At 63.9% G+C, this 57,671-nt stretch carries 48 protein-coding genes (2 of these 48 running past the window's edge); 24 read left to right on the plus strand and 24 right to left on the minus strand.

The genetic code is table 11. The features are described from left to right. The 6 genes from FJ954_RS29410 to FJ954_RS29435 all read right to left on the minus strand — a co-directional run. Nucleotides 1-830 carry the start of an ABC transporter ATP-binding protein gene (locus FJ954_RS29410; protein ID WP_140665332.1) on the minus strand. Its footprint begins 1,492 nt before the window's first position, so 830 of the gene's 2,322 nt are visible here — the first part of the coding sequence; the start codon lies at nt 828-830; its stop codon lies off the left edge, out of view. Nucleotides 831-880: 50 nt separating this feature from the next. After that, a complete protein-coding gene (locus tag FJ954_RS29415; RefSeq protein ID WP_140665335.1) occupies nt 881-2,038 on the minus strand; it encodes an ABC transporter permease in 1,158 nt (385 codons plus the stop codon). An 11-nt stretch (nt 2,039-2,049) separates the two neighbouring features. Continuing rightward, nucleotides 2,050-3,084, minus strand: coding sequence for an ABC transporter permease (locus FJ954_RS29420; RefSeq protein ID WP_015317135.1), 1,035 nt, complete (start codon nt 3,082-3,084; stop codon nt 2,050-2,052). Between the two features lie 147 nt (nt 3,085-3,231). After that, nucleotides 3,232-4,890, minus strand: coding sequence for an ABC transporter substrate-binding protein (locus FJ954_RS29425; protein WP_015317134.1), 1,659 nt, complete (start codon nt 4,888-4,890; stop codon nt 3,232-3,234). A 252-nt stretch (nt 4,891-5,142) separates the two neighbouring features. After that, on the minus strand, nt 5,143-11,196 hold the full coding sequence (locus FJ954_RS29430) for a translocation/assembly module TamB domain-containing protein (RefSeq protein ID WP_140665338.1): 6,054 nt from the start codon (nt 11,194-11,196) through the stop codon (nt 5,143-5,145). A gap of 2 nt (nt 11,197-11,198) precedes the next feature. Further along, a complete protein-coding gene (locus FJ954_RS29435) occupies nt 11,199-13,127 on the minus strand; it encodes an autotransporter assembly complex family protein (protein ID WP_140665341.1) in 1,929 nt (642 codons plus the stop codon). A gap of 280 nt (nt 13,128-13,407) precedes the next feature. On the opposite strand from FJ954_RS29435, the gene FJ954_RS29440 reads away from it, so the two are divergent. The 8 genes from FJ954_RS29440 to FJ954_RS29475 all read left to right on the plus strand — a co-directional run bounded on the left by FJ954_RS29440 (nt 13,408) and on the right by FJ954_RS29475 (nt 25,982). Next, nucleotides 13,408-18,888, plus strand: a complete 5,481-nt coding sequence (locus tag FJ954_RS29440) for an alpha-2-macroglobulin family protein (RefSeq protein WP_140665344.1) — start codon at nt 13,408-13,410, stop codon at nt 18,886-18,888. 212 nt (nt 18,889-19,100) lie between these two features. Next, nucleotides 19,101-21,188, plus strand: coding sequence for a penicillin-binding protein 1C (gene pbpC, locus FJ954_RS29450; RefSeq protein ID WP_181177944.1), 2,088 nt, complete (start codon nt 19,101-19,103; stop codon nt 21,186-21,188). Between the two features lie 18 nt (nt 21,189-21,206). Next, complete coding sequence (locus FJ954_RS29455) at nt 21,207-21,752, plus strand: M15 family metallopeptidase (protein ID WP_281407739.1); 546 nt, start codon at nt 21,207-21,209, stop codon at nt 21,750-21,752. Continuing rightward, nucleotides 21,650-21,925, plus strand: coding sequence for a M15 family metallopeptidase (locus FJ954_RS32315; RefSeq protein WP_281407740.1), 276 nt, complete (start codon nt 21,650-21,652; stop codon nt 21,923-21,925). Before FJ954_RS29455 ends, FJ954_RS32315 begins: the two co-directional genes overlap by 103 nt. Before the next feature lie 224 nt (nt 21,926-22,149). Further along, nucleotides 22,150-23,178, plus strand: coding sequence for a sulfate ABC transporter substrate-binding protein (locus tag FJ954_RS29460; protein ID WP_015317128.1), 1,029 nt, complete (start codon nt 22,150-22,152; stop codon nt 23,176-23,178). A 22-nt stretch (nt 23,179-23,200) separates the two neighbouring features. Further along, entirely contained in the window at nt 23,201-24,052 is an 852-nt protein-coding gene (gene cysT / locus FJ954_RS29465) for a sulfate ABC transporter permease subunit CysT (RefSeq protein ID WP_140665350.1), read from the plus strand. Next, complete coding sequence (cysW, locus tag FJ954_RS29470; protein WP_015317126.1) at nt 24,045-24,929, plus strand: sulfate ABC transporter permease subunit CysW; 885 nt, start codon at nt 24,045-24,047, stop codon at nt 24,927-24,929. The genes cysT and cysW overlap by 8 nt, the downstream gene beginning before the upstream one ends. A gap of 12 nt (nt 24,930-24,941) precedes the next feature. After that, the gene (locus FJ954_RS29475; protein WP_140665352.1) at nt 24,942-25,982 is read left to right on the plus strand and encodes a sulfate/molybdate ABC transporter ATP-binding protein; all 1,041 of its coding nucleotides are present in this window, start codon (nt 24,942-24,944) and stop codon (nt 25,980-25,982) included. 44 nt (nt 25,983-26,026) lie between these two features. On the opposite strand, the gene FJ954_RS29480 is transcribed toward FJ954_RS29475, so the two are convergent. Both FJ954_RS29480 and FJ954_RS29485 read right to left on the minus strand, forming a co-directional pair. Next, nucleotides 26,027-26,512 (minus strand): GNAT family N-acetyltransferase, encoded by a 486-nt coding sequence (locus tag FJ954_RS29480; protein ID WP_140665417.1) that lies wholly within the window; start codon nt 26,510-26,512, stop codon nt 26,027-26,029. Continuing rightward, nucleotides 26,512-26,793, minus strand: coding sequence for a DUF1778 domain-containing protein (locus tag FJ954_RS29485; RefSeq protein ID WP_140615516.1), 282 nt, complete (start codon nt 26,791-26,793; stop codon nt 26,512-26,514). Before FJ954_RS29485 ends, FJ954_RS29480 begins: the two co-directional genes overlap by 1 nt. A gap of 245 nt (nt 26,794-27,038) precedes the next feature. Between FJ954_RS29485 and FJ954_RS29490 the strand changes: the two genes are divergently transcribed. From FJ954_RS29490 to FJ954_RS29500, 3 genes are all read left to right on the plus strand, one after another. Further along, nucleotides 27,039-28,025: a sulfate ABC transporter substrate-binding protein gene (locus FJ954_RS29490; protein ID WP_140665355.1), complete on the plus strand. Its 987-nt coding sequence runs from the start codon at nt 27,039-27,041 to the stop codon at nt 28,023-28,025. A gap of 252 nt (nt 28,026-28,277) precedes the next feature. Next, nucleotides 28,278-28,727 carry an Rrf2 family transcriptional regulator gene (locus FJ954_RS29495; protein WP_023769580.1) on the plus strand — a complete coding sequence of 150 codons (450 nt, stop codon included), beginning with the start codon at nt 28,278-28,280 and terminating at the stop codon, nt 28,725-28,727. Between the two features lie 10 nt (nt 28,728-28,737). Continuing rightward, nucleotides 28,738-29,886 (plus strand): hypothetical protein, encoded by a 1,149-nt coding sequence (locus FJ954_RS29500; protein ID WP_140665358.1) that lies wholly within the window; start codon nt 28,738-28,740, stop codon nt 29,884-29,886. Here the strand turns inward: FJ954_RS29500 and FJ954_RS29505 are convergent. The 7 genes from FJ954_RS29505 to FJ954_RS29535 all read right to left on the minus strand — a co-directional run bounded on the left by FJ954_RS29505 (nt 29,881) and on the right by FJ954_RS29535 (nt 37,870). Beyond that, nucleotides 29,881-30,429 (minus strand): gluconokinase, encoded by a 549-nt coding sequence (locus FJ954_RS29505; protein WP_140665360.1) that lies wholly within the window; start codon nt 30,427-30,429, stop codon nt 29,881-29,883. The two genes, FJ954_RS29500 and FJ954_RS29505, sit on opposite strands and share 6 nt — an antisense overlap. Before the next feature lie 2 nt (nt 30,430-30,431). Continuing rightward, nucleotides 30,432-31,418 carry an ABC transporter permease gene (locus FJ954_RS29510; RefSeq protein ID WP_015317118.1) on the minus strand — a complete coding sequence of 329 codons (987 nt, stop codon included), beginning with the start codon at nt 31,416-31,418 and terminating at the stop codon, nt 30,432-30,434. Further along, on the minus strand, nt 31,415-32,395 hold the full coding sequence (locus tag FJ954_RS29515; protein ID WP_140665363.1) for an ABC transporter permease: 981 nt from the start codon (nt 32,393-32,395) through the stop codon (nt 31,415-31,417). The genes FJ954_RS29510 and FJ954_RS29515 overlap by 4 nt, the downstream gene beginning before the upstream one ends. After that, nucleotides 32,392-33,939 (minus strand): sugar ABC transporter ATP-binding protein, encoded by a 1,548-nt coding sequence (locus tag FJ954_RS29520; RefSeq protein WP_140665365.1) that lies wholly within the window; start codon nt 33,937-33,939, stop codon nt 32,392-32,394. Before FJ954_RS29520 ends, FJ954_RS29515 begins: the two co-directional genes overlap by 4 nt. Before the next feature lie 77 nt (nt 33,940-34,016). After that, nucleotides 34,017-35,144, minus strand: coding sequence for a sugar ABC transporter substrate-binding protein (locus FJ954_RS29525; RefSeq protein WP_015317115.1), 1,128 nt, complete (start codon nt 35,142-35,144; stop codon nt 34,017-34,019). Between the two features lie 308 nt (nt 35,145-35,452). Next, complete coding sequence (locus FJ954_RS29530) at nt 35,453-36,481, minus strand: LacI family DNA-binding transcriptional regulator (RefSeq protein WP_140665368.1); 1,029 nt, start codon at nt 36,479-36,481, stop codon at nt 35,453-35,455. Nucleotides 36,482-36,640: 159 nt separating this feature from the next. After that, complete coding sequence (locus FJ954_RS29535; RefSeq protein ID WP_140665371.1) at nt 36,641-37,870, minus strand: MFS transporter; 1,230 nt, start codon at nt 37,868-37,870, stop codon at nt 36,641-36,643. A 171-nt stretch (nt 37,871-38,041) separates the two neighbouring features. Between FJ954_RS29535 and FJ954_RS29540 the strand changes: the two genes are divergently transcribed. Beyond that, nucleotides 38,042-38,332, plus strand: a complete 291-nt coding sequence (locus tag FJ954_RS29540; RefSeq protein WP_015317112.1) for a DUF3175 domain-containing protein — start codon at nt 38,042-38,044, stop codon at nt 38,330-38,332. A 95-nt stretch (nt 38,333-38,427) separates the two neighbouring features. Here the strand turns inward: FJ954_RS29540 and FJ954_RS29545 are convergent, their stop codons facing one another. From FJ954_RS29545 to FJ954_RS29555, 3 genes are all read right to left on the minus strand, one after another. Further along, complete coding sequence (locus FJ954_RS29545; protein ID WP_023769571.1) at nt 38,428-38,871, minus strand: SRPBCC family protein; 444 nt, start codon at nt 38,869-38,871, stop codon at nt 38,428-38,430. Nucleotides 38,872-39,025: 154 nt separating this feature from the next. Continuing rightward, entirely contained in the window at nt 39,026-39,802 is a 777-nt protein-coding gene (locus FJ954_RS29550) for a FadR/GntR family transcriptional regulator (RefSeq protein WP_140665373.1), read from the minus strand. 101 nt (nt 39,803-39,903) lie between these two features. Beyond that, complete coding sequence (locus tag FJ954_RS29555) at nt 39,904-40,800, minus strand: NAD(P)-dependent oxidoreductase (protein WP_015317109.1); 897 nt, start codon at nt 40,798-40,800, stop codon at nt 39,904-39,906. A gap of 120 nt (nt 40,801-40,920) precedes the next feature. On the opposite strand from FJ954_RS29555, the gene FJ954_RS29560 reads away from it, so the two are divergent. After that, nucleotides 40,921-41,859, plus strand: a complete 939-nt coding sequence (locus FJ954_RS29560; protein WP_140665376.1) for an NAD(P)-dependent oxidoreductase — start codon at nt 40,921-40,923, stop codon at nt 41,857-41,859. Between the two features lie 21 nt (nt 41,860-41,880). Here FJ954_RS29560 and FJ954_RS29565 read toward each other — a convergent pair whose 3' ends face one another. Together FJ954_RS29565 and FJ954_RS29570 are read right to left on the minus strand one after the other, a co-directional pair. Beyond that, nucleotides 41,881-42,663 (minus strand): FadR/GntR family transcriptional regulator, encoded by a 783-nt coding sequence (locus FJ954_RS29565; RefSeq protein WP_140615498.1) that lies wholly within the window; start codon nt 42,661-42,663, stop codon nt 41,881-41,883. 187 nt (nt 42,664-42,850) lie between these two features. Continuing rightward, nucleotides 42,851-43,840 (minus strand): sugar-binding protein, encoded by a 990-nt coding sequence (locus tag FJ954_RS29570; protein ID WP_140615496.1) that lies wholly within the window; start codon nt 43,838-43,840, stop codon nt 42,851-42,853. A 449-nt stretch (nt 43,841-44,289) separates the two neighbouring features. Between FJ954_RS29570 and FJ954_RS29575 the strand changes: the two genes are divergently transcribed. The 11 genes from FJ954_RS29575 to FJ954_RS29625 all read left to right on the plus strand — a co-directional run bounded on the left by FJ954_RS29575 (nt 44,290) and on the right by FJ954_RS29625 (nt 54,409). Continuing rightward, nucleotides 44,290-45,033, plus strand: a complete 744-nt coding sequence (locus FJ954_RS29575) for an ATP-binding cassette domain-containing protein (RefSeq protein WP_140615494.1) — start codon at nt 44,290-44,292, stop codon at nt 45,031-45,033. A gap of 61 nt (nt 45,034-45,094) precedes the next feature. Next, nucleotides 45,095-46,093, plus strand: coding sequence for an ABC transporter permease (locus FJ954_RS29580; RefSeq protein WP_015317104.1), 999 nt, complete (start codon nt 45,095-45,097; stop codon nt 46,091-46,093). A 178-nt stretch (nt 46,094-46,271) separates the two neighbouring features. Continuing rightward, on the plus strand, nt 46,272-47,099 hold the full coding sequence (locus FJ954_RS29585) for an AraC family transcriptional regulator (protein WP_140615490.1): 828 nt from the start codon (nt 46,272-46,274) through the stop codon (nt 47,097-47,099). 114 nt (nt 47,100-47,213) lie between these two features. Next, the gene (locus FJ954_RS29590; protein WP_140665378.1) at nt 47,214-47,657 is read left to right on the plus strand and encodes an SRPBCC family protein; all 444 of its coding nucleotides are present in this window, start codon (nt 47,214-47,216) and stop codon (nt 47,655-47,657) included. Nucleotides 47,658-47,678: 21 nt separating this feature from the next. Then, nucleotides 47,679-48,476 (plus strand): FAD binding domain-containing protein, encoded by a 798-nt coding sequence (locus FJ954_RS29595; RefSeq protein ID WP_140665381.1) that lies wholly within the window; start codon nt 47,679-47,681, stop codon nt 48,474-48,476. A 57-nt stretch (nt 48,477-48,533) separates the two neighbouring features. Then, nucleotides 48,534-49,016, plus strand: coding sequence for a (2Fe-2S)-binding protein (locus FJ954_RS29600; RefSeq protein ID WP_140665384.1), 483 nt, complete (start codon nt 48,534-48,536; stop codon nt 49,014-49,016). Between the two features lie 10 nt (nt 49,017-49,026). Further along, complete coding sequence (locus FJ954_RS32320) at nt 49,027-50,394, plus strand: xanthine dehydrogenase family protein molybdopterin-binding subunit (protein ID WP_140665386.1); 1,368 nt, start codon at nt 49,027-49,029, stop codon at nt 50,392-50,394. 1 nt (nt 50,395) lies between these two features. Further along, the gene (locus FJ954_RS32325) at nt 50,396-51,400 is read left to right on the plus strand and encodes a molybdopterin cofactor-binding domain-containing protein (RefSeq protein ID WP_140665389.1); all 1,005 of its coding nucleotides are present in this window, start codon (nt 50,396-50,398) and stop codon (nt 51,398-51,400) included. An 8-nt stretch (nt 51,401-51,408) separates the two neighbouring features. Then, the gene (locus FJ954_RS29615; protein WP_140665392.1) at nt 51,409-52,290 is read left to right on the plus strand and encodes a MoxR family ATPase; all 882 of its coding nucleotides are present in this window, start codon (nt 51,409-51,411) and stop codon (nt 52,288-52,290) included. Then, complete coding sequence (locus FJ954_RS29620) at nt 52,287-53,522, plus strand: VWA domain-containing protein (protein ID WP_246681169.1); 1,236 nt, start codon at nt 52,287-52,289, stop codon at nt 53,520-53,522. Before FJ954_RS29615 ends, FJ954_RS29620 begins: the two co-directional genes overlap by 4 nt. Next, a complete protein-coding gene (locus FJ954_RS29625; protein ID WP_181177945.1) occupies nt 53,522-54,409 on the plus strand; it encodes an amidohydrolase in 888 nt (295 codons plus the stop codon). The genes FJ954_RS29620 and FJ954_RS29625 overlap by 1 nt, the downstream gene beginning before the upstream one ends. Nucleotides 54,410-54,459: 50 nt before the next feature. Here the strand turns inward: FJ954_RS29625 and FJ954_RS29630 are convergent, their stop codons facing one another. The 4 genes in view from FJ954_RS29630 to FJ954_RS29645 are tightly spaced (at most 26 nt apart) and all read right to left on the minus strand, a layout consistent with a single transcriptional unit that may run on beyond the window. Further along, nucleotides 54,460-55,725 carry an ABC transporter substrate-binding protein gene (locus tag FJ954_RS29630; protein WP_140665397.1) on the minus strand — a complete coding sequence of 422 codons (1,266 nt, stop codon included), beginning with the start codon at nt 55,723-55,725 and terminating at the stop codon, nt 54,460-54,462. 26 nt (nt 55,726-55,751) lie between these two features. Further along, nucleotides 55,752-56,582 (minus strand): carbohydrate ABC transporter permease, encoded by an 831-nt coding sequence (locus tag FJ954_RS29635; protein ID WP_140615474.1) that lies wholly within the window; start codon nt 56,580-56,582, stop codon nt 55,752-55,754. Next, nucleotides 56,579-57,502 (minus strand): sugar ABC transporter permease, encoded by a 924-nt coding sequence (locus FJ954_RS29640; RefSeq protein WP_140665400.1) that lies wholly within the window; start codon nt 57,500-57,502, stop codon nt 56,579-56,581. Before FJ954_RS29640 ends, FJ954_RS29635 begins: the two co-directional genes overlap by 4 nt. After that, nucleotides 57,495-57,671: the 3' portion of an ABC transporter ATP-binding protein gene (locus FJ954_RS29645; protein ID WP_140665403.1), read on the minus strand. 981 nt of this gene lie beyond the right edge of the window; only the last 177 of its 1,158 coding nucleotides appear in the window; its start codon lies beyond the right edge, outside the window; the stop codon is at nt 57,495-57,497. Before FJ954_RS29645 ends, FJ954_RS29640 begins: the two co-directional genes overlap by 8 nt.

The raw sequence follows: 57,671 nt of genomic DNA on the forward strand, positions 1-57,671 counted from the left end.
GGCCGCGAGTTCTTGTCGGCGCCAGGCAGCGGGATCGAACGGAACAGCCCCTGCGTATAGGGGTGGCGCATCCGGTCGAAGACGTCCTTGATCTTGCCGGTCTCGACTGCCTCGCCCGAATACATCACCGTGATGCGGTCGCAGGTTTCCAAGATGAGGCCGAGATTGTGCGACACGAAGATCATCGAGGTGCCGAACTTCTCGCCCAACCCCTTGACCAGGTCGACAATGCCCGCTTCCACGGTTACGTCGAGCGCCGTCGTCGGCTCGTCGAGCAGAAGCAGCGCCGGCTTCGACAGCAGCGCCATGGCGATAACGATGCGCTGCTGCTGGCCGCCGGAAAGCTGGTGCGGATAGGAGCGCATCATGCGCTCGGGATCGGGAAGCTTGACCGAGCGCACCATTTCGAGCGCCCTGGAGTAGGCCTCTTTCGTCGACACCTTGTCGTGGATCAACGGCACTTCCATCAGCTGCTGGCCGATCTTCATCGCCGGATTGAGGCTGGCCATCGGCTCCTGGTAGATCATGGCGATCTTGTTGCCGCGGATGGCGCGCAGCTCCTCGTCGGAGAGCTCGCCCATGTCCTTGCCCTGGAACTTGATCTTGCCGCCGACGATCTTTCCGATGTTGGAGAGGTCGCGCATGATGCCGAGCGACACGGTCGACTTGCCGCAACCGGATTCGCCGACGATGCCCATCGCCTCACCCGGCATGACCGTGCAGGAAAAGTCCATGACGGCCGGTATCTCGCCCTTGCGGGTGAAGAAGGAGATCGAAAGGTTCTCGATCTCGATGATCGGCTGTGCCGGATTTCGAACTGCCTCGTTCATGGGTCGCTCCAATCCTTATTCTTGGCCAAGTGGGATCTGAGACCCCGCCGTCAATCCTTCATCGATTGCTCACGCAGTGAGTCGGCGAGCAGGTTGAGACCCAGCACGAACGACATCAACGCGATCGTCGGCGGCAGCGCCGGGTGAATAAAGGACCGCAGCAATCGGCTGGCATCCTTGATCGCCGTACCCCAGTCCGGGCTCTCGGGCGCGAGGCCCAGGCCGAAGTAACCCAGCGTGCCGAGCAGTATGGTGGTGTAGCCGATGCGCAGGCAGGCATCGACAATCAGCGGCCCGCGCGCATTGGGCAGGATCTCCCATAGCATGATGTACCAAGGCGATTCACCGCGCGTCTGCGCCGCCGCCACATAGTCGCGCGTCTTGATGTCCATCACCAGGCCGCGCACGATGCGGAACACGCCAGGGCTGGAGGCGAACACCACCGCGACGAAGATATTGAGCTGGTTGGGATCGATGTGGACGATGTGCAGCGGGTCCCTGTCGAAGACGAGGCCGAGGTAGATCCAGCCGCCTATGATCAGTGTCAGGCCGAGCAGCACATAAATCCGGTCGGGCCGGTTCTTGTAGCGCGTCCAGAACAGCACGCTGAAGAAAATGATCGGAAACAGGAAGAAGACGCCGGCCAGCGCATAGGGGATCGGCGTGTCCATGATGCCCGGCGTCACCAGCAGGTAGAACAAGAGGATCACCGGGAAGGCCAGCACGAGGTTGGCCAGGAACGACAGGATGGAATCGATCTTGCCGCCGTAGTAGCCGGCCGGCAGGCCAAGCGTGATGCCGACCATGAGCGCGAAACCGGTCGCGGCGGGTGCGATGATCAGCACGATCTGGCTGCCATAGACCATGCGCGAGAACACGTCGCGGGCGAGCTTGTCGCCGCCGAAGAGGTAGACGAGCCCCGATTGCGGTTCGATGGCGCCCGGCAGCGTGTCCTTCATGATCGGGATCTGGCCGAGCGGATCGAAAGGCGAGATGGTCGAGGCGAAAATCGCCGTGAACAGCCAGAACAGGCAGATGAACACGCCCGCTATGCCGACGCCGCTGTCGAACAACTGGCCGTAGAGCGCCAGCTTCTTCTTGTAGAGAAAGCTCGCACCCATGACGATGGCGAGCGCGGCCCAGACCGGCCAGAAGCGCCAGAGCACTTCGAGGATGATGGTGGAGGCGCCGATATATTGAGCTTGCATGCGCCTTCTCCCTACTGAACGCGGATGCGCGGATTGAGGAATGCGTAGCCGACGTCGGAAATGAGCTGGGTGATCAGCACGATGAACACCGAGACCAGCGAACAGCCGAGCAGAAGATCGATGTCGTTGTTGCCGGCGGCCTCGACCAGCGTGTAGCCGAAGCCCTGGTAGCGGAACATCACCTCGACGATGACGACGCCGGTGAGCAGCCAGGGGAACTGCAGCATGATGACGGTGAACGGTGCGATCAAGGCGTTGCGCAGCGCGTGCTTGACCACGACGCTTTTGAAGGAAAGCCCCTTCAGGCGTGCCGTGCGGATATATTGCTGCGTCATCACCTCGACCATCGAGGCGCGTGTCATGCGTGCGATATAGCCGATGCCGTAGATCGCCAGCGTGATCACCGGCAGGGTGAAATTGTAGAACGTGATGCCCTGGCTTGCTGAGGCGGCCGACCCGTTCAGCCAGCCGAGCCAGGAGGCGAAGATGACGGTGAAGATGACACCCGACACATATTCAGGCGTCGCCGTCGAGGCGATCGAGGCGATCGACAGCACGCGATCGGTGCGCGACCCCTCCCGCATGCCGGCAAGGATGCCAACCAGCAGCGACACCGGCACCATTACGCCCAGCACGCAGAGCATCAGAATGCCGGTAGCGCCCAGCGCAGGGAACAGCTTGGCCGCGACCGTGGTCTTGAACTTGGTCGAGCAGCCGAAATCACCCTCGATCACGCCGGAGAATGTCGGCACGGCCGGGTCATTGCAGAAGGAGAAGCGCTGCGTGGTCTTTCCGGTCGCCGGATCCGTGATCGGCTGCTTGGGCACGACGCCGAGCCACTGGCCATAGCGAACGAAGAAATTCTGGCGATAGCCGTGATTGACCAGCCAGCTTTCGAGTTGCTCCGCCGATGTGTGCATTTCGGTCTGGCTGATCGCCAGCTTTTTTAGATTGGGTTCGAGATTGACGAGGAAGAAGACGACCAGCGTCAGGCACAGCATCGTGAGCAGTATCGTGCCGATGCGTCTGATGATGAATGAGAACATTGTGCCCCCCTGCCGGCCGGGTTGGGGTCAGATATGGTCAACCCTGTGACGAAAACCCTGTAGCGTCCCGCCGCCGCTGCATCCAATGCAACGGCGACGATCCTGCGAATATGAGGGGCAGGCGCCCCTCATATCATCAAGCAACGGTCACGCCTGATCGAGCCAGACCTTGCCGAAATCGTGCTCGTAGGTGGGGTGCATCGAGTGGTTCTTCACCTCGGGCTTGATGTTGATGTAGAGCTTGCGCCAGTAAGGCTGGATGATGATGCCGGAATCCTGCAGCATCTGCTCGATGTCCTTCATCACCACCTTGCGCTTCTCGGCATCGGCGATGCCGAGCGCCTCGTTGACCTTCTTGTCGAAGTCCGGATTGGCATAGGCCGTCTCGTTCCAGGCTTCGCCCGAGCGGTAGGCGATGGCGATGACCTGGATGCCAAGCGGACGCATGTTCCAGTTGGTTTCCGAGAATGGATACTTCGTCCAGTCGTTCCAGAAGGTCGAGCTCGGCAGCACGGTGCGCTTCACCTTGATGCCGGCCTCGCGCAGCTGGGCCGCGATCGCGTCCGTGGTGTTCTTGTGGTAGTCCTCGTCGTTGCTGATCAGCTCGTGTTCGAAATCGATCACGCCGGCTTCCGTCAGCATCTGCTTGGCCTTGGCGACGTCGCGCTTGATCTTCGGCAGTTCGACATATTCCGGATGGATCGGCGCGACATGGTGGTTTTCGGCCGGCGTGCCGGCATTGCCGTAGCCGAGCTGCAGGACCACCGAATTGTCGACGGCCAGGCACATCGCCTGACGCACCTTCTGGTCGCCATAAGGCTTGGCGTTGACGTTGAAGCGCGACACCACGGTAGCCGCGGTCACCACTTCCGAAGGCGGCGCGCCGACGTCCGCGATGATCTTGACGTAGTCGGCGGTCGTTTCGTGGTTGGTCTGCACTTCGCCCGATTCGAAGGCCGAAACGGTCGCGGCCGGATCGGTGCCGTAGTCGATGAACTCGACGCCGTCGAGGAAGGCTTCGCCTTGCCACCACTTGCCGGTCGTGCGGCGCTTGTAGACCACCTTCTGGCCGACATCATAGGAGACGAGCTCGAACGGACCAGTGCCGATCGGGCAGTTCTTGAAGTTGGCGCCCTTCTCGTCGAAGCTCTTGTGGACGACGAGGCCGGGATAGTCGCACAGGTTCGGGATGATGGCGATGTCGGGCTTCGACAGCTTCAGTTTGACGGTCATGTCGTCGACCTTGACGATCGACCCTTCGCGCAACTTCTTGGTCTTTTCGTCAACGAGGCTGCCGAGACGTCCAGGCATCGAGTTGCCTTCGGCTGATTTGTCGGCCCAGCGGGTGAAATTGTAGATCACGTCATCGGCGGTGAACTTGTCGCCATTGTTCCATTCGACGCCAGGCCGCACATGCAGCGTGTACTCGGTGGCGTCGTCGTTGATGTCCCAGCTTGCCAGCAGATATGGAGCGAATGTGTACTCCTTGGTGTATTTCACCAGCGGCTCGAGCGCCTGGCGCTCGGCGTTGGAAATCTCGGACCAGTCGGCGGTACGCGGATCCTTGGGATCCTTGACCGACATCGCCACTTTCAGCACGCCGCCCTTCTTGCCCTGGACGTCCTCAGCCTTGGCCGGGGTCGGGGCGGCAAGGCCGAGCAGGCCGTAGGCCATGGCGGTCGAGGCACCGAAGACGCTGGCGAGCGCGAGGAATTCGCGGCGATCGACTTTGCCCGACTTGGCTTCTTCGGCCATCGCCAGGATGTGATCCGGAACGCTGTCGCCGTTGCTCTTATAGATTGTCATGACTAACTCCCATTGTTGGCTTTCCGCCGATTAACATTCCGCATCCGGGCCATGATGTCAAAGACGGCATGGATTGGGAACATGTTAGCGAATGTGCAACTTTGGAAGGGGGGCAGTTCGCGTGATAGCGACAGTCTTGGCGCAAAATTGCTAGTGCGCCCAGATTTCGCCAAAATCTCTTCGGGCAATTAAATTGAGACATTCGCACTGATTACGACAGCGCCAGTTGCGGCCAGGATGAAGGCCAGGCCCTCAATATTCCTTCTCGTAGAAGACGCCGCCCTTGGCTTCGCCGGCGTCCGTCGCCTCGCCGCGCAATTTGACGCCGCGCCCGACATTGAGATCGATGGTCGCCTTGCCGGAACCCGGCTTGTCGCCCTTCTGGATGGTCACATAGGTGCGGTCGTTCAGATACTTGCCGGCCGAGACCGCCGTGCCGCCCTTATCATCGGTGGTCACGTCGAGGTCGTCGACGCCGATGGCGCTGCGCAGGTTTTCCAGAAGCGACGTCGAACCGCCGACGCCGGCCAATTGTCCGGCGGCCTCGGCCAGCTGCGCGATCTGCAGCGGCGACAGGTTCGACATCGACCGCCCGAAGATCAACTGCGCCAGCACCTCGTCCTCCGGCAGCGCCGGCACCGAACTGAAGGTGAATTTGGGATTGGTCGCCTCGCCCGACACCACGATGGTGACGGTCGCGCCGGTCGTGGTCGTCGTCGCCGTCAGATTGAGGTAAGGCACCAGCGAACCCGAGAACCCGACCGTGCCTTCGGTGAAGGTCAGCCGCTTGCCAAGGATCGACAGCCGGCCGCGCTGCAAGGTGAAGGTGCCGACGGCTTGCGGCGACGAGGCCGGGCCGGTTAGCTTGAGCGAGCCACCGAATTCGGCGTCGACACCCCTGCCCTGGATGAAGATCTGGTTCGGCGCGTTGACCGTGACGTCGAGCGCAAGACCGCTGCCACCGCTCTTGCCGCTGGTCGTCGCCGGGCGCAGCGCCTTGTCCTGCGCCCTGACCGGACCCGGCGCATTCTTGTGCTTGACGTCGAGCGCCGAGAGCGAGCCTGGCAATTTGTCCGGGACCGTGATGACGGTCTTGGCCAGGTTGACGGTGCCGGCAATCGCCGGTGCCGAAGTCAGCGGCCCCTTGATCGTCAGGTCGCCGCCAAGGTTGGCGGTCACCACGCGACCGTCCGTATAACGACCGTCCGTGAGCTTGATCGACAGGTCGGCCGGGAATCCTTGCGCCGGATTGATGCCGACCGTGCCACTGGCCGAAAGGCTGCCGCGCGTCGACAGTGTACCGGTCAGCCGGTTGATCCTGGCGACGTCGTTGCCGATCGAGACATCGAGGGCGATGTCGTTGACTGCGAGACCCGAATTGGCATCGACCAGGCGTGCGCCGGACGCCCTCACCGTACCACCGATGACAGGCGATTTCGCCGGACCGCGCACCTGGACATTGACGTTGGCGTTGCCGGTCAGCGACAAGCCCTGCGCGGCAAGTTTCTCGCTGAGAAGGCCGAATGGCACCGCACCGTTGAAGTCGAGCGCCAGCGCCGGAGTGCCCACCGTCGTCACCGTGCCGCCGCCCTTGAGCCCAAGGCCGGCCCCGTCGCTGATATTGGCGTTGAAGGCCAGCTTGTTGCCGGCAAAGGTGCCGGACGAAGAAACGCTCACCGCGCCGACGCCCGCGCCACGGGTCTGCGATGTCTGCACGCCGGCCGCGTCTATGTTGAAGGCAACCGCGGGGCTCGCCGGTGCGCCCGTCACCTTCACCGTGCCGGAAATGGAACCCGCGGCATCGAGCCCGGGCGAAAAACTGTTGGCGAGCGACATCGGCACGCGTGCCAGCACCGCATTGATGTCGAGCGCCTGCCCGACCTTGCCGGTGACCGTCGCGGTGCCGCCGCCAAGGTTGAGCACCAGCCTGTCCAACGTCGTCGTGCCATTGGCGATGCTGACGGTCGAGGCCTGGGCGATGGCCGCCTTGATGCCCTGGACGGTCGCCTGGCCTGAAGCAAGCTCGATGGTGGTCGTCCCGTTGGCTACCTTCACCCGGCCTGCCGCCTGCGCCGGAATGCCCTTGACCGTCGCTCCACCGGAAAAGCCGGTCCAGTCGCCATCGCGCTTCAAATCGACATTGATGCCGCTGATCACCGTACCGCCCGAGGTGACGGTGTCGGCGCGGATCTTGCCTGAAATCACGGGAGCGGCGAGATAATTGGCGATCAGCGCATCGACCGAGACGGCCTTCACCTGCAGGTCGCCGCGTATGATCGAGTCGGTCGTCGCCTTGATGGCGACCTGCGGCGCCGCGCCATTCCTGGAGAAGGCGATCGTGCCGCGAACGTCGCCTTCGGCCTTTTCCAGTGCCAGTGCGGCAAGCGGCCCGATGTCGGGGAGGTCGAGCGAAATGATGCCTTCAGGCACGAACTTGTCGTCCAGCGCCAGATCGCCCGAGATCCGGTTCTTGCCCAGCGACAGCAGCAGGCCGTTGATGGCGCTCTTGCCGTTCGCCGTTGCCAGCACGGCACTCCCCTGCAGCGCCTGCCCGGCGACATTGCCGGTGAGTTGGACATTGGCCGCCGGATTGGCGGCATCGGCCTTGCCGGTAGCCGTGAGCTTCAATCCGGTGATCTCGCGCGATGCCACCGACAGTCTGTCGCTGTTGACTGTAAGCGACAGGTCGGGCGCCATGGCCGGCCCTTGCGCGCTCAGCGCGAAGGCGATGGCGCCCGTGGCATCCTTCGACAATGGCGAGATGTCGCTCAGCGCCCCCCTGATATCGGCGGTCACTTTGTTGTCGGCAAGGCTTGCCTGTCCGTCGGCGCTCAGCGCGCCGGAAGTCAGCTTCAATCCACCGATGTGGAGATTGCCGTTGGGTTCGCGCTTCAGCATGGCGCTTATCTGGGCGCGGTCGCCAAGCATGCCGCGCGCCGCCGCCGGCAAGGCCGACGATGGCGCATCCGCCTTCAGGTTGAGATCGATGGCACCGTCACGCAGCGATACCTGACCGGCCACCTGGCTGCTCAGCGCATCGCTTTTCAGCGAGCCGCTGTCGATAGCCACAGTGTCGGCGCTCAGCCGGGCGCTGAGCGCGGCCGTGACCTTGCCGGCGATAAGCGGCGCGATCGTTGGATTGTCGAGCCCAACCTTGTCCACCGATACCGTTCCGGAAACCGGCCCGGCGCGATTCCGGAGATCGAATGCGTCCGAGTGCAGTGCCAAGGTCAGTCCGTCCACCTTCGCCGGGCTGGTAACGACCGAGGGCAGGATCACGGAAAGGTCCAGTCGGGCATGCGTGCTTTCGCCCGCGATTTTAGCCGATACTGATCGGACCTCGATCTTGACGGGGCTCTCGGCGCTGCCGACCGTCAGCGGCAGGCTGGGACCCGACGAGGTCAGATCGATCGCAAAATCGCTCGCCCCGTTCGGATTGATGGTGCCTGTGGCCTGCCCAGAGACCTTGTCGCCGGACAGGGTTGCATGGTCGAGGGCGACGCCGCCGGCGATCGTGTAGCTGCCGGCCGCATCGACGGCGAGCGGTCCGAGCCCTGCCTGGCGGGTCTGGCTGGTCTCGGCACCGGCCAGTTTCGCGTTGAACCGGATATCGGGAGTTGCCGGCGCTCCGCTCACTTCAGCGATACCGTCAAGCGTTCCCGTGGCATCCAGGCCAGGCGAAAACGCATTGGCAAGCGCTGCCGGCAAGGCGGAGACCTGCGCCGCCAGATCGAGCGTCTCGCCAGCGCTGCCCGACAGCGCCACCTTGCCGCCGCCAATATCGAGCACCAGCTTCTCGATCTTGGCCGTACCGTCGGCGATGGTCAGAGCCGACGGTTCGGCAATCGCCGTCTTGATGCCGCGAACGGTGGCGTCGCCCGAGGCGATCTCGACGCTGGTGGTGCCCTCGGCGATCTTCACCCGGCCGGCAGCGGTCGCAGGAATGCCTGCTATGGTCGCGCCACCAGTGAAATCGGTCCAGTCGCCGTCGCGCTTGAGGTCGACGCCGATGCTGCTGATTTCCGTGTTTCCCGAAGTGACCGCATCGGCCTTGATGGTGCCCGAGATCGCCGGCGCCTTGAGATAATTGGCGACGAGCGCATTGATGGCGATCGCTTTGGCCGTCACCTCGCCACGCGCGACCGACGTGCTTTTGGCATCGATGGCAATGGACGGTGCATCGCCGTCCTTGGCGAACAGGATGGTGCCGTTGATGTCGCCGGTCACCGCCTGGCCGGCGAGCGCGGCCAACTGGTCGATGGCAGGTGCGGCGAGCGTCAGCGTGCCCAGGGGCATGAACTTGTCGTCGAGCGCCAGGTCGCCTGAGACCTTGTTGTCGCCCAGCGATACCAGGAAGCCATTGATCGAACGCTTGCCCTCGCTGGTCACCAGGGCCGCCTTGATGTCGAGCGGCTGGTCGTTGACGGCGCCGGTCAGCGAGACGTTGGCGGAAGGGTTCGTTATGTCGGCCTTGCCGCTCGCGGTCAGCTTGATGGCCTTCACCGTGCGGCCCGAAGCGGTCAGGCTGTCGCTGTTGGCGCTAACGGTGAAATCCGGCGCGGTCATCGCGCCGCTTGCCGACAGCGCGAAATCGACCCCGCCGGCAACTGGCACGCCGACCGTCGGCGACAACACCGAGACGTCGCCCAATTTGCCCTTGATGTCGGCCTGGATGTCCGTGCCTTGCATGCTGGCCGTACCGCTGGCGCTGAGCGATCCCGAAGTGAGTTCGATGGAGTTCGCGGCGAAAGATCCCTGCGGATCGCGCGATGCCGTGGCCGAGAACTTCACCCGCCCGCCGAGTACCGAGGCGATCTGCTGGGGAAACGCGGTCGCCACGGCATCGGCATTCATTTTGAGCTGCATCGACATGTCGGCGAGCGCCACCGTCGCCGTCAGCGAGGCATTGACCGCATCGGAGCGCAGCGTACCCTGATCGATGGCAATGGCGTCCTTGCTGATCGAACCGGCCAGATCGACATTGACCTTGCCGGTGATCAGCGGCGCCAACGTCGCGACGTCGGTGTTCAGGCCGCCCGCCTCCAGCTTGACGGCAACCGGGCCGGCGCGGTTCTGGATATCGAAACCATCGGAATGGATTTGCGCCGCCAGATCGTCCAGCCGCGTGCCGCCGGCGACGATCGAAACGAAGGAGGCGCCGATGTCGACGATCGGCGCCTTGCCGTCGCCGAAGGCGCGCGCGGTGGCGTTCTTGATCGCGAGCGTGATCGGCTGCGCCTTGCTGCCGACGCTGATCACCACGGGCGGGCCCTTGGCGGCGAGTTCGACCGACAGGTCGCTGGCGCCGGCAGGATCGGCAATGCCGGACGCGGTGCCGTGCACCGCATCGCTCTCGATGCTGGCCCGGTCGATGCTGATACCGCCGACCGACGTGGCGGTGCCCGCGACATCGAAGCTGGTCTTGCCGGCAAACAGGGGCTTCAGGTTTTCCGGCAGGAAGCGCGCAAAATCGCCGTCGCCCTTTGCCTCGACATGATTGCCCTTGTCGGTGAGCTGGTGACGGCCGGTGAGCTGGGTGACGATCCGATGGTCGACCAGGAAGGTGCCGACACCGCTCCAGTTGGCAAGCGGTCCACTGCCCGAAACCACGATATCTACTGGTGGCGCATCCGGCAGCTTGAGCAGGTTGGCAATGATGCCGCCGGCCGGCTCCGACGCCTTGAGGTCGAGGTCCAGCTTGTTATCGGCGGGTGCGAAATGGATCTTGGCGTCGACATTGCCCTGTTTGCCGTCGTGACGGGTGACATTGAGCACCGTCTGGACCGCCAGTGGCGCGGCATCGGCCTTGAGCATTCCCTTGGCCGCGAGCTCGGCGATGCCGCTGCCGGCCAGTTGCTGGCCAAGCGCGATTTCCGGCAGCTCGATCTGCTTGATGTCGATGGAGACCGGCAGCGTCGTCGTGCCGCTCTGCGCGGGCGGCTGCGTACCGGCCACCGGCAGGCGTGCCAGTTCGACGCGATCGGCGGCGATGCGATCGGCGCTGAAGCTTTTGGACAGAAGTGCCGTCGGCGACCAGTCGACGGCCACCTTGCGCGCCACCAGCCAGGCGCCCTCACGGTCCTCAAGCACGACATGGTCGACGCTGAGATTACCCGACCAGATGCCGTTGATGCCGCTGACGGTGACCTTGCGGTCGGCGCTCGAAGCCAGCCGCGAAATGATGCCGGCGAGGTTGTCGCGCCCGCGCTCGGTCTTGGTCAGCACGACCAGCGCGCCGATCGCACCCGCGACCACGATCAGCAGCGTGTAAAGGACAATGCGAAGGATGCGCCAGACCGTTTTCATCGTCAGAACGCCTGTCCGATGCCGGCATAGATGCCGAAATGCGGATCACCTGGATCGCGGTTGAGCGGCACGGCCGCGTCGATGCGCAGCGGCCCGAACGGCGTGACGTAGCGCAGGCCGACACCGGCGCCGACCTTGACGTCGGAGAAATTGGGAACCGACTTGGTCGACACGGTGCCGGCATCGACGAACGGCACGATGCCGATCGTGTCGGTGACGGCGATGCGCATCTCGACCGAAGTCTCGAAGAAGGACAGGCCGCCGATCGGCTGGCCGGTGAAGTCCTTCGGGCCGATGCCCTGATAGGCATAGCCGCGCACCGAACCGCCGCCGCCGGAATAAAAACGCCGGTCGGCCGGGACGTTCTGCAGCCCGGTACCGACGATCGAGCCTACCGCGACACGTTCGGCCAGCACGAACTTCGAGGCCGTGTCCAGCGATTGATAGGCCGACCCTTCGCCCTTCAGCTTGAGGAAGGCCGCACCGCTCAAAATGTCGTAGCTCGGCTCGGCATAGGCCAGCAAACGGAAGCCGGTGGTCGGATTGAGCCGGTTGTCTCTGTTGTCATAGACATACTGCAGCGGAATGCTGGCGATCAGGTATTTGTGCTTGCCGAAGGCGTCGTGAATGCGCGAATAATCGAGCGCGACCTCGGCCGACACGGTCTGCTTCTTGTCGAGTTCATAAGACAGGCCGGTGCTGCCCTTGACCGAGAAATGGTCGTAGGCGTCGGGATGTTCCAGCACCGTCTTGACGCTGGCGAAAAACTTCGACGCCGGCCCGATGACGCCGGGTTTCTCGAACATGACGCCGGCGTTGTAGTTCAGTTCGGACAGATTGTTGCTGCCGATGCCGCTGATGGCACCGTCGATGCGCAGCTTTTCGGCACGGCCAAACAGGTTGCGATGGCCCCAGTAGCCCTCCAGGCCAAGCCCCTCGGTGTTCGAGAATGTGCCGCCCAGCCCGAAATAACGCGGCTTGCGCTCGCTGACCTGAACGCCGATCGGGATGTTGCCGTCGGCATCGAGCTTGTCGGCTTCCTTGAAGGTGACACTGTTGAACACCTCGAGCGCCAGCAGCCTGTCGCGCGCGTCGCTGATTTCCTGCGGCGAGTACTGCTTGCCGCGCTTCAGCCCAGTCATGTATTCGGTGAAGTCGCGGTCGACCTTCTCGGTGCCTTCCACGGTGGTCGCGCCATAGCCGGCTACCGGCCCGGCCGCGACCGTCAGCGTCACGTCGAGCGTCGATGTGGCGTGGTCGGCGACGATCTGCCGGCCGGTCACCTTGGCCAGCGGCCTGCCCTGCTCCTTCAGCGTCCGCACGATCAGCGCCTCGGCCTTGAGCACAGCGCCCGATCCGGCGTCGCCGCCTGCTATCAGCCCATAATCGGCGCTCATCAGCCCCGCCGCGTCGCCTTCCAGCCTGATGTTGCCGAGCGTGAATTTGGGGCCGGCCGAGATGGTGATCGCCACCGGAATGGGCTGCGGCCCCTTAAATTCGGCGTCCGGCGGCAATTCGTCGAGCGGCTTGCCGTCAATGGTGACGGTGACGACGCCTTCATAACGGGCATCGGCATAAAGGGCGGCGACCAGCTGTTCACGGTCGCTGCGTGCCTTGGCCATCAGCCCGAGCGAGCCCGAAACCGGCCGGTCCTCGTCGCCTTTCAGCGCCGAGGCGTTTTCGAGCTTCTTGACCAGGTCCTTGTCGGCATCGGGCGCGGAGATGGTCACCGCATAGCGCAGGGGATCGACAATGTCGGCGTCCTCGTCGCTGGACGACCCCCACAGCTTGATGCCGAAAAGCTCGAATGCGGCCGTCGGCCTCGATTCGCAAAGCAGCGCCATCGAGCACATCATGGCCAAAAGCAGGGCGCGCGGAAGCACGCGCCCTGGCGCGATCCCTCCTGACATCTGCTCTTCATACGCCGGCATTAAGACAACCTAGTTCGTAAAACTAAAATTGGAATGAAGTTCTGAAGCGCTCGTAAAGGGGCCACAATCCAATTGTCTGAAATAGGACGGGCTTGGAATTCACACCTTCTGCGTTTCCGCAAGAAAGCGTGATCCCCTTTCCCATGGAGGTTACTGTCCGCATACCGGTCCTTGGCCGGAAAATAAACCGTTGGCAGGCGGCACCTGCCGCGTTCGCGCGTTGACAAGCCCGACTGAAGCTTGATCATGCCCGGACGTCTGCAATTGTCTGGAGGGTGTAATGGCAATGCGCGCGGCTCGTGGTCTGTCGATTCTCGTCCTTTTTTTCCTTGCCTGGGGTAGCGTCGCGCAAGCGGCCGAGGCCCGGCGGATCGCGACGACGGACAATTCCGATTATTTCGGCTTCGATCTCCGGTCCGACCAGAACGTCACGCTCGACCAGTGCAAGACGACATGCCTCGGCGATCCGGCCTGCCGCGCCTTCACCTACAACACCAAGGCAAAATGGTGCTTTCTCAAATCCGACTATAATCAGTTGAAATCTTTCACCGGCGCGGTCGCCGGCAAGGTCGTCAGCATAGACGGCGATCCCGACATCGGCGCGCCGCCGGAACTCGCCTTCTTTCCCAACTGGATGGCCGACCAGGCCCAGCAATACCGCAACAAGCTGCTCGGCCCGGCCTTCGACAAGCCGACAGAGGGCATGGCGGCGCTGACCAATGCCGCCGAACAGGCCGTGTTGACCGGCGACCATCGCTCCGCCATGCAGAAATACGAGGCCGCGGTCTCGGTCATGCCTGACGATGGCCAGCTCTGGCTCAAGCTGGCGCGCGAAACGCTGGCCGTGCAGCCTGCCGCCAACACCTCCGAAGCCTCGACTTTGCCGGCAAACGGCACGTCGGCCGCCTTCAACGCCTATAAGCTGCTGCGCACCACCAAGACGCGCGCCGAAGTGCTGGCGCTGCTCGGCAACGGTCTCGACAAGCGCGATCTCTACCGGCCGGCGCTGCAGGCCTATGAGGCCAGCCTTGCGCTGGAAAGCTCGCCCGCGGTCCAGGCCGACTATGCCGATCTGAAGGCCCGCAAAGGGTTCCGCGTTGTCGATCACAGCATCGATGCCGACACCAGCGCGCCACGCATCTGCGCGCAATTCTCCGAGGACCTGGTCAAGACCGGCGTCGACTACGCGCAGTTCGTCACCGTCGACAACGCGCCGCCCAAGGGCGTCGAGGCCAAGGACAAGCAGATCTGCGTGGAGGGCCTGGAGCATGGCCAGCACTACGACGTCACCTTCCGCGCCGGCCTGCCGGCGGCGATCGGCGAAGTGACCGCCGCCCCCGTGGTGCTGTCGATCTACGTACAGGACCGCGCGCCGTCCGCCCGCTTCACCGGCGACAGCTTCGTGCTGCCGGCCGGCGCGCGCCGCGGCATCCCGGTCGTCACCGTCAACATGAACGCCGCCGAAATGAAGCTCTACCGCATCGGCGACCGTTCGCTGGCGCAGCTTCTGTCGGGCTACCAGTTCCTGCACCAGCTCGACGGCTATGACATCTCCAACATTTCCGAGCAGATGGGCGCACCGGTCTGGCAGGGCCAACTCGACATCGGCAACGACCTTAACAAGGAAGTCACCACCTCCTTCCCGGTCGACGAAGCGCTGCCGCAGCGCAAGCCCGGCGTCTATGTGCTGACCGCGCAGCCCGTCAACGACAAGAGTGACGACTACGGTTCGCTGGCCACGCAGTGGTTCGTCGTCTCCGACATCGGCCTGTCGACCTATACCGGCCAGGACGGGCTCAATGTCTTTGCCCGTTCGCTGGGCAGCGCCAAGCCGATTGCCGGCGCCGAACTGACGCTGGTTGCCAGGAACAACGAGGTTCTCGGCATCGCGACGTCGGATGCCGACGGCCACGCCGTCTTCAACCCCGGCCTGACGCGCGGTGACGGCGGCATGGTGCCGGCCGTGCTGATGGCCAAGCAGGGCGATAATGACTTCGTCTTCCTCGACATGGCCAAGGCCGGCTTCGACCTGTCCGACCGTGGCGTCACCGGACGCGCGGCACCAGGCGCGCTCGATGTCTATGCCTGGACCGAGCGCGGCATCTACCGCGCCGGCGAGGACGTCCATGTCGCCGCCCTTGCCCGCGATGGTGCGAGCAAGGCGGTCGAAAACCTGCCGCTGACCTTCATCTTCTCGCGCCCCGATGGCGTCGAGGACCGCCGCATCGTCAGTGACGGCGCCTCGGCCGGCGGCCATGCCGTCGACCTGCCGCTCGAACCCAACGCCATGCGCGGCACATGGTCGGTGTCGATCCACACCGATCCCAAGCAGCCGGCGGTGGCCAGCCAGATGTTCCTGGTCGAGGACTTCGTGCCGGATCGCATCGAATTCGACATGAAAGCCGACAAGCAGGAGATTGCGCGGGGCGAAACCGCCAACATCGACATTGACGGCCGCTTCCTCTATGGCGCGCCAGCGGCGGGCCTGGCGCTGGAAGGCGAGTTGACGCTGTCGACCTCTCGTGACTGGGACCGCTTCCCCAACTTTTCCTTCGGCCTCGCCGACGAGCAGTCGGCGGAGCCGACGGTCACGCCGCTCACCGACCTGCCGATGGTTGGCGATGACGGCAAGGCGACCTTCCCTGTTGCCGTCGACCAGTTGCCCTCGACCACCAAGCTGGTCAACGGCAAGGTGACGGTGCGCATGCGCGAAACCGGGGGCCGCGCCATCGAGCGCTCGCTCAACATCGGCATCCGCCCGCAAGGCCAGATGATCGGCATCCGACCGGACTTCGCCGATGGCGAAGTGCCGCAGGGCGGCACCGCCAAGTTCAGCCTGATCGCCGTCGATCCCAACGGCAAGCGCGAGGCGCTGAAAGGCGCGCAGTGGACACTGGTCAAGGTCGAACGCAATTACCAGTGGTACCGCTCCAACAACTCCTGGAACTACGAGCCGGTCTCCTTCACCAAGTCGATTTCCAACGGCCAGGTCGACCTCGGCGCCGACGGCGACGCCACCGTCTCCGTGCCGGTCGATTGGGGCCAGTACCGGCTCGAGGTCGAGACATCCGATCCCGAGGGGCCGGCGACCAGCTACGAGTTCGACGCCGGCTGGTATGTCGCCTCGACGACCACCGAAACGCCTGATGGCCTGGAGATCGCGCTCGACAAGGACAATTACGCCGCGGGCGAAGTGGCGAAGCTGAAAATCTCGCCGCATTTTGCCGGCGAACTTCTGATCAACATCGGTTCCGACAAGCTGTTGAAGACCATAACGGCGACCGTACCGGCAGGCGGCAGCACCGTCGATATCCCCGTCGGTGACGATTGGGGTGCCGGCGCCTATGTTACGGCAACCCTGTTCCGGCCTGGCGATGCGCAGGAAACGCGCATGCCGGCCCGCGCCATCGGCGTGAAGTGGCTGACGGTCGATCCGGGCGCCAAGAAGCTCGCCATCACGCTGACGCCGCCCGACAAGACCGTGCCGCGCCAGCAGCTATCGATCCCGGTTTCCGTGGCCGGAGTGCAGCCGGGCACGAACGCCTATGTCATGGTTGCCGCCGTCGATGTCGGCATCCTCAATTTGACCAACTACAAGGCGCCGGATCCGGAGAACTGGTTCTTCGGCCAGCGCATGCTCGGCATGGAGATCCGCGACATCTACGGCCGCCTGATCGATGGCTCGCTGGGCACCACCGGCAAGCTCCGGACCGGCGGCGACGGCGCCAATATGCAGGCGCAGGGCAGCCCGCCCACCGAAAAGCTGGTTGCCTTCTTCTCCGGCATTGTCCAGCTCGATGCCGACGGCAAGGCGCGGATCGACTTCGATATCCCGCAGTTCAACGGCACCGTGCGCGTCATGGCCGTCGCCTGGACCAAGGAAGCGGTCGGCCATGCCCAGGCGGACGTGATCGTGCGCGATCCCATAGTGATTACCGCCGGCCTGCCGCGCTTCCTGGCGCCTGGCGACAACGCCGTCATGCGCCTCGACGTGGCCGACACCGACGGCCCGGCCGGCGACTACGCGCTGTCGATCGATACGACGGGCGACCTGTCGACGGGCGACAAGCCCCTGCCCCAGAAGCTGACGCTCGCCCAGGGCAAGCGCCAGACGCTGACCGTGCCGCTAATCGCCAGGACAGCGGGCAATGCCTCGCTCACCATCAAGCTGGCGCACGCCGACGGCACCAAGGTCGAGCAGACGCTCTATGTGCCGGTGCGCCCGGCGCAATTGCCGGTCACCACGCGCCTTGTGGTCGACCTCAAGGGCAATGGCGGCGCGCTGCGCGTCGACAAGGAACTCTTGGCGGCCAGCCTGCTCGACGGCGCTTCGGTCAGTGTCGGCGTTTCGCAGGCGGCAGCCTTCGACGTGCCCTCGCTGCTGATGACACTTGATCGCTACCCCTATGGCTGCGCCGAGCAGACCACCAGCCGCGCCATGCCGCTTCTCTACGTCAACGAGATGGCATCCGGCGTCGGCATGGAAAGCGACCCTGACCTGCACGGCCGCATTCAGGATGCGATCTACAAGGTCCTGAGCTACCAGTCATCGAGCGGCAGCTTCGGCCTGTGGGGTCCGGGCTCCGGCGACCTGTGGCTCGACGCCTATGTCAGCGAATTCCTGACCAGGGCGCGGGAGCAGAAATACGACGTGCCGGCTCTGGCGATGAACCAGGCCCTCAACAACCTGCAGAACTCGCTCGGCTACGACCAGAGCGTACAGGACCGCGGCAGCGAGATCGCCTACGCCCTCTATGTGCTCGCCCGCAACAAGAAGGCCTCGATCGGCGATCTGCGCTATTACGCCGACACCCAGCTCGAAGCCTTCTCGAGCCCGATGGCCGTTGCCCAATTGGCGGCGAGCCTGGCGCTCTACGGCGACACGCAGCGTTCAGAGGCGACGTTCAAGACCGCGCTGCAGCTCGCCAAGTCGAGCACGGAGTACGACTGGTACCGCTCCGACTACGGTTCGGCGTTGCGTGACGGCGCGGCGATGCTGTCGCTGGCGGCGGAATCGAAGCCGGTATCGACCATCGTGCCCGAGCTGATCAAACTGGTGACCAGGGAACGCGCCGAAGCCCGCTGGACCAGCACCCAGGACGATTCCTGGATGCTGCTGGCGGCGCGCGCGCTGAAGGAGGGCAACGACTCTATCGCGCTCACCGTCAATGGCGCGCCGCATTCCGGCGGCTATTCCAACCAGGTCAACGGCTCCGAGCTTATCGACAGCCCGCTCGAAATCGCCAACACCGGCAAGACCCCGCTGCAGGCCGTCGTCACCACCGTGGCGTCGCCGATCCAGCCCTTGCCGGCCGGCGGTGACGGCTTCACCATCAGCCGCACCTACTACAAGCTCGACGGCACTGAAGCCAATGTGACCGAGGCAACCCAGAACGAACGCTATGTCGTCGTGCTCAAGGTCACCGAGCAGAACAGCTGGCCGTCGCGCCTGCTGGTCACCGACCTGTTGCCGGCCGGCTTCGAGATCGACAATCCAGGCCTGGTCTCCAGCGCCCAGTTGACGAACTTCTCCTGGCTGGCACAGACCGACGCCGCGCATCTGGAATTCCGCGACGATCGCTTCGTCGCGGCATTCAACCCGGCCGATGGCGACCACGACCACAATCTGACGCTTGCCTATGTCGTGCGCGCCGTGACGCCGGGCACCTATGCCCATCCGGCGGCAACGGTGGAGGACATGTACCGTCCGCAATATTCGGCCCGTACAGCTACCGGCATGATGGAGATCAAGGCACCGTAAGGTGCCTTGGCGGAAATGAACGTGAGGTTCGCGCCGCCCCTCATTGCCCTGCCGGGCATTTCTCCCCGTATAGAGACGGGGAGAAAGAAGCCTGCACCAAAGCTTTCGCCAGCTTTAAACGTCGCAGGAAAGGCGCCAATGCATGCCACAGCTCCCTTCTCCCCGTCACTAAACGGGGAGAAGGTGGCGGCAGCCGGATGAGGGGCGGCGCCATGCTTTCCAAGAAACTCCTCCGTCGCGCTGCCATCGCAGTTGCCTCCCTTGCCGCCTTCTTCACGATTGCCGCCGCCCTCTGGCAACTCGACCGCGCCTTCCCGCCCCCGCTTCCTGAAAGGCTCACCGTCTCCACGGAAGTCCAGGACTGCGACGGCCAGCTGTTGCGCGCCTTTGCCACACCGGACGGCTACTGGCGGCTGGAAACCCGGCTCGACCAGGTCGACAAGCAGTTCGTCGACATGCTGGTCACCTATGAGGACAAGCGCTTCTGGGACCATGAGGGGGTCGACGTGCTGGCGCTGGCGCGCGCCGCCGGCCAGTTCGCAACCAGCGGCCACATCGTCTCCGGCGGCTCGACCCTGTCGATGCAGCTCGCCCGCCTGATCGAGCCGCGCGAGAGCCGCAGCCTCGGCTCCAAGCTCAAGCAGATGCTGCGGGCCATCCAGATCGAGCGGCGGTTGTCGAAGCGCGAGATCCTCGAACGTTATCTCACACTGGCGCCCTATGGCGGCAATCTGGAGGGCGTGCGTGCCGCTTCGCTCGCCTATTTCGGCAAGGAGCCAAAGCGGCTCACCGTTTCCGAAGCCGCGCTTCTGGTGGCCCTCCCGCAACTGCCGGAAAAACGCCGCCCTGACCGCAACCTGCAGATCGCCCACGCGGCTCGCGACCGTGTGCTCACCCGCATGGTCTCATCAGGCCTGATCGGCGAACGCGAGGCGGCACGCGCGGCGCTTGACGATGTGTTGGGCCTGCGCCGGCGCTTGCCGGCGCTCGCCCCGCATGCCTCTTACGCCATGCTGCCCAAGGCCGTCCCCGGCCAGCCGCTCAAGCTGACGATTCGCAAAAGCGTTCAGCAAGGACTGGAACAGGTGGCCCGCGACGCCGCCACCAGGCTCGGGCCGCGTCTGTCGGTCGCCATGGTGCTGGCCGATGCCCGCACCGGCGACATTCTGGGCGAAGTCGGCTCGGCCAATTTCTTCGATTCCAGCCGTTCCGGCTGGATCGACATGACCAAGGTCGTGCGCTCGCCCGGCTCGACGCTGAAGCCGTTCATCTATGGCCTCGCCTTCGAACAGGGACTGGTGGCGCAGGAGACGCTGATCGAGGACAGCCCGGTCGATTTCAGCGGCTACAGACCCAAGAATTTCGACATGGGCTATCAGGGCGATGTCTCGATCCGCCAGGCGCTGCAATTGTCGCTCAACGTCCCGGCGATCCGGGTGCTCGACGCGGTCGGTCCGGCGCGGCTGACGGCGCGCTTCCGCCAGGCGGGCGTCAACCCAATCCTGCCGGTCAATGAGGCGCCGGGGCTGGCCATCGGGCTTGGTGGCGTCGGCGTCACGCTGCGCGACCTCGTCCAGCTCTATACGGGGCTCGCCAATGGCGGCAAGACGCACTCGCTGCGCGACGGCACCGAACCGGCCAATGCCGTGAGTTCGACCGCCACCATCCTCAGCGACCAGGCCAATTGGCAGATCATCGACATCCTCTCCGGAGTAAAACCGCCGGAAGGTGCCTTGCAGCGCGGCATCGCCTACAAGACCGGAACCTCCTACGGCTACCGCGACGCCTGGTCGGTGGGCTTCGATGGCCGCTATGTGCTGGGCGTCTGGGTCGGCAGGCCCGATGCCGGCGCGGTGCCGGGCCTCTCCGGCTATGTCTCGGCCGCCCCGATCCTGTTCGAAGGCTTTGTCCGCTCGGGCCTCGCCACCGTACCGCTGCCAGGCAAACCGCCCGGTGCCTTCACACCCAAGCGCGAGGACCTGCCTGTGACGCTCGCCCGCTTCGGCGCCGGCGCGGATGGCCTGGTGCAGGCGACGCCGACCGAACCCGCGCCGAGCATCATCTTCCCGCCGGACGGCGCCCGCGTCGATCTCTCCACCAACTCGGCCGACGCCTCGCCGCTGGTGCTGAAATTGCAAGGCGGCCGCGCCCCGTTCCGCTGGCTGGCCAATGGCAAGCCCCTCATCGGCCTCGACCGCCGCCGCACCGCGACCTGGCTGCCCGACGGCGCGGGCTATTCGACGCTCACCGTCATCGACGCCGCAGGACGGGCTGCCAGTGTGAAGGTCTTCGTCCAGTGAAAGCGATCCTTGAATAGAATGCGCCAGACGATTCAGCGCATTGGCTTTTGTGCGCTGATGATTGCCGGCTCGGCCCTGCCGGCGCCTGCCGATCCCCTCCCCGCGGGTTTCGTTCGCCTCGCCGAAGTCGCGCCATCGATCCGCCAGGACATTCGCTACGCCAACGCCGACAATTTTCTGCACCGCAAGGTGAATGGCTATGACGCGCCGGTCTGCATTTTGACCCGGGAGGCCGCCGAGGCACTTTCCAGAGTCCAGCGGGCGATCGCCACCAGAGGCCTGACGCTGGTCGTCTTCGACTGCTATCGCCCTGCCCGCGCCGTTGCCGACATGGGCGAATGGACGGCCGCGGGTGGACCGGACCCGCAATGGTATCCGAAGGTCAAGCGTGGCGATCTCATCGCCAAGGGCTATGTCGCAAACTGTCCAGTCATTCGCGCGGCTCGACCGTCGATGTTGCCATCGCGCCTGTCGACAGTACGCCCGTGCCGAAACCGGCCTGCGGCGCGATCGATGCCGACACCCTCGATTTCGGCACCGGCTTCGATTGTTTCGACCCGATGAGCGAGACCGCGCGTCGCCCGCTCGGCGCCAAAGCTGCGGCAAACCGAAAGCTGCTCGTCGATGCCATGCGTGCTGGCGGGTTCAAGAACTACGCGCGCGAATGGTGGCATTTTGCGCTGGCCCGGGAGCCATTTCAAAAGCAGCGCTTCGATTTCCCGGTGACCGTCGAGTAACCTGCCCAACCAGCCTTGCCCAACCAGCCTTGCCCGGCAACCGCGCATCCCTAGATAGGCCGGATGGTGGGCCGACTCCGGCGCGGAGCGACCGCGAGCAAAATAGTTCTCACAACAGCGACAGATCGCCGAAGATTTTCTTCAGAAGGACAAAAAAGGCAACATTCAATGCATCTTATTTCTATCAATTAGCTAGATTTGGCGCGGGTTCAACGGAGGCAGAAATGACCAAACCTCATTTCAGGAAACTGCTCGGCGCACTGGTCGCCACATCTATCCAGTTCGGCACGCTCGGTTTCGCATTTGCCGACACCACCATTCTCAATGTGTCCTACGACCCGACGCGCGAGCTCTACAAGGCCTATGACGAGGCCTTCGCCGCGCATTGGAAGGCGGAGACCGGCGAGACGGTGACCATCCAGCAGTCGCATGGCGGATCGGGTGCCCAGGCCCGCGCGGTGATCGATGGCCTCGACGCCGATGTGGTGACGCTGGCGCTCGAAGGCGACATCAACGCCATCGTCTCGAAGTCAAAGAAGATCAATCCAGACTGGCGCACCAAATTCGAAAACAATTCGGCGCCCTACACCTCGACGATCATCTTCCTTGTCCGCAAGGGCAATCCCAAGGGCATCCACGACTGGAACGACCTCGTCAAGGACGGTGTCCAGGTGATCACGCCCAACCCCAAAACCTCGGGCGGCGCACGCTGGAACTATCTCGCGGCCTGGGCCTATGCCAACGCCAATGATGGCGGCGATGAAGCCAAGACCAAGGACTTCGTCGGCAAGCTCTACGCCAATGCTCCCGTGCTCGACACCGGCGCGCGCGGCTCGACCGTGACCTTCGCGCAAAAAGGCCTGGGTGACGTGCTGATCGCGTGGGAAAACGACGCCTATCTGGCGCTCGACGAGTTCGGCGCCGACAATTTCGACATCGTTTATCCGCCGACCTCCATCCTGGCCGAGCCACCGGTGGCCGTGGTCGACGCCAATGTCGACGCCAAGGGCACACGCAAGGTGGCCGAGGCCTATCTGAGCTACCTCTATTCCAAGGAAGGCCAGACCATCATCGCCAAGAACCATTATAGGCCGTCCAAGCCCGAACTGGTTCCGCCCGAGGATCTCGCCAAGCTGCCGCCGATCAAGCTGATCACCATCGACGATCCGCTTTTCGGCGGCTGGAAGAAGGCGCAGCCTTATCATTTCGGCGACGGTGGTATATTCGACCAGATCTACAAGCCGGCCCAGTGAGCTAAACCTAGATCGGGACGACATGACCACAGCACCCGCGTGGGCGGGGTGGCGGTTCAGACAGCCGAGCGTCATTCCGGGTTTCGGATTGACGCTCGGCTTCTCGCTTGCCTACCTCACCCTCATCATCCTCATCCCGCTATCCGGGCTGATCTGGCGTTCGGCCGCTCTCGGCTGGGTCGATTTCTGGGCCATCGCCACCGATCGCCGCACGATCAACGCCCTTCGAATCAGCTTCGGCACGGCGTTCATCGCGGCTGTCGTCAATGTCGTCTTCGGCACGCTCGTCGCCTGGGTGCTGGTGCGCTACCGTTTTCCGGGCCGCCGCATCGTCGACGCCATGGTCGACCTGCCCTTCGCCCTGCCGACGGCTGTGGCCGGCATCGCGCTGACCACGCTCTACGCGCCGAATGGCTGGATCGGCAAATTGCTGATGCCGCTCGGCATCAAGGTCGCCTACACGCCGCTCGGCATCGTCATTGCGCTGATCTTCATCGGCCTGCCCTTCGTCGTGCGAACCGTGCAGCCGATCATGGAAGAGATCGACAAGGAAGTGGAGGAAGCCGCCGCCACCCTCGGCGCCAGCCGCTTCCAGATCATCACCCGCGTGCTCTTTCCCGGCCTGGCGCCGGCCATCATCACTGGCTTCTCGCTGGCCTTCGCGCGCGGCGTCGGCGAATACGGCTCGGTCATCTTCATCGCCGGCAACCTGCCCTACAAATCCGAGATCGCGCCGCTTCTGATCGTCATCCGGCTCGAGGAATACAATTACCCGGCGGCGACCGCGATCGCCGCGATCATGCTGGCGCTGTCGTTCATCATGCTGTTGATCGTCAATCTGGTGCAGACATGGAGCCGCAAGCGCTATGGCTGATCCCGAGATCAAATCCTACGAACCGTATCATGAGAGCCGCTCGGCGGCGGTGACCGAGAGCCGGCCGGCACGCGCCGTGCTGATGGCCATCGTCTTCGTCTTTCTCGCCGTCTTCCTGCTGCTGCCGCTGATCATCGTTTTCAAGGAAGCTTTCGCCAAAGGCGTTGGCACCTACCTGCAATCGCTAAGCGATGCCGACACGCGTTCGGCGATCCGCCTGACCTTGCTGGTGGCCGCGATCTCGGTCCCGCTCAACATCGTCTTCGGCATCTCGGCCGCCTGGGCGATCGCCAAGTTCGAGTTCAAGGGCAAGGCCTTCCTGACCACGCTGATCGACCTGCCCTTCTCGGTCTCGCCGGTCATTTCAGGTCTGGTCTACGTGCTTCTGTTCGGTGCTCAGGGGTTGCTCGGCGAGTGGCTGAAGGCACATGGCATCCAGATCCTGTTCGCCGTTCCGGGCATTGTGCTGGCCACCGTCTTCGTCACCTTCCCCTTCGTCGCGCGCGAGCTTATCCCGCTCATGCAGGAGCAGGGCAATGGCGACGAGGAGGCGGCGCTGTCGCTTGGCGCCAATGGCTGGCAGGCCTTCTGGTACGTGACCTTGCCTAACGTCAAATGGGGCCTGCTCTACGGCGTGCTCCTGTGCAATGCGCGCGCCATGGGCGAGTTCGGCGCGGTTTCGGTGGTGTCGGGCCACATACGCGGCCTGACCAACACCATGCCGCTGCATGTCGAAATCCTCTACAACGAGTACAACGCCGTCGGCGCCTTCGCCGTTGCTTCCTTGCTTGCCGGGCTGGCGCTCGTAACGCTGGTCTTGAAAACACTGCTCGAGATGCGCTACGGCGCCGAACTCGCCGCGACGCGCGGACATTAGAAGGTTCATTGCATGGAAGTTCGCGTTGCCAACGTGCGCAAGGAGTTCGAGCGGTTTCCGGCGCTCCACGATGTCTCGCTCGACATCAAGTCGGGCGAACTGATCGCGCTGCTCGGACCGTCCGGCTCCGGCAAGACGACGCTGCTCAGGCTGATCGCCGGGCTGGAGCGCCCGACGCGTGGGAAAATCTTCTTTGGTGACGAGGACGCTTCGCAGAAATCGATCCAGGAGCGCAACGTCGGCTTCGTCTTCCAGCACTACGCGCTGTTCCGCCACATGACGGTGGCCGACAATATCGGCTTCGGCCTCAAGGTGCGGCACGGGCCGACGCGGCCGTCGACCGCCGAAATCCGCCGCCGCGCCTCCGAGCTTCTCGATCTTGTCCAGCTTTCAGGGCTGGAGAAGCGCTATCCGGCGCAGCTTTCGGGCGGCCAGCGCCAGCGTGTGGCGCTCGCCCGCGCCATGGCCATCGAACCCAAGGTGCTGCTGCTCGACGAGCCGTTCGGCGCGCTCGATGCGCAGGTGCGCCGGGAACTGCGTCGCTGGCTGCGCGAAATCCATGACCGCACCGGCCACACCACCGTCTTCGTGACCCACGACCAGGAAGAGGCTTTGGAGCTTGCCGACCGCGTCGTGGTGATGAGCCAGGGCCGCATCGAACAGGTCGGCACCGCCGACGACATCTACGACACGCCGAACTCGCCTTTCGTGTACGGCTTCATCGGTGAATCCAGCTCCCTTCCCGTCAAGGTCGAGAATGGCGAGATCTGGCTGGCCGACCGTCCGATCGGATTGTCGGCGCCGCATGCGCCCGAGGGCGACGCGATGCTCTACTTCCGGCCGCATGACGTCGAACTGCTGGACGGCTGCAGCGGCTGCATCGCCGGCACCGTGGCCGCCAGCCGCCGCGTCGCCGGCACAAGGCGCGTCGAGCTCGAGATCGGCGGCGAACGCCAGCGGGTCGAGATCGAACTGCCGGTCGATCATCCGGCGGCGCAGAAGAGCCGCGTGGCGTTCCGGCCGGGGCGCTGGAAGCTGTTTCCGGCTGCGTAGCGATAGGACCGCCGTCAATCCCTATCCCGGTCGAGGGCGGCCGCCTACCCTTTCACCAGGCCTTTCAACGACAGCACCAATGTCATGGGATTTTTCGGGGAAGCCGCAAAGCCATGGCGCTCATAAAAGGCTTTCGCTTCGTCCGATATCGCATGAACAAAAATTCCGCGTATCCCGAGGATCGTCGCGGCTTGACCGGCGCGCAGGACGGCATCTTGCAGAAGCGCTGCACCCAGTCCCTTCCCTTGCCAGCCTGTGTCCACCGCGAGACGCCCGAGCACGACCATTGGAATGGGATCCGGCATGTTGCGCCGAACAATGCCGGGCGCTTCCGCCAGGTCAAGCCCGCCCGAAGACAGGCAGTAGTAGCCGACAACGCGTATGCCTTCCGCGACCACATAAGTACGAGATGCGCCACTGACCTGGTTGGCCCGTGCGCGGCGGCGAAGCCATTGGTCGAGACTTTCCGTTCCGCTTTGGAAAAGTTCGAGATCGTGGTTCTCGGCCAGCGGCGTGGGCGCCGACAGCATCAGTCCTGCCATGGCTTGGGCACGTTCATAAGACGCGCAAAACCTTCCCCGCTTGGCGGTTCATCGAGGATGTCGAGATAGTGCCGGTAACTCTGGGCATCCACCTTGATCAGTGTTTGGTCGAGGAGCGTATCCTCGGCCGCGCGGTAGGCGGCATCGATCATGAAATCGGAACGGGTTTTCCCGCGTAGCTTCGCGGCGCGGTCAATCAGTATGCGCATATCCTCGCGAATGCGCAGATTGACAGGCTTAGCGTGAGTTTCGGCTGCGGCTTTCGCCATGGAGGGCTCCTTTCCTTCACCATAACATGCCGCATACACAATGTGTATCTATTTGTCCTTTCCATTGGGAAAAGGTTGACGTGAACCGAGCTCCAATATGATGCCGCTCAAAAGAAAAACCTAGGATCAGCCTGTCTAGGAAACGGTTTTCTAGCAACGGGTGCCAAGCCCTGAATCTATGCCTCGCCGCCCCTTTGTACCCTCGCTATGCTCGAACGATAAAACATTACATCCGGAGCCATTTCATGAAGCGATTTTTCCTCGGCGTTGCCGTCGCAGCCGGCCTCATCCTCGCATCCTCCCAGGCTTGGTCGGCCGACAAGCTGCTCAACGCCTCCTATGACGTCGGCCGCGAACTCTTCGTGCAGGTCAACAAGGCCTTTATCGCCAAGCATCCGGGCGTCAGCGTCGACCAGTCCCATGCCGGCACCTCGGCGCAGGCGCGCGCCATCGCCGAAGGCCTCGGGGCCGACGTCGTCACCTTCAACCAGGTCACCGATGTCGACTTCCTGGTCAAGAAGGGCCTCGTCTCGGCCGACTGGCAGAAGGATTTTCCAGACAACGCCTCGCCCTTCTATTCGCTGCCTTCGTTTCTCGTCCGCGCGGGCAATCCCAAGCACATCAAGGACTGGAACGACCTGGTGCGCGACGACGTGCAGGTGATCTTTCCCAATCCGAAGACGTCGGGCAATGCGCGCTACACCTATCTGGCGGCCACCGCCTACGCCAAGGAAGCCTTCAAGGGCGACGACGCCAAGGTGAAGGAGTTCATCACCAAGCTGTTCAACAACGTGCCGATCTTCGACACCGGCGGGCGCGCCGCGACAACCACCTTCGTGCAGCGCGAGATCGGCGACGTGCTGATCACCTTCGAATCCGAGACGCGCGGCATCCGCAAGGAATATGGCGACGACAAGTTCGAGCAGGTCACCCCTTCGGTCAGCCTGCTGGCGGAATTCCCGGTGGCCATCGTTGACAAGGTCGCCGACGAACACGGCACGCGTGACCTCGCCAAGAGCTATCTTGACTTCCTCTATACGCCCGAGGGCCAGGGCATCGCCGCCGAGAATGGCCTGCGCGCACGCGACGCAGCTGTCGCGGCCAAATACAAGGCCGATTTTCCGGACGTGCGCCTGCTGACGGTGGAAGACGTCTTCGGCGGTTGGGACAAGGTCCAAAAAGAGCATTTCGCCGCCGGCGGCCTGCTCGACCAAGCTTATGGCAGCCGGTAAAGTCTCAGCGGTCCGATAGAAAGATCAGGAGAGCCGGCCCGGGGCCGGTTTTTCTTGTTTAGGCAGCCGACAGGGCAAATCCGGCGCCCTTCGTGCAAAACGTTACGAACAATCAACGCGTATGTGCCAAACATGCCTTTCCAATGGCTTGTTTTCGCGAAACGGCAGCGTGTGGAAGCAATGCCGTCATCATTTGCACACAAACAGCCGCCAGATGCGGGGTGGTTGGGGCTTCAACGGGTTGACTCGGGCATGCTGACGAAAAAAGGCAAATACGGCCTCAAGGCCCTCGTGCATCTTTCAAATCTTCCGGTTGGCCAATTGGCCTTCGTCAACGACATCGCCGTCGCCAACAACATCCCGAAGAAATTCCTCGATGCCATACTGGGCGAATTGCGCAACGCCGGCTTCGTCCAGAGCCGCAAGGGCAAGGAAGGCGGCTATCGCCTCGCCCGCCCCGCTTCCGAGATCAAGATCGGCCATGTCGTGCGCGTGCTCGACGGTCCGCTGGCGCCGATACCTTGCGCCAGCCGCACGCAGTACCAGCGCTGCGAGGATTGCGACGAAGCGACCTGCCAGGTCCGGCACATGATGCTGGAAGTGCGCCAGGCGATCGCCGAGGTGCTGGACAACCGCAGCCTCGCCGCCATGCGCGATGCCGACAACGACGATTTTCCGGTCGAGTTGACATCCCAGATCTAGAGCCGGGCGAATGAGGCTGTCGAGGTTCACGAAATCCCGAAAAGCCCGCCGCAAGCCATCGGCAGCCAGCTTCCGCACCGAGATCATCGCCGACGTCTTTGTCCCCGAATATGCCGAGGACGTGCGGTTCTTCAGCCGCAAGCAGCTTAACGCCGGCAAGCTCCGCCGCTTCTCCGCCAGGGATCTTCGCGAAAGTCTGGCCGCCCTCTTCTATCTCGCGGTCGCGGCGGTGCTGCCGGTGCGCTGGTGGTCGCCGATCTGCGATTGGGCGTCGCGGTTTCGCCTGAAGCGTCATATGCGCAAGGATTTCCCCGGATATGCCGCCGCAACCCGCGCGGTGCTCGGCAGCGACATCGATGCGCGCAAGCTGTTCGAGGCATTGCTCGCGGCGCGCCATCGCCGCCGCATGCAACTTGCCGCGCAGCTGGTCGCCCGTCGCTGGAGGCCGGCGATCCGGCTGGAAGGGCTCGAGGACTTGCAGGCCGCTTTGCAACGCGGCCATGGCGCGATCCTCTGGTGCGATCAGTTCACCGCCCAGACAATGATCGGCAAGCGCGCCATGCATGAGGCCGGCATCGAAGCGCATCAGGTCAGCGTCAACACGCATGGCGTTTCCGAGACGGCATTCGGCCAGCGCTTTCTCAATCCGCCAATGGTTCGTGTCGAGAACCGGTTCCTGAAAAGCCGGATCGTCTTCGACCGTGACGACGCCTATCAGGTCACCATCCGCATTCAGAAGATGCTGAGGCAGAACGGCGTCGTGATGATGACCAACACAATCCACGCCGGCTCGACCTTCACCGAAACCGCGCTTGGCGAAAGCGGCTGGACGCACCTTGCCTCGGCACCGGCGAATTTCGCCGCCCGCGGCAAAACGGCCCTGTTTGCGATGTCGACCTTCGAGGTCGTTCCCTTCCGGGAATATCGCGCCGTCTTGAGCCCCGAACTGGTGCCGGCGGCACCGATGCTCCCGGCAGCGGACACAATCAGGGACGGAGCCAAGAACATGGCCCTGCAGGCACACTACATCCTGCTCAAACGCGACCGCCTGCTGCAGGCGCTGAAAGAGTGCCCCGAGCAGATGATGTCCTGGTCGCGCCATGAGCGGTTGACGGAAGCCCAGGGCGGCATCGGCATCAGCGCCGAAGAAGGCTCATGACGGGCATATCAAGCGCATTGCCTGGGCGACGAGTTCGTCGACCGGCCGTGTCGCGTCGAGCGTCAGTGCCCGCTCGTCTTGCCCCGGCGGCTCAAGGATGGCGAACTGGCTGTCAACCAGGCTTGCCGGCATGAAATGGCCCTTGCGGTTGCCAACGCGCCGCCGCGCGGTGGCGGGATCGATCTCCAGATAGAGGAAGACGATATCAGGGCAAAAACCGCGCAGGCGCTCGCGATAACCGCGCTTCAGCGCCGAGCAGGCGGCGACCACACCTTGCCGCTTGCCGATCGATGCCTGGATCTGCTCGCCGATCGCGTCGAGCCAGCCTTCGCGCAGTTGATCGGTGAGCGGTTCGCCGCGTGCCATGCGGGCGACGTTTTCGGGCGGATGCAGCCTGTCGCCCTCGATGAAGACGGCACCGAGCGCGGTGGCCAGCGCGATGCCGACGGCTGACTTGCCGCAGCCGGCGACACCCATCACCACGATGGCCGCTGGCGCCAAACCGGAAGCGCCCATCGGCGCCTGCGCTGCGTTTTCGTCCACCGTCAGCGGCTCGCCGGCGCGCGGCCATAAAGCAGGAGCATGGCGACGATGACGACGCCATAGATGATCTGCCGTCCCGCCTCCGGCATCTGCATGACCGAGAGGATGGATTGCAACAGCGTGATCAGGATCACGCCGGCGACGGTGCCGAGATAGGAGCCGCGCCCGCCCAGGATCGAGGTGCCGCCCAGCACCACGGCTGCGATCGACGGTAGCAGATAGGCATCGCCCATCGACTGCGCCGCCTTGGAGGCGTAGCCGGCCAGCAGCACGCCGCCGAAGGCGGAGAGCCCTCCGGAGACGGCGAAGGCGATCATCACCACGCGTCTCGTGTCGATGCCGGAGAGATAGGCGGCACGCTCGCGGTTGCCGATGCCATAGACCGCGCGGCCGAAGCCGGTGCGCGTCAGCACGAACACCATCGCGATCCCTATAAGCGCCCAGATGATGACGGCGTTGGGGACGCCTGGAATGGTGAAGCCGGTGGCCAGGTAGCGCATGGCGCCGGTCGCCGAATCCTGTGGCGAGAAGCCGCCGGTATAGACCACCATCAGCCCTTGCGCGACGGCATTGGTGGCGAGCGTGATGATCATTGAGGGAATGCGCAAATAGGCCACGCCGATGCCGTTGACGATGCCGATCAGCACGCCGCAGAAGATGCCGAACGGGATCGCCAGCACCACCCCGGCCGGACCGTAGGCGGCCGCCGCGCAGGCCATCATCGCGCCCGCCGCCACCGACCACGGCACCGACAGGTCGATCTGGCCGAGCAGGATGACCAGCATCATGCCGGTGGCGATGACGCCGAGGAACGAGGCCACCTTGAGCTGCTGCAGGAGATATTCAGGCGACAGGAAGCTGCGTGAATAGAGACTGCCGACCAACAGCAGCACCACGATGCAGGCAAAGGCGGTCAGCACCGCCGGGTCGGCGCGGCGGATGAATTTCGGCATGCGGCCGGCAATGCCGCCCAAGGTCGTCTCGCTCACAGGAACCACTCCAGCCGGTTGCGGACCCGAAACAGGGCGAAGGCGCCGAGGCTGACGGCGACCAGCAGGATAACGCCCTGGAACAGCGGCTGCCAGAGCGGATCGAAGTCGAACACGAACAACAGGTCGCCGATGGTGCGGAAGGCAAGGGCGCCGAAGATGGCGCCGATGGCGCTGCCCTTGCCGCCGAACAGCGACACACCACCCAGCACGACCGCCGCGATCGAGAACAACGTGTAGGAGTTGCCGCTCGCGTAGGCAGCCTCGCCCGTATAGGTGAAGAAGGTGAGGAACAGCCCGCCGATCGCCGCCAGCAGCCCGGCCAGCGTATAGGCGGCGAACTTGCCGCGCCGGATCGGCACGCCGGACATATAGGCCGCCGTTTCCGAAGAGCCCGCCGCGTATGCCGCGCGGCCAAGGATCGAGCGGCTGAACGGCACCCAGATCACCAGCACGATGGCGAGCAGCACCACCAGGCTCGCCGGCACAAAGCCGAACACGCGGCCGGTCAGCGCGTCGGCCAGGTCCTCATTGACCGAACCGCCCGGGAAAGGTCGCAACAACAGTCCGATGCCGTAGTAGACAGCCCCGGTGGCGATGGTGGCGACGATCGGCTGCAGCCGCCCATAGATGACGATGGCGCCGTTGACGGCGCCGCACAGAAGGCCCGCCACAAGCACGGCGATGACGCCGAGCGTGGTCTGCATCGGCGTGCCTACCACCAGCCAGGAGGCCAGGCAGTTGGTGAGCAGGAAGATCATGCCCACGGACAGGTCGATGCCGGAGGTGATGACGACCAGCGTCTGCGCCATGGCGACAAAGGCAAGCAGCACGCCCTTGTTCGCCGCCGTCTGCACGACATTGGCGGTGAAGCCCGCCGGGTGGTTCGAGGTGTAGATGACGAACATGACGATGAAGATGCCGAGAGCCAGCAACGTTCCGCGCTGCTCGGCCAGCCAGTAGCGCCAGTCTTTCACACGCTTGCTCCCAGGCCCACCGGGCTCTCCTCGCCATGGATGTTGAGCGCGCTCGCTATAAGCGCCCGCTCGGTGATCTCGCCGCCGACCAGCTCGCGCTTGACGGCGCCGTCATAGAGCACCAGGACCCGGTCGCAGCAGCCGATCAGTTCGTCATAGTCGGTCGAATAGAACAGGATCGCCGCGCCCGCATCCGCCAGCTTGCGCATCAGCTGATAGATCTCCTGTTTGGTGCCGACATCGATGCCGCGTGTCGGGTCGTTGAGCAGGATGATGCGCGGCTGGCGCATCAGCCATTTGGCGATCACCACCTTCTGCTGGTTGCCGCCCGACAGCGCGCCGACCGGAATGTCGAGGCCCGCCGTCTTGATCGCCAGCAGGCCGACCATGTCGTCGATCAGCCGCTGTTCGGCGGCGCGATCGATGATGCCGCCTTTCGACAGCCGGTCGAGCGCGGCGAAAGACAGGTTTTCGCGCACCGTCATCGGCAGCATCAGTCCTTCGGTCTTGCGGTCCTCCGGGATGAGCGCCATGCCGACGCTATCCTCGCGGGCCGCTGCCGGGCTGGTGATCGTCACTGGCTTGCCGTCGATCAGCACCTCGCCGGAGAGGCCGCGCAGCACACCGAAGAAGGCGAGCAGCAATTCGCGCTGGCCTTGGCCGTCGAGCCCGCCGAGGCCGACCACCTCGCCTGCCCTGACCGTCAGCGAGATATCGTGCAGCCGGTCGGCCCAGGACAATTTGCGCGCCTCGAGCCGGGGGGCGGCGCCAGTGGGTGCCGCCGCCGGCTTGGGCGGAAAAATATGGCTATATTCACGGCCGATCATCAGCTCGACCACCTCGTTGTCGCTCTTAGAGCCGGCCTCGTAGCTGGCGACATTGCGGCCATTGCGGAACACGGTGCAATGGTCGGCCAGTTCGGCGATCTCATTCATGCGGTGCGAGATGTAGAGCAGCGCCAGCCCTTCCGAGCGCAGTCGTTTCAAGACGCCGAAGATCTTCGCGACATCCGCCGCCGTCAGCGCCGAGGTCGCTTCGTCGAGGATGAGGATGCGCGGTTTCCTGGCCAGCGCCTTGGCGATCTCCACCATCTGCCGTCGTGACAGCGGCAGGTCCTTGACCAGCGCCAGCGGATGGATGTCGCCGGCACCCGCGCGCGCCAGCGCATCCTCGGCGATGCGCCGCTGCGCCCTGCGGTCGATCATGCCGAAGCGTTTTGGCGGATCGGAAATGACGATGTTGTCGGCGACGCTGAGTTCGGGGATCAGCGACAGTTCCTGGAAAATGCAGACAATGCCGGCCTTGTTCGCCGCACCCGGCGACGCGAAGGTCACCTCGCGTCCGTCCAGCGTCATTTGGCCCTCGTCGGGCGCCACGACACCGGCCATGACCTTGATCAGCGTCGATTTGCCAGCCCCGTTTTCACCGAGAATGGCGTGGATGCTGCCGGCCTCGACCGTCAGTTCGGCCTTTTCCAGCGCCCGCACGCCGCCATAGCGCTTGGAAATGCCTTCCATGCGAAAAAGTGGAACCGCACCGTCCATCAACCCTCCCCAGGGCGATTGTGGGATTGCAGGCTGGCGCCGCGGGATCAGCCGCGGCGCCAGACGATAGAAAGCGATTACTGGTTTTCCTTGGTCTGCCCCATGATTTCCTGGGCGCTGAAATTGATGCCGCAGGTCGGGAAGGAATTGCCGACGAAGAAATTGTCGGACTCCTTCGGGAAGTAATCCGTGCCTTCCTTCATGTCCGGATCCGTGGCGACGGCCAGAGGCAGCTTCACCTCCTGCGGCACCACTTCGCCTTCGAGTGCCGCGATCGCCGTCTTGATGGCGACGGCGACCTGGGCCGGGCCCGAGCCGGCGGAGGTGCACTTCAGGCCATCGGCCGAATGCGCCGCGCAGAACTTGCGGAAGCCGTTTTCGGTCTCGCCGCCGAACGGCACGAACGGATGCTTGGCGTCCATCATCGCCTGCACGATGCCGGTGTCGCCGCCCTGGCCGGTGATGCCGTCGAACGGACCGTTGGTGGCGATCGCATCGGCGGTCACTTTCTGCGCCACGCCGTCATCCCATTTGCCGGCGACTTCGGTCACATCCCACTTCTTGCCGGAGGCGTCGAACACCTCATGGATGCCGTTGTGGCGATCGGTGTCGACGGAGGTGCCGGCGACGCCGCGCACTTCCAGGATCTTGCCGCCATTCGGGATCTTGGCGACCAGCCACTTGGCCCACAGTTCGCCAAGTCCCTTCTGGTCGACATTGACGTTGATAGCGTCCTTGGTGTCGAGAATATTGTCGAAGGCGACCAGCACGATGCCGGCTTCCTTGGCGCGTTTGATGACCGGGCCGAAGGCGGTCGGGTTCTGCGCGTCGGTGACGATGGCGTCATAGCCGGAATCGATGAAGTTGTTGATCGCCGAAATCTGCGCCGGCACGTCCTCGCCCGTCGAGACGACCTTGAATTCCTTGATCTTTGCCTTCACGTCGGGCTGCGACGCATAGGCCTTGGCCGTCTGCACCATCTGGATGCGCCAGGTGTTGGCGATATAACCATTGGCGAAGGCGATGCGGAACGGACCTTCCTTCTTCGGAAATTTGAAGAACTTGGTGTTCGCGTCCCAGGGCGCGAAACAGTCGGCCTGGGCGGCGGGACCGGAGACGATCTCCGGGCCGGCGGCCATGGCCGCCGAATTGAGCATGACGAATGCGCTGGCAGCAACGATGCCGCCGACAAGTGACTTGATCATCGATAATCCTCCCGATTGCAGTTCCGATTTGTCGGTTCAGTTTTTATGCGATTTCGCACTCCCGGCTGGCACCTCCCGCCTTACCCAGTCACGCCTGCCAGATGCCGAAGACCTCCGCGATCCCACCCCTTACCGTCTCCTTCGATTGGGAAAAAGGTATCATATTATACATAATAAACAAGCATGAGCTGTTGCTTATGTATAATAAACAGGCCCAACATTTGAGTGGCGAAGCTCTCCAATGGAAAATGGTAGCGCTACCATGACGTTGTGTAAAGCGTCATTCGCGGGTGTTCTCGAAAGCGTGTTCAGCGGGCTGTGCTCTCGCGGCGCTTGAGCTCGAAGCCAAGGTCGACGACCCGCTGCCGCGGCCTGTCACCCGATATCGCCGCAAGCGCCATGGCCACCGCGCGCCTGCCGATTTCGTAGCGATGGGTGCGGATGCTGGTGATCGAGGGAAACGCCACCTGCATCATGTCGAGATCGTTGAAGCCGACAATGCCGATGGTCTTCGGCACCTCGATCGAGGCACGATGGCATTCGAACAGCACGCCGAGCGCGATGTCGTCATTGTTGCAGAACACGCCGTCGAGCGTCGGCATCTTGGCAAGCGCATCGCGGAAGAGTTCGCGGCCTAGCGGCACGCTGGACAGCACCGGCGTGGTGGTGATCAGGCGCGGGTCCGAGAGGCCGGCCTTCTCCATCGCCACCCGGTAACCAGCCAGGCGCCGCTGCGAGCGCGGGTCCATGCGTGCACCGATGAAGCCGATCCGGCGATACCCCGCCTCTATCAGGTGCTCGGTCGCCGTCCGGCCGCCATCGAGATGCGAGAAGCCGACCATCATGTCCACCGGATCGGGTCCGGTCTCCATCACCTGAACCACCGGGCAACCGGCATTCTCCAGGAGTTTTCGCGATGCGGGCGTCTGGTCGATGCCGGCAATGATGAGCGCGGCCGGGCGTTGCGAACCGAACAGCTGCAGCAGCCGCTCTTCCTCCAGTCCGGAATAGTGCGTGTTGCCGAGCTGGATGCGGAACGGGCTGTCCGACAGGCTGTCATAGATGCCGCGCACCACCTCGGCGAAGACGTTGTTGGTCAGCGAAGGCACCAGCACCCCGAACACTTCGGCGCGCGCCGAGGCCAATGCGCGCGCATTGGGGTCCGGCACATAGCCGAGTTCGTCGACGGCGGCCTGGATCTGACGGCGCAGCTCCTCGGAAACACGTGCCGGGTCGCGCAGCGCGCGTGAAACCGTGATGGCGCCGACGCCGGCCTTGCGTGCCACATCCGACAGGGTTGGGCGGCCACCGCCCCGGCGCGAACGCGGCTTGATCACGGCCTTGGCCCATGCGCATGGCCATCGAAGCGCGCCCGCAATGCGATCTTTCCAGCTGTCGCCATCTCACCGGCCTGTTGCCGCACCCATCCGCCTTGGCGTCGCCCAGTGACTGCCCGTTGTCAAGCCGAGCCACCGAATGGCCGCGCTTGGCCTTCCTCAGGCAGCGACGGCAGCCCTGTGCCTTGCCTTCCACATGAACAGTCCGATCGCCAATATGTTCAAGAGGTTCCAGGCGATGCCGTTCAGGAAAGCGGCGGCATAGGAGCCGGTCAGGTCGTAGATCCAACCCGACATCCAGCCGCCGATCGCCATGCCGAAAATCGTCGCCATCATCACGATGCCGATGCGCTGGCCGGCCTCCTTGGCGGGCAGGTATTCGCGCACGATGATCGCATAGCAAGGTACGATGCCGCCTTGCGACAGGCCGAAGACCAGCGACACGACATAGAGCGAGGCGAGCCCGTCGAACGGGATGTAGAACAGCAGCGACAGGCATTGCAGCACGGAGCCGATAAGCAAGGTTTTGACACCGCCGATCCGGTCGGCGACAAAACCCGAGGCAAGTCGGCTGACGACGCCCGCGGCCATCATGATCGACAGCATGTCGGCGCCATGCGCCATGCCGTAGCCAAGATCCATGCAATAGGCGACGATGTGCACTTGCGGCATCGACATCGCCACGCAGCAGCCCAGTCCCGCGACGACCAGCAGCATCTGCATCGCGGCCGGAGACATCGGCATCGGCTGCACGGGCCGGCTTCCGGCCGGGCCGGCGGCCGCCGCTTCCGGAGCGCCGCGGCGCAGCAAAAGCACCAGCGGCACCATGGTGACCAGGCAGAAAACGCCGATGGCGGCATAGGTGAAGCGCCAGCCTTCCGCCTTGATCAGCGTCGGCATGATGGTCGGCCAGATCGCTCCGGCGAGGTAGTTGCCGGCCGCGGCCGCGGTGACGGCGACTCCGCGCCGGCGATTGAACCAGTGCGATATATCGGCGATCAGCGGCCCGAAGATCACCGATGTGCCGAGACCGATCAGCACGCCCTGGGCAAGGGTGAATTGCAGGATCGAGGTCGACAGCGCCGCGAGCAGAAGGCCGGCGGAGAGCGCGATCGAGGAAAACAGTGCCGGAATCCAGTAACCCATACGGTCGATGGCGCGGCCGACCAGCACATTGCCGGCGGCAAAGCCGACCATGGTCGCGGTATAAGGCATGGATGCCGCGGCGCGGTCGACGCCGAACTCGGCCTGTACCGCAGGCAGCACCACGACAACGGCCCACATGCCGACCGCACCGATCGTCGCCAGCAGCATCGAGATGGCCAGGCGCATCCAGGCGTAGGAACTGTCGATACCGGGGCTGGGCCGGCTCAAGTCGGTTCGTGACAAAGGCGTTTCCTGTCGGCGGCCTCAACCGCTGCTGTTTTGGCCACTATCGACGCATTCTCGGCGCACAGCAGCGCCACGGCGGCCAAATCCGTGGCTCCAGGGAGGTACGAGCGCGGGAACCGGCGCCAGCATCTGGAGTTTCCGATCAATAACCCGCAAAGGAGTCCAGCCATGACCGCCACCAAGCAGAAATGGTCGGCCGAGGTGACCGAGCACAGCGATGCTATGGATCTCGAGGACCACGTGTTCGAATCCGACGACGCCAAGAAGATCGCCGCCTCGCTCAAGCGTTCGGCCGAACACAGCCACCGCCGCAAGGCCGAGCCCTTCCAGTCCGCCATGTCGATGCTGAATTTCTACATCAACAGGGCCGGAAAAAACCTGCCCGCGGCTCGCAAGAAGATCCTCGAGGACGCCAAGGACGAATTGCGTGCGGCATTCGGGCGGCCAAAAGAGGATTAGGCTTTCGCCGCCAATGGCTCCTCAAGCTTGTTCCTCACCCCATCAAAAACGAGGTGAGGAACCCGTTTATTACCGCTATCCAGCCGGTAGGCGCCCTATTGTCTGATCTCGGGTTCGACAAGCTTGGCCAGGTTGCGCAGCGACTCCTGCCAGCCGAGATAGCAGGCTTCGGCGGGAATGGCGTCTGGAATGCCGGCTTGTGTGATGTTCACTTCGGTGCCCACGGACACTTTCTTCAGCGTCACGGTCACCTGGATCTCGCCGGGCAGGTTGGGATCGTCGAACCTGTCGGTGTAGCGCAGGAGTTCGCCCGCGACGAGCTCGACATACTCACCGCCAAACGAATGGCTGTCGCCAGTGGTGAAGTTGCGGAACGACATCTTGAAGGTACCGCCGACCTTGCCCTCGAAGTGATGAACCGTGCAGGTGAAGCCGTTCGGCGGAAGCCATTTGGCAAGCGCATCGGCCTCGAGGAACGCGCGGTAGACCTTCTCCGGGCTGGTGGTCAGGACGCGGTGCAGACGTACGGTGCTGGGCATGTCGATACTCCTTCGTGGTCTCTGTTCGATGCCCCAAGGACGGGCACCACACAGCCGATCCGACACAGGCTTTTGAATTTTGTGCGATCCGGCCCCGAATTGCTTCGAGTTCCAAGGCGCGAACACCCGCGCCGAACGGCCGTGTCGCGGAAATCTATCGCGAACGGATGACGTTATCGGTATTGGCCAGCAGCTTGCGCACGGCATTGCGCGCCGCATCCGGCCGCTGGAGGCGGATGTTCTTTTCGATTGCCTCGTGCATCTTCTGGGCGAGCTGCAAATCGTCGAGCTCCCGGGTCGTGTAGGCAAACAGGTGGTCGAAGGCGGATTCGATCAGCACGCCGAGCGGCACCAGCAGATCATTGCCCGAGGCACGCAATATGGCGAGGTGGAAGCGGGTGTCGGCACGGGTCCGTTCCTGCAAGCTTTTCGCCTCTCCCATCTCCCGGCAGGCCTGGCTGATCTCGGCCATCTGCTCGTCGGTGCGCCGCATGGCGGCGAATGCGGTCGCTTCCGGCTCGATGATGTGGCGGAATTCCTGCACCGTTTTCAGGAAAACCTCGCGGTCGGGCGACGTCGCGTACCAGGCGAGCACATCGCGGTCGAGCAGGTTCCAGCGTTCCCTGGGTTCGACCCAGCTGCCGATCTTGGGGCGCGATGCGAGCAGGCTCTTGGCCATCAGCATCTTGATCGCCTCGCGCACCGCCGAGCGGCTGACGCTGAACGTCTCCGACCATTTGGCCTCATTGGGCAGGATGGTGCCGGGCGGATAATCGCCGCGCACGATCCTAAGCCCAATCTCGCTGGCCAGTGATGTGTGCACGCTGGAGCCCGGAATACGTGCCGCGTCGGCTCGCCGAACACCGGCCGGACGATCGGCGGCTACAGCCTTTTTCGGCGATTTTTCCCTGTTCGGCTTCGCGTCCCGCATGCATTCCAGAAAGGCCGGTTTAGGGAGGCTGTCAAGCGTGGTGCGGGCGCGGGGCCGCAAAGCCGGCCTCTATGCACAACCCAGCCGCGATTCCACCACGCTCAGGCGGTCTTGACGTATTTGCGCCAGCTGTGCTCCGGGCGGAAGCCGAGCATGTCGCGCGCCTTGCGGTTCGACAGCAGCGTCTCGTATTCACCGAGTTCGCCCTTGACCGGCACGTCGGGATAGAACCGCTTCAGGAGTTCGGCGGTCGGCAGATCGGACGAGGTGTCGTCATTGGCGGCATTGAACACCTGGTAGCCCAGCCCATCCTTCTCGACGGCACGCAGCGTGATCTGGCCAAGGTCCCGGGCATCGATGTAGCTCCAGGCGATACGCTTGCGAAAACCAGGATCGGCGAACCATTTCGGAAACAGCGAATACTCATGCGGCTCGATGACGTTGCCTATGCGCAAGGCATAGATATCCGTGCCATTGCGCTGCGCGAAAGCGCGCGCGGTCTTCTCGTTGACGATCTTTGACAGCGCATAGCTGTCCATCGGGTCGACGTCATAGTCCTCGTCGAGCGGGAAATACGCGGGATCGCGCGGCTCGTTGGCGAACACCAGGCCGTAGGTCGTCTCGCTGGAAGCGATGATCACCTTGCGGATGCCGAGCTTCACCGCCGCCTCGATGATGTTGTAGGTGCCCATTGCATTGATGCGGAACACCTCGTTGTCGGGCGTGATCATGATGCGTGGAATGGCAGCAAAATGCACCACGGCGTCCACTGGCTGCGGGCGTAGCGAGGGGTCGAATTCGTGCAGCCCCATATAGCTAGACAGCGCGTTGAACACCTGGCCGCTGTCGGTGATGTCGGTGATCAGCGTGCGCACCTTGGGATTGTCGAGCGGCCTGGTGTCGATGTTGAGCACCTGGCAACCCTGCTCCACCAGATATTGCACGACGTGGCGCCCAGCCTTGCCGCTGCCGCCGGTGAACATGATCCGCTTCGTCATTTCTGGTCTCCACGAAAGTCCTGGGATTTACGTGTATTGTCAGACAATATTGCTTTCTGCAACCGTCTATGGCTAAAACAGCGGCGACATTATCGATAATCACGGAACAGGACGGACAGCATGAACACGACCGCTACGGGTGAGAAGATCGGCTTTGTCGGCCTTGGATTGATGGGGCAGGGCATCGCCAAGAACATCGTCGACAAGGGATATTCCCTGACCTTCCTCGGCCGCAAGAACCGCAAACCGGCGGAGGATCTTCTCGGCCGAGGCGCTCGTGAGGCATCGACTTCCCGCGATGTGGCGGCGGCATCCGATATCGTCTTCATCTGCGTCACCGGCTCGCGCGAGGTGGAGGCGATCATTCGCGGTCCCGATGGCCTCAAGGAGGGTTTGAAGAGGGGGGCGGTCGTCGTCGACTGCTCGACATCGGATCCGGTCTCGACCGTGGCACTTGCCGCGGAACTCAAGGCGCTCGGCGTCGACTATGTCGACGCGCCGCTCAGCCGCACGCCGAAGGAAGCCTGGGAAGGCACGCTCGACGCCATGGTCGGCGCGCCCGATGCCGTCTTTGCCAGGGTCAAGCCGGTGATCGACACCTGGGCCGGCCGCATCGTGCATATCGGCGATACCGGAGACGGCCACCGCATGAAGCTGCTCAACAATTTCATCTCGCTGGGCTACGCCGCCCTCTATTCCGAGGCCCTGGCACTGGCGGAGAAGGTCGGCATCTCGCCGCCGCGTTTCGACAGCGTCATTCGCAACGGCCGCATGGATTGCGGCTTCTACCAGACCTTCATGCGCTGGACGCTGGAAGGCGACCGCGACGCCCACAAATTCACCATAGCCAATGCCTTCAAGGACCTGACTTATCTGGAATCGATGGCGGGTGCGGCCGGCATCGCCAATCCGCTCGGCAACGCCACCAAGAACGCCTTCGCCGGCGCTCACGCAACCGGCCCGGCCGAGCAGTTCGTGCCGATGCTGGCCACGCACATCGCCAAGGTCAATGGCATCGACCTGATGCCGACGAAGGATGGAAGGAAGCAGACGATCTGAGACCCGGACGGTCGGCTGGCCTTAGCGCCGGCCCCTTCCGATCCCCTCATCGGTGTCGGCAAGCAGCTTGTGCACGGCGTTGCGCGCCGCGGCTGGCCGCTGCAGGCGGATGCTTTTCTCGATCGCCTCGTGCAGTTTCTGTGCCCGCCGTTGATCGCCGACCTGGCGTGTGGTGAAGATGAAGAGATGGTCGAGCGCCGATTCGATCAACACGCCGAGCGGCACCAGAAGGTCGTTGCCCGAGGCCCGCAGGATGGCGAGGTGGAAGCGCGTGTCGGCACGGATGCGCTCGGGCAGGTTGGCCGCCTCGCCCATCTCCCGGCAGGCCAGGCTGATCTCGGCCATCTGCTCGTCGCTGCGCCGTATTGCGGCAAAGGCGGATGCTTCCGGTTCGATGATGTGGCGGAACTCCTGCACGGTGCGAAGGAACGCTTCGCGATCCGGCGCGGTCGCGTACCAGGCCAGCACGTCGCGGTCGAGCAGGTTCCAGCGCTCCTTCGGCTCGACCCAACTCCCGATCTTTGGCCGCGACGCCAGAAGGCTCTTGGCCATCAGCATCTTGATCGCCTCGCGCACCGCCGAACGGCTGACATTGAAGGTTTCGGCCCATTTGGCCTCATTGGGCAGGATGCTGCCAGGCGGATAGTCGCCGCGCACGATCCTGAGGCCAATCTCGCTGGCGAGCGAGGCATGGACGCTGGACCCGGGAAAGTGCGCCGCATCCACCCTGCGCATGGCTGCCGGGTCGTGGCTGGCTTGCGCCTTGGCCCGGCCGGCTTTTTTCTTTGCCTTCTCGTCCGGCATCCACGTTCCAATAGGTCGGCCGCCAGTCACCCGGATTGATCCAAACCCGCGCGGCGCACCGATCCCGTTGCCGAAAATCCAAACCACTGACGCGTCAAAGCCGGGCTCCGATTGCCCCAACCAAGGCGTCCTGTTGAAGAATTGGAGGAAACGGGGCGCTCGTTGGCGAGCGCCCCGAAATCGCGGCCTATTTCTGGATGCAGGTGTCGACCGTGTCCTTGGTGCATTCGTCGAGACCGGTGAAGACCGGATCGTCAACCTTCTTGCCTTCGACCAGGTCGATCATCACCGATGGTGCCTTGTACCCCATTTCGAAGGGCCGCTGGCCGACCAGAGCGGTGACAAGGCCGTCCCTGGCGATGGCCACCTCGTCGCCGATCGTGTCGGCGGCGCCGATGACGAAGTCGTTCTTGGCCAGCCGGTCCTTGAGCGGTCCGACCAGGTCGCGGTAGGGCTGCGGCGCGCCGAACAGCGGCCAGCCGCCCATGATGCCGAACGCGTCGAGCTTGGGATTGGCGGCGAGGATGTCGGTCATCGCCTGAACGCCCTTGGCTCCGTCGTCATTGGTGAATACCGGGCAGCCGGCGACTTCCGTCCAGCCGCCTTCGCCGGCAAGTGCCGTGAGGCCTTCCTTGCCCGTCAGCGCGTCGCGCATGCCTTGCGCGCGACGCAAGATGTTGTCGGCCGCCGGATTGCCCTCGATGGTGCAGATCGTGCCACCATTCGGCTTGGCCTTCTTGATGTACTCGCCGATCTTCTTGCCCATCAGGTAGTTGTCGGTGCCGAGATAGGTCTTGCGCAGTGCCGCGTCTTCCTTGGCGAGGTCGGCGTCGACGGTCATGATCGGGATCGACGGATTGGCGCTCTTGATCGTCTGTGCGATCAGTGGCGCGTTGGACGGCGAGATCGCCATCGCCACCGTGTCGGCCTTGCTCAGCATATCCTGCACGATCTGCGCCTCGCCGGCTTCGTCGGAAGTCGATGCCGGGCCGGTGTAGAAGCATTCATATTCCGAGCTGGCGTTTTCCTTGTTCCATTTCTCGCAGCCCTGGTGGATGGCTTCGAAGAATGGATTGTCGAGACCTTTCACCACGATGACGAGCTGCTTCTTGGCCAAAGCCGGCCCGGCGCCCAACGCCATGGCGGCGACGGCGGCGAGCAATACTGTTTTCCTCATGTCAGTCCTCCCTTTGCAACCAGACGGACACGGCGTGCCCGCCACACAAACCAGCCGGGATGCGAGATGACTGAGACGCATGCGCCCAATCAATCCGGCCAGGCCGATAAGCATTTTCAGATACGACCCTCCCAGCGACGACGCTGCACGATCGCCAAAACCTTCTTGCCGTTGGCGCCGCCGATGGCGTCGTCAAAGCCGGCATGTCTTCCTCCGACGCTCAACTAATAACGGCTTGCCGCCAACGTCAATGCTATTTGTCCTACAAAACTGATTTTTCAAATTCCGCACGGCACTATTCGTCTGACAATTGCCCGTTCGACAATTGACGCCCGCGATGCCATTCGCGTAAATGACCGCATCGCTGCCCCCGGGAGGAGCTGGGGAAAGCCAATGGAAGCTGTCGCCTGTCCGCGTGCGGATGGGCCAGGCATGGGAGGCAAAGACGGGTGGCGGTTCTCGAACTCACCAACATCTCGAAGCATTTCGGCGCCATCCAGGCGGTCAACGACGTGTCGTTGTCGATCGAGCCCGGGGAGGTCGTGGGCCTGATGGGCGACAACGGCGCCGGCAAGTCGACGCTGGTCAAGATGATCGCGGGCAATTTCCGCCCGAGCCATGGCACGATGCGCATGGACGACAAGGAACTCATCCTGCACAAGCCGGTCGAGGCCCGCCAGCACGGCATCGAGATCGTCCACCAGGACCTGGCGCTCTGCAACAATCTGACGGCGGCGGCCAATGTCTATCTCGGCCGCGAACTGCGCCGTGGCGTCGGCCCGTTCCGCATCCTCGACTATGCGGCGATGTACAAGCGCGCCGGCCATATCTTCGCCGAGCTGAAATCCGAGACGCGCCCGCGCGATCTCGTCAAGCAGATGTCGGGCGGACAGCGCCAGGCCGTGGCGATCGCCCGCACCATGCTGTCGCAGGCCAAGATCGTGCTGATGGACGAGCCGACGGCGGCGATCTCGGTGCGGCAGGTCGCCGAAGTGCTCAACCTCATCCGCAACCTGCGTAACCAGGGCATCGCCGTGGTGCTGATCAGCCACCGCATGCCCGACGTCTTCGACGTCGCGGACCGCGTCATCGTGATGCGGCGCGGCAGGAAGGTCGCCGACAAGGCGATCGCGTCGAGCTCGCCCGAGGAAGTCACCGGGCTGATCACCGGCGCCATCGAGCAGGCGGCGTGAGAGGGATAAAACCGGGTTTCATTGCGCTGGCGCGTTTCGCTGCCGGCAGGAAAGGTCGATAATGGCAGTCACCCTTGACCAGACGATCGCGCAGAAGCAGCACACTTTCCTGTCGCGCCTGTTCTCCAGCCAGACTTTCTGGGTGGTGGTCGCCGTCATCCTGGCCTGCATCTTCCTGTCCTTCGCCACCGATGCCTTCGCCACCTCGAAGAACCTCTACAACATCACCCGCAACATCACCTTCGTCGCCATCGTGGCGCTCGGCATGACCTTCGTCATCATCACCGGTGGCATCGACCTGTCGGTCGGCTCTGTGCTGTGCCTGTGCTCGATGGTGCTGGCCGTCACCATGCATGCCGGCTATTCGATCGAGATCGGCATTCTGGCCTCGATCGCCACCGCGCTCGTCATCGGCGCCTTCAACGGCATTTTTATCGCCTATCTGGGCTTTCCGCCCTTCGTGGTGACGCTCGGCATGCTGTCGATCGCCCGCAGCCTCGCCATGGTCGCCTCCAACAACACCGTCGTCTTCCAGTTCGGCCCGGACCACGACAAGCTTCTGGCACTCGGCGGCGGCGCCTGGGTGTTCGGCATCGCCAATCCGGTGCTCTACACGATCCTTTTGGCCCTGATCACCGGCTTCGTCCTGCGCTGGACGAAGTTCGGCCGGCATATCTTCGCCATTGGCGGCAACGAGCACGCCGCGACGCTGACCGGCGTGCCGGTGCGCCAGATCAAGGTCGCCGTCTACATGATCTCGGCGCTGTCGGCCGGCATTGCCGGCATCATCGAAACCGGCTGGCTCGGCGCTGTCACCACCAATCTCGGCAACGGCATGGAACTGCAAGTGATCGCCGCCACCGTCATCGGCGGCGCCAATTTGGCCGGCGGCGTCGGCACCGCCTTTGGCGCCATCGTCGGTGCCGCCCTCATCGAGGTGATCCGCAACAGCCTTGGCCTGCTCGGCATCAACGCCTTCTGGCAGGGCACCTTCATCGGCGGCGCCATCCTGCTGGCGGTTCTGTTCGACCGCATCCGCAATTTCAGGCGCAGCGATTGAGGGGCTCTTCGCCGTCGAAGCGCTATTCGTTCTGATCCTATCGCTCAGTCTGAAAATCGGCCGAAGCCAACCTCCATTGGTAGCGGCCAACAGCCGATGCCTTGACGGATGCCGAAAACCGGCCGCACAATCCTCCCTGCAAGCGAAGGGAGGCCAGTCGCTTGCGGGAGGATATGCCATGACGGAAGCGATCAGGCTCTACTGGGGCCGGTTCGGACATGTTTCTGTCCTGAATGTCGCGAGCGACTTCGTCACCCATGCCCATGTCGAGGCGCATCTGATCATCTGGCTCGAAGGCACCGCCGGCGAGATGACCATCGGCCGCGAGACGGTCCGCCTCGGCCCTCGCACCGCCGCCGGCATCAATTCCTTCCAGCCCCACAGCCATGTCCTGGCGCAAAACGGGACGCCCGGTCTGTTTCTCGCCTTCTACATCGATCCCGACTGGGCCCGCCGCAGGCGCGACCTGCCATCCAGCGCGCCGCTGTTTTCGCGGGCGGCGATCGCGCTCGAGCCTTGGCTGCACCAGGCGGCCGCCAGCCTGCTCGACCATCTCACCGACAATGAGAGCGTCGACGATGTCGCCAATTACGAGATCGAGCGCTTCATCGACTCGGTGCTCGATGCCGCCGACGCGTCGGCGCCGCAGGAAGCGCGCGGCCGCATAAACACCGTGCAGGATTTCCGCGTTCGCAAGGCGATCCAGCTGATGAAGGCCAATGTCTGCGAACGCATCTCCTTCGACGACGTTGCCCGCGCCGTTGGTCTTTCGCGGCCGCATTTCTTCGCCTTGTTCAAGGAACAGACCAACCTCACGCCCAACGTCTATTGGAACACGCTGCGTATGGAGGAAGCGGTGCGGCAGTTGCAATGGTCGCGGGAGCCGCTGATCTCGGTCGCCTGCAATCTCGGCTTCACCACGCAAGGCAATTTCTCGCGCTTCTTCCGTGACCATGTCGGCGTGCCGCCGACGCTCTACCGCGAGGCCGCGCGGGCAATGGCCTGAGCCGGCAGCCATCTGTTTTTCAGACTGGTTGATAGATGCTCAAGACGCATTGATAAGCGCTGTGCGCGCTAGCGCCCTACCCTTGCCGCAACGAAATTCGCAAGGGAACATCATATGCCCAAAGTCACCATTTCCAGCGTGATCGACGCACCGGTCGAAAAGGTTTGGGCGCGCATACGCGACTTCAACGGGTTGCCGGATTGGCATCCACGCATGGTCGAGAGCCATATCGAGGACGGAAAGGATGCCAGCACGATCGGCTGCGTGCGCAACTTCCAGCTGGCCAGCGGTGCCCGCCTGCGCGAAAAACTGCTCGACTTCTCCGATGACGATTTCCTCGTCAGCTATTCCATCCTGGAAACGCCGCAGCCCCTCACCAACCACAGGGCTACGCTGCAATTGCGGCGCGTCACCGATGGCGACCGCACCTATGCCGAATGGACCGCCAGCTTCGACGCAGCACCCGAAGAAGCCGACAAGCTGGCCGAGGGCATGGGCGCGAACGTCTTCCAGGGCGGCTTCAATGCATTGAAGAGCCATTTCGCCGAGCAAGGCTGAGCCAAACCACGGGAGCGCGCCATGGCGCTGGCATTGCAGACATTCTCGACCGTGAAGGACGCCAATGCGGCGCTGACGATCGCTGGCACACGCTATCTCGGCGGCGGCACGCTTGTGGTTCGAGCCGCCAATGAAGGCGATATCTCCGTCTCCACTCTTGTCCGCGCCTCCGACCCGGCCCTATCGGGCATCGCCCTGTCCGGCGGCAAGGTGCGCATCGGCGCTTCGGTGACCATGGCGGAGATCGCCCGCCATCCGGAACTCGGTACCCTGGCCAAGGCCGCCCGCGTCGTCGGCGGCCCGGCGATCCGCAACATGGCGACCGTCGGCGGCAATCTGTTCGCGCCGGCGCCCTATGGCGATTTCGCCGTGGCCCTGCTGGCGCTCGACGCAACGGTCGCTACGAATGACGGCGAAAGCCCCATCGAGACCTTCCTGGCCGCACGGGACGACAGCCGCGCCATCGCCACGTCGGTGGGTTTCACGCTTCCGAAGCCCGACAGCTTCCGCTTCCTCAAAGTGTCGCGGGTCAAGCCCAAGGGGGTCTCGGTGCTGAGCATCGCCATCGTTCTGGAACAGGCTGGAGACGGGACCGTGTCCTCGGCGCGGGTCGCGCTCGGCTGCATGGCCGATCGGCCGATGCGTGCCAAGGCAGCGGAAAAAGCGCTGCTCGGGAGGACGCTCGACCCGGATGGCATCGCACCGGCGCTGGCCGCCGCGGCTGAAGGCATCTCGCCCATCACCGACCCGATCGCCAGCGCCTGGTATCGCGCCGAGGTGCTGCCGGTGCATCTCGGCCGGCTGCTGCTGACCGAATAAAACCCGTGGGAGGGCGCGCGTCTGTCCGCTCCTCGGGCAGGCGCGCAAGGAGGAAGAATGGCAAAGGTCCCGGTTCAATTCACGCTCAACGGCTCCGAAAAAGCCGAATTCATAGAAAGCGGCACGACGCTGCTCAATGCCTTGCGCGACAAGATCGGCGACACCTCGCCGAAGGGCGGCTGCCACCAAGGCACGTGCGGCGCCTGCTCCGTCATCATCGACGGCGAGTTGAGGCTCTCCTGCCTGACGCTGGCCGAGACCTGCAACGGTGCAACGATCACGACCACATCGGGCCTCGCCGAAGGCGGTGTGCTGCATCCGCTGCAGCATGCCTTCCTCGACGCCTTCGCCACGCAATGCGGCTTCTGCACGCCGGGCATGATCATGGCGGCCAAGGTGCTGCTCGACCACTCGCCCAATCCCAGCCGCGACGATGTCGTCGAAGCGCTGTCGGGCAACATCTGCCGCTGCACCGGCTACGAGCCGATCATCCAGGCGGTGCTCACCGCCGCGCGCGCCAACTCGCAGAACGCGGCCTGAGGGAAACAAGATGGAACTGCGCAAAAGCTATTTCTCGGACGTTCGCAAGGATGACCTCAACGAGATCGGTCAACCGCGGCCACGCTCGGATTCGCCAGGCCACGTCACCGGCAAGACCGCCTATTTCGCCGACCGCAACTTTCCCGGCATGCTGCATTTGAAGATGGTGCGCAGCCCTCATCACCATGCCCGCATCCGCTCGATCGACACGTCGGAGGCCGAAAAACATCCGGGCGTGGTCAAGGTGCTGACGGCCAGGGACGTGCCGCACAATGTCTACACGATCCTGATCCTGATCCAGGTCGGACCGGAAGACGAGACGGTCCTGGCCGACGGCAAGGTGCGCTGGAAGGGCGAGGCCGTGGTGGCGGTGTTGGCCGAAACCGAGCGTGCCGCCCAGGAGGCCGCCGCCAAGGTCAAGGTCGATTATGAAGTGCTGCCCGCCGTGTTCAACATGGAGGAAGCGCTGAAGCCCGGCGCGCCCATCGTCAACGAATATCACGGCCAGAACCATTACCTCTATGACAGCGGCGCGTGCCGCAAGGTGCGCTTCGGCGATGTCGAGGCGGGCTTTGCCGAGGCCGATCACGTGCTGGAGCAAAGCTATCAGTCCTCGCCCATCGAGCACGCGCCGACCGAGACCACCGGCTGCGTGGTGGCGCCCGAGGGCAATGACCGCTTCACCTGCTACACCAACACGCAGGCGATGTTCTTCACCCTCGACAACACCTCGATCATCCTGCAGATGCCGGGCAGCAAGCTGCATTTTGTCGGCGGCACGGTCGGCGGCGGTTTCGGCGGCAAGGTCGATGTCATCGTCGAACCGATCGCCATCCTCGGCGCAAAACTAACCGGGCGACCAGTCTGTTTTATCTACAGCCGCGAGGAGGAGATGCAGATCTCCTCGCCCCGCGCGGCCGAAAAAGTCGTCATCAAGGACGGCGTCATGAACGATGGCCGCATCGTCGCACGGAAGGTCACCGGCTACACCGATGCCGGTGCCTACTCCCGCCACTCGCCCTATGGCGCGCAGAAGGGCGCCGGGCACTATCCCGGTCCCTACACCATCCCCAACGTCTGGATCGACACCTACTGCGTCTACACCAATCGCACGCCGTCGTCGGCCATGCGCGGCTTCGGCGTCACCATCGGCGATTTCGCGCTGGAGGTGCAGATGGACAAGCTGGCGCGGCTGATCGGCATGGATCCACTCGAATTCCGCTTCATCAATGCCTATCGCGACGGCGACATGAAGGCGCATCGCCAGCCGACCGAGGGCGCGGCACTCATCGAATGCATGCAGGAAGCCTCGCGCGCCGCCCACTGGCCGGTGGCGGAGAAATACATGGCGATGTCCTCGTACAAGAACGGAGCTTGAGATGGCGATCAGGCGTGGACGCGGCGTCGCCGCGATCAACTATCCCACCGGCATGAACCTTGGCGGCGACCCGACCCAGGCGCTGGTGCATTCGACCCCGACCGGCAATTTCATGGTCACGCTTTCCAGCGTCGATCTCGGCCAGGGCATGAAGCAGATCATGGCGCAGATCTGCGCCGAGACGATCGGCGTGCCGACCGACCGCGTCGTCGTCGACACCGCCGACACCGACACCGGCCCGCACTGCATGGGCACGTTTGCCTCGCGCGGCACCCACCGCGCCGGCAACGCGGTTATCCAGGCCGCCAGGGAAGCCCGCCAGGTGATGCTTGAAGTGGCGGCCGAGGAACTGGAAGTGAATGCCTCGGACCTCGAAACCGACGGCCAGGGCAACATACTGGTCAAGGGCGCGCCGCAGAGATCGATCTCGATCTTCGATGTCGCCCTGTCGGCGCATTTCAAGCGCGGCCGCTCGATCTCAGGCCGTGGCATGTTTTTGATCCCGCGCTCCCATCCGGAGAAGGAGACCGGCGCGATGAAGCCGTCGACCTGCTACGCGCATGCCTGCACGGTGGCCGAGGTGGAAGTCGACGACGAAACCGGCGAGGTCACGGTGCTGACGGTCAAGAACGTCTTCGAGATCGGCCGCGCGTTGAATCCTAAAATGGTCGAGCAGCAACTGGTCGGCGGCTCGTGGATGGGCATCAGCCATGCGCTCTACGAGACGACCGAGCCCTACTACCCTAACCGCGACCATGGCGGCACCGACTTCAACCAGTATCTGATGCCTGGTCCCGGCGACCTCGCCGAAACCGAAATCATCGTGCTGGAGCGGCCTTCGGCAGATGGCCCCTATGGCGCCAAGGGACCGGGCGAAATGTGCGCCAACCCCCAAATCCCGGCGGTCGCCAACGCCGTCTTCGATGCGGTCGGCGTGCGTATCGACACGCTGCCGATCACGCCGGAACGCATTTTGCGCGCGCTCAAGGCGCAAGCCGCGAACTGAGGACCGACATGCCCGAGGGAAACGCCGAAACGCTCGCGACCTCGCCGGAGGCAGTGGCCGAGCGCCTCGCCGCCTCGCGCTATCTGGCCGACGACAGCCTCGCCACCGCGATCTTCCTGGCGATCCGGCTGGGCAAGCCACTGCTGCTCGAAGGCGCGCCGGGCGTCGGCAAGACGGAAGCCGCCAAGGCGATGGCCGAGCTGCTCGGCCGCGATCTGGTGCGCCTGCAATGCTATGAAGGCATCGACGCGGCGCATGCGCTCTATGAGTGGAACTATCAGCGCCAACTGCTCGCCATCCGCCATGCCGGCGAGCACGAGATCGACATCTATGATGACCGTTTCCTGATTGCCCGGCCGCTGCTGCAGGTGTTGAAGGCGCCGCGGCAGCGTATTTTGCTGGTCGATGAGATCGATCGCTCGGATCATGAATTCGAGGCGCTGCTGCTGGAATTCCTGTCCGACTTCCAGATCAGCATCCCCGAGCGCGGCACCATCCGTGCCGCCGCTCAGCCGATCGTCATCCTGACTTCGAACCGCACCCGTGAACTCGCCGAGGCGCTGCGCCGCCGCTGCGTCTATCACTGGATCGGCTACCCCGACGCCGAACGCGAGGCCGCCATCATCATGCTGCGTGCTGGCGATGTCGCGGAGGCTACCGCGCGCGCGGTGGCGGCCGCCGTGCAGACCATCCGCGCCCGTCCGCTCGCCAAGCCGCCCGGCATCGCCGAGGCCGTCGAATGGGCCAATGCCGCGACGATCCTGGAAAAGGGCGGCAGCCCGTGGCCGGAAGCCTTCCGCCGCGCCATCGGCGTATTGATCAAGGACGAGGAAGACCTTTCCTACATCGCCCCCGAGCTTGGCCGCATCGTCGAGGAGGCGCTGGCGTGAGCCGCGACCTCGACAATCCCTTCTCCCCGTTCACGGGGAGAAGGTGCCCCGAAGGGGCGGATGAGGGGCGGCGCGGGCCGGCATCCTCTCCCCGTAAACGGGGCGAGGAGAGCGTACCTCCCGCTGCGGCGCCCTTGCTCGGCTTCGCCCGCCTGCTGCGTCGCTACGGCTTTGCCATAGCCCCCGAACAAGTCTCCGGCTTCATGCAAGCGGTAACCTTGCTCGGGCCCCGTTCGATGGCCGATATCCGTGAGGCAGCGCTGGCCACCCTGGCGCCGCCACCTGACCGCCGCGACGAATTCGAGGCGCATTTCCAAAGCCATTTTTACGGCAACACATCAGCCGTGGTGGAAGGCGACAGCGACGAGGAAACCCGCGTCAAGGATGATGGCGGCGCCGACGACGAGCGGATCGAAGCCGAGCAGCGACAGGAAGGCGGCGAGCTATCCTCGGCGATCGAACAGTTGAGCAGCCGCGACTTCCAGCGAGACGACGACAGGCTGGCTGTCTTTCGCCGCCAACTGTCGAGCGCGCTGCCTGCGCGCCGCTCCTTCCGCACCGTGCGCACGCCTTCGCGCGGCAAGCTCGACCTGCGCCGCTCGCTCAGGGAAATCGTCAGCGCCGATGGCGATGTCCCCTCGCCGCTGCTGCGCCGCCGCCAGACCGTGCCGCGCAAACTGCTGATCCTGATCGACGTGTCCGGCTCGATGAAGCTGCACACGTCGGATTATTTGAAGCTCGCGCATGCCGCCGTGCAAGGCGCTGACCGGGCAGAAATCTTCACCTTCGGCACGCGTCTGACCCGCATCACGTCAGCGCTGCGGATCCGCGACAGCGACCAGGCGTTGGCGCGCGCGGCAGCCCAGGTCGACGACTGGGACGGCGGCACCCGCATGGGGCCAACGCTGCGTGCCTTCCTCTCCGTGCCGCGTTTTTCCGCCTTCGCACGTGGTGCGGCGGTGATCATCCTGTCCGACGCGCTGGAGCGCGGCGGCCATGCCGAACTGGAGACGGCGATGCGCCGGCTGAGCGCCCGCGCGTTCCGGCTGTCGTTGGCGACACCTTTGGCCGGCGACCCGCGCTTCCAGCCGGCAACGGCGGCACTTCGCGCCATCCTGCCTGACCTGGACGATCTGGTCGACGGCTCGTCGCTCGCCGGCCTCACCGATTTCATCCTGTCGCTCGCCCGCCCTGCCCCACGGGCGGCGACAATCTGGAAAAGGGTATCGTGATGCAGAAAGCCATCGACGCGCATTTCCACATCTGGCGCCAGCAGGACCAGCCCTGGCTGGTCGGGCCGATGGTGCCGCGCATCTTCGGCCCCTACGAGCCGATCCGCCGCGACTACCCGATCGAGGAGTTTCTCGCCGACCAGCAAGGTTCCGGCGTCGAGAAAGCGGTCTACGTCCAGACCAACTGGGCGAAGGAGGACTTCGAAAAGGAAGTCGCCTTCCTGCAGAAAACGGCTGATGAAGCCGGATGGCCGCACGCCATCGTCGGCTACACCGACATGACGGTGGACGATATCAGACCCCAGATCGACCGCTTGAAAAAATATCCGCTGCTGCGCGGCGTGCGCATGCAGTTGCATTGGCACGAGACCCCGGCCTTCCGCTTCGCCACTGGCCCCGATCAGGTGATCGATCCCAGGGTACGAGCCAATGTGGCGCGGCTGAAGGATTATGACCTGTCCTTCGACCTGCAGCTCTTTCCCGCCCAGATGAAAGACGGGTTGACGCTGGTCGGAGAAAATCCAGAGACCAATTTCATCCTCACCCACGCCGGCATGCTGACCGGCATGGATCAGGAAACCGCCGAAGACTGGAAGGCTGGGCTGCGCACGCTGTCGGCGGCGCCGAACGTCTACGCCAAGCTGTCTGGCCTCGGCACTTTCGTCCACCGCAACGACCCGACGCTGATTGCCTATATCGTCGACAACGCGATCGAGATATTGGGCGCGGATCACCTGATGTTCGGTTCCAACTTCCCCATCGAGAAGTTGTGGACGAGCCACGCCGAACTGATCAAGGCCCACCGCGCGGCTGTAGCGAAGCACGGTCCGGCGGCCGAGGCTGATATCTTCTGGAATACGGCGGAGCGGATCTACCGGCCGGCTTGACCGCCAGGGAGTTCGCCGCGCCATTGGCGCGGCGATGCCCTGGCAAGTCCTTACTGCGTCGGCAGCATGCCTTCGACGTCGCTTGCCGCATCGGTGAGCGCTTCCTTGGGCGTCGCCGACTGGTCGACGATCCGCGACAGATTGTCGACGATGGTCTGTGTCACCTTCACACCGTTGGTCCCCGGAAAGGCATACCACGGAACCATCAGCGGCATCTGGCTGAGCCCGGCCTGGAACAGCGGGTTCTTCTTGTAGAAATCACCGAGATATTCCGGCGATTTCGCCGCGAGTTCATTGTTGGGGACATAACCGGTACCGGGCACGACGACCGACGCGCCATAGGGGCCGGCGGCGAATTTCGCGAATTTCCAGGCGGCGTCCTGCCTGGCGGCATCCTTGGTCAGGATGACCACGGCATTGCCGCCGGTCGGCAGATGGCCGTTGGCCGGATCGATCAGCGGGATCTTGGCCGTCCGCAGCGTGAACTTGTCGCCGACGTTCTTGATGGTGTTGACCAGCGCGCCGGTGGTCTGGAACTCGAAGCCAACCTTGCCGGCCGCGAAGGCCTGCTCGCCAGCCGGCTTGGTGAAGACCGGCATGCCGCCCTCCTTCACCATCCGCTGCAGGATCTCGACTGCCTTCTCGCCTTCCGGCCCGTTGAAGGCGACCTTGCTTTCGTCCTCGTTCAGCATCTTGCCGCCGGCGCCAAACAGCAGCGCCGAAAACATCCAGTCATCGCCCTGCCAGCGGAAGTCGATGCCGTCGACGCCATTGCCGAGCGCCTTGATCTTGCCGCCGAGCGCGATGACCTCGTCCCAGGTCTTGGGCGGATTGTCCGGATCACCGCCGGCGGCCTTCACCAGGTCGGCGTTGTAATACATGATCGGGTTCGAGGTGGCGAAGGCGAGGCCGACCTGCTTGCCGTTGACCTGCGCCAGCTTCAGGATCGTGTCGGAGAAGCCGAGCTCAGCCATGTTGCCTTCCTTCTTGACCAGCGGGCCAAGATCGACGGCGACGTCGCGTTCGTTGAGCATGCGCAGACGGTTGAGACCGATGAAGGTGATGTCGGGCATTTCGTCGGTGCCGGCCTGGCGAAGGATGGTCTGGATGCCTTCCTCATAGGTGGCGGACGGGCTGGCGAACTGGATCTTGATGTCGGGATTTTCTTCCATGAACTTCTTAGAGATCGTGTCCATCACGTTCTTGAAGAAGCCCGGCATCGGATAATGAACCGTCAGCGTCGTGTCGGCATGGGCTGGAAGGGCTGTCGCCAGCGACACCGCCGCCGCGGCAAAAATCCTGGAGATATGCTTCATTGGCTCGTTGCTCCTTGTTGGCCCGGTCAGCCTTTGAGACCGGTCATGGTGATGCCTTCGACGAAGCGCTTCTGTGCGAACAGGAAGGCAACGACGAGTGGAAGGGTGATGATCAGCGTGGCGGCCATGAGCGCGCCGTAGTCGTCGCCGGCCTCGGCGGCGCGGAAATACATCAGGCCGAGTGGCGGCGTGGCGTAGGCCTGCTTGCTGACGACGATCAGCGGCCAGTAGAGGTCGTTCCAGTGGGCGACCACCGAGAAGATCGCGAACGCGGTGACGGCCGGCCAGGCGTTGGGGACGATGACGCGCGCGACGATCCCGAGCTCGGACATGCCGTCGAGCCTTGCTGCGTGGATGAGGTCGTCGGGCATGGCGCGGAAGAACTGCAGGAACATGAAGATCGCGAACACCGAGATGGTGAACGGCGCCACCAGCGAGGTGTAGCTGTTGAGCAGCGACATCCTGTCGAAGGCGACATAGAGCGGCAGCGCCGTGGCATGGATCGGCACCAGCAGGCCGAGCATGACCAGCACCATCATCAGCCGCGCGGCACGGAATTTCAGCTTGGCCATGGCGTAGGCGCAGGGAATCGCGACCAGCACCTGGAAGAAGAAGATCAGGCCGCACACGACGACGCCGTTCCACAGCAGCGTTGCCATCGGCACCTTGCTCAGCGCCTTGGCGAAATTCTCGGCGAAGTAGAAATGCTGGGGGACGAGCGACAGCGACGAGGTAAAGATGTCGCTCTGCGTCTTGCCCGCGGTCGAGATCATGAAGATGTAAGGCGCGAGGATCATCAACGCGCCCAGCGAAAGCAGCGCGAAACGGATGATGCGGCCGGCAGGCAGGCTGGTCATGTGTAATGCACCCGCCGGTCGAGTACGCGGTATTGGAGAAGCATCAGCACGACCAGGATCGCAAGGAAGACGACGGTCATTGCCGAGGCATAGCCGACGCGCAGGTAGACGAAGCCTTCCTGGTAGATGGTGAACAGCAGCACTTCGGAGGCCTTGTTGGGCCCGCCATCGGTCAGCATCTTCACGGTTTCGAAGACCTTCACCGCATTGGTGATGCTGATCGTGACGACGAACAGCGTCGTCGGCCCGAGCATCGGCCAGGTGACCAGGAAAAACCGGTCGAGCGCCGATTTCGCGCCATCGACGTGAGCAGCGGCGTAGAGCTCGCGCGGGATCGCCGTCAGGCCAGCCAGGAACAGCACCATGTTGAAGCCGACCGACTGCCAGACGCCGATGATCGACAGGCTGTAGAGCACGGTGCTGGAGGCGCCGAGCCAGTTCGGGCCAGGAATGCCGACCAGCGCAAGCAGCGCGTTGAGTGGCCCGATGGTCGGGTGGAAGAGATATTGCCAGACTGTCGCCATGGCGACGATCAGCGATGCGACCGGCAGGAAATAGATGGTGCGGAAGAAACCGCGCGCCCGCGGTTCGCCTTCGATCAGCAAGGCGACGCCAAGGCCAAGCACGATCGAGACCGGTGCGACGATCGCCGTATAGACCGATGTGTTCCACAATGATTTGCGGAAAGTGCGGTCGGTCAGGAGATGGGCGTAGTTCTCGAAGCCGACCAGGCGGAATTTGCCATAACCGAGTTCGAAATCGGTGAAGCCGAGGAAGATGACGGCAACCACCGGCAGGAGCACGAACAGCAGCAACAGCACGATCGCCGGGGCCGCCAGCAGCCAGGCGGTGCGGTCCTCGCTGCGCCTGTGGAGGGCCGCGGCGCTCGGGATATTGCCCGCCAGCGCGACGCTAGACATAGGCCGGCTCCTGGCGTGCGGGCGCGGCGCTCGCCGTGCGCAGCCGCTTTCCTTCCGGCCCGAAGACCATGGCCTGCTCGGGTGAAAGGAGGATACCCACCGGCATTCCCGCAATCAGGTCCCTCGCCTCGTGCGGCGCCAGCTTGGCGATGACGATGTCGCCGGTCGC

It is taken from the genome of Mesorhizobium sp. B2-3-15 (assembly GCF_006442875.1).
GTDB classification, from domain to species: domain Bacteria; phylum Pseudomonadota; class Alphaproteobacteria; order Rhizobiales; family Rhizobiaceae; genus Mesorhizobium; species Mesorhizobium australicum.

Excerpts from the sequence above, each read along its gene's own strand:
- FJ954_RS29415 (WP_140665335.1), bottom strand. The coding sequence starts at position 2,038 with ATGCAAGCTCAATATATCGGCGCCTCCACCATCATCCTCGAAGTGCTC.
- FJ954_RS29420 (WP_015317135.1), bottom strand. The coding sequence starts at position 3,084 with ATGTTCTCATTCATCATCAGACGCATCGGCACGATACTGCTCACGATG.
- FJ954_RS29425 (WP_015317134.1), bottom strand. The coding sequence starts at position 4,890 with ATGACAATCTATAAGAGCAACGGCGACAGCGTTCCGGATCACATCCTG.
- FJ954_RS29430 (WP_140665338.1), bottom strand. The coding sequence starts at position 11,196 with ATGAAAACGGTCTGGCGCATCCTTCGCATTGTCCTTTACACGCTGCTG.
- FJ954_RS29435 (WP_140665341.1), bottom strand. The coding sequence starts at position 13,127 with ATGCCGGCGTATGAAGAGCAGATGTCAGGAGGGATCGCGCCAGGGCGC.
- FJ954_RS29440 (WP_140665344.1), top strand. The coding sequence starts at position 13,408 with ATGGCAATGCGCGCGGCTCGTGGTCTGTCGATTCTCGTCCTTTTTTTC.
- pbpC (WP_181177944.1), top strand. The coding sequence starts at position 19,101 with ATGCTTTCCAAGAAACTCCTCCGTCGCGCTGCCATCGCAGTTGCCTCC.
- FJ954_RS29455 (WP_281407739.1), top strand. The coding sequence starts at position 21,207 with ATGCGCCAGACGATTCAGCGCATTGGCTTTTGTGCGCTGATGATTGCC.
- FJ954_RS29460 (WP_015317128.1), top strand. The coding sequence starts at position 22,150 with ATGACCAAACCTCATTTCAGGAAACTGCTCGGCGCACTGGTCGCCACA.
- cysT (WP_140665350.1), top strand. The coding sequence starts at position 23,201 with ATGACCACAGCACCCGCGTGGGCGGGGTGGCGGTTCAGACAGCCGAGC.
- cysW (WP_015317126.1), top strand. The coding sequence starts at position 24,045 with ATGGCTGATCCCGAGATCAAATCCTACGAACCGTATCATGAGAGCCGC.
- FJ954_RS29475 (WP_140665352.1), top strand. The coding sequence starts at position 24,942 with ATGGAAGTTCGCGTTGCCAACGTGCGCAAGGAGTTCGAGCGGTTTCCG.
- FJ954_RS29480 (WP_140665417.1), bottom strand. The coding sequence starts at position 26,512 with ATGCTGTCGGCGCCCACGCCGCTGGCCGAGAACCACGATCTCGAACTT.
- FJ954_RS29485 (WP_140615516.1), bottom strand. The coding sequence starts at position 26,793 with ATGGCGAAAGCCGCAGCCGAAACTCACGCTAAGCCTGTCAATCTGCGC.
- FJ954_RS29490 (WP_140665355.1), top strand. The coding sequence starts at position 27,039 with ATGAAGCGATTTTTCCTCGGCGTTGCCGTCGCAGCCGGCCTCATCCTC.
- FJ954_RS29495 (WP_023769580.1), top strand. The coding sequence starts at position 28,278 with ATGCTGACGAAAAAAGGCAAATACGGCCTCAAGGCCCTCGTGCATCTT.
- FJ954_RS29500 (WP_140665358.1), top strand. The coding sequence starts at position 28,738 with ATGAGGCTGTCGAGGTTCACGAAATCCCGAAAAGCCCGCCGCAAGCCA.
- FJ954_RS29520 (WP_140665365.1), bottom strand. The coding sequence starts at position 33,939 with ATGGACGGTGCGGTTCCACTTTTTCGCATGGAAGGCATTTCCAAGCGC.
- FJ954_RS29525 (WP_015317115.1), bottom strand. The coding sequence starts at position 35,144 with ATGATCAAGTCACTTGTCGGCGGCATCGTTGCTGCCAGCGCATTCGTC.
- FJ954_RS29540 (WP_015317112.1), top strand. The coding sequence starts at position 38,042 with ATGACCGCCACCAAGCAGAAATGGTCGGCCGAGGTGACCGAGCACAGC.
- FJ954_RS29545 (WP_023769571.1), bottom strand. The coding sequence starts at position 38,871 with ATGCCCAGCACCGTACGTCTGCACCGCGTCCTGACCACCAGCCCGGAG.
- FJ954_RS29550 (WP_140665373.1), bottom strand. The coding sequence starts at position 39,802 with ATGCGGGACGCGAAGCCGAACAGGGAAAAATCGCCGAAAAAGGCTGTA.
- FJ954_RS29555 (WP_015317109.1), bottom strand. The coding sequence starts at position 40,800 with ATGACGAAGCGGATCATGTTCACCGGCGGCAGCGGCAAGGCTGGGCGC.
- FJ954_RS29560 (WP_140665376.1), top strand. The coding sequence starts at position 40,921 with ATGAACACGACCGCTACGGGTGAGAAGATCGGCTTTGTCGGCCTTGGA.
- FJ954_RS29565 (WP_140615498.1), bottom strand. The coding sequence starts at position 42,663 with ATGCCGGACGAGAAGGCAAAGAAAAAAGCCGGCCGGGCCAAGGCGCAA.
- FJ954_RS29570 (WP_140615496.1), bottom strand. The coding sequence starts at position 43,840 with ATGAGGAAAACAGTATTGCTCGCCGCCGTCGCCGCCATGGCGTTGGGC.
- FJ954_RS29580 (WP_015317104.1), top strand. The coding sequence starts at position 45,095 with ATGGCAGTCACCCTTGACCAGACGATCGCGCAGAAGCAGCACACTTTC.
- FJ954_RS29585 (WP_140615490.1), top strand. The coding sequence starts at position 46,272 with ATGACGGAAGCGATCAGGCTCTACTGGGGCCGGTTCGGACATGTTTCT.
- FJ954_RS29590 (WP_140665378.1), top strand. The coding sequence starts at position 47,214 with ATGCCCAAAGTCACCATTTCCAGCGTGATCGACGCACCGGTCGAAAAG.
- FJ954_RS29595 (WP_140665381.1), top strand. The coding sequence starts at position 47,679 with ATGGCGCTGGCATTGCAGACATTCTCGACCGTGAAGGACGCCAATGCG.
- FJ954_RS29600 (WP_140665384.1), top strand. The coding sequence starts at position 48,534 with ATGGCAAAGGTCCCGGTTCAATTCACGCTCAACGGCTCCGAAAAAGCC.
- FJ954_RS32320 (WP_140665386.1), top strand. The coding sequence starts at position 49,027 with ATGGAACTGCGCAAAAGCTATTTCTCGGACGTTCGCAAGGATGACCTC.
- FJ954_RS32325 (WP_140665389.1), top strand. The coding sequence starts at position 50,396 with ATGGCGATCAGGCGTGGACGCGGCGTCGCCGCGATCAACTATCCCACC.
- FJ954_RS29615 (WP_140665392.1), top strand. The coding sequence starts at position 51,409 with ATGCCCGAGGGAAACGCCGAAACGCTCGCGACCTCGCCGGAGGCAGTG.
- FJ954_RS29625 (WP_181177945.1), top strand. The coding sequence starts at position 53,522 with ATGCAGAAAGCCATCGACGCGCATTTCCACATCTGGCGCCAGCAGGAC.
- FJ954_RS29630 (WP_140665397.1), bottom strand. The coding sequence starts at position 55,725 with ATGAAGCATATCTCCAGGATTTTTGCCGCGGCGGCGGTGTCGCTGGCG.
- FJ954_RS29635 (WP_140615474.1), bottom strand. The coding sequence starts at position 56,582 with ATGACCAGCCTGCCTGCCGGCCGCATCATCCGTTTCGCGCTGCTTTCG.
- FJ954_RS29640 (WP_140665400.1), bottom strand. The coding sequence starts at position 57,502 with ATGTCTAGCGTCGCGCTGGCGGGCAATATCCCGAGCGCCGCGGCCCTC.